This window comes from Pelobium manganitolerans (assembly GCF_003609575.1).
Lineage (GTDB): Bacteria > Bacteroidota > Bacteroidia > Sphingobacteriales > Sphingobacteriaceae > Pseudopedobacter > Pseudopedobacter manganitolerans.
Genome location: NZ_MBTA01000025.1, coordinates 57,672 through 115,342 on the forward strand (window position 1 = coordinate 57,672; position 57,671 = coordinate 115,342).

The 57,671-nt window shown below is 41.2% G+C and carries 46 protein-coding genes and 2 tRNA genes (2 of these 48 cut by a window edge); 23 read left to right on the plus strand and 25 right to left on the minus strand.

From position 1 onward, the window contains the following. The 14 genes from BCY91_RS10550 to BCY91_RS10615 all read left to right on the plus strand — a co-directional run. Nucleotides 1-1,522, plus strand: the 3' portion of a protein-coding gene (locus BCY91_RS10550; protein ID WP_120181929.1) for a SusC/RagA family TonB-linked outer membrane protein. 1,451 nt of this gene lie to the left of the window's left edge; only the last 1,522 of its 2,973 coding nucleotides appear in the window; its start codon lies beyond the left edge, outside the window; its stop codon occupies nucleotides 1,520-1,522. A gap of 27 nt (nucleotides 1,523-1,549) precedes the next feature. Next, nucleotides 1,550-3,139: a RagB/SusD family nutrient uptake outer membrane protein gene (locus BCY91_RS10555; RefSeq protein WP_120181930.1), complete on the plus strand. Its 1,590-nt coding sequence runs from the start codon at nucleotides 1,550-1,552 to the stop codon at nucleotides 3,137-3,139. Nucleotides 3,140-3,158: 19 nt separating this feature from the next. Then, complete coding sequence (locus tag BCY91_RS10560; protein WP_120181931.1) at nucleotides 3,159-4,274, plus strand: SusE domain-containing protein; 1,116 nt, start codon at nucleotides 3,159-3,161, stop codon at nucleotides 4,272-4,274. An 88-nt stretch (nucleotides 4,275-4,362) separates the two neighbouring features. Then, nucleotides 4,363-5,385 carry a glycoside hydrolase family 53 protein gene (locus BCY91_RS10565; protein ID WP_120181932.1) on the plus strand — a complete coding sequence of 341 codons (1,023 nt, stop codon included), beginning with the start codon at nucleotides 4,363-4,365 and terminating at the stop codon, nucleotides 5,383-5,385. Nucleotides 5,386-5,393: 8 nt separating this feature from the next. Next, nucleotides 5,394-7,892 carry a cellulase family glycosylhydrolase gene (locus tag BCY91_RS10570; RefSeq protein WP_120181933.1) on the plus strand — a complete coding sequence of 833 codons (2,499 nt, stop codon included), beginning with the start codon at nucleotides 5,394-5,396 and terminating at the stop codon, nucleotides 7,890-7,892. A gap of 15 nt (nucleotides 7,893-7,907) precedes the next feature. After that, the gene (gene galB, locus BCY91_RS10575) at nucleotides 7,908-10,358 is read left to right on the plus strand and encodes a beta-galactosidase GalB (RefSeq protein ID WP_120181934.1); all 2,451 of its coding nucleotides are present in this window, start codon (nucleotides 7,908-7,910) and stop codon (nucleotides 10,356-10,358) included. A 142-nt stretch (nucleotides 10,359-10,500) separates the two neighbouring features. Further along, nucleotides 10,501-10,692 carry a cold-shock protein gene (locus tag BCY91_RS10580; RefSeq protein ID WP_120182250.1) on the plus strand — a complete coding sequence of 64 codons (192 nt, stop codon included), beginning with the start codon at nucleotides 10,501-10,503 and terminating at the stop codon, nucleotides 10,690-10,692. Between the two features lie 186 nt (nucleotides 10,693-10,878). Beyond that, on the plus strand, nucleotides 10,879-13,506 hold the full coding sequence (locus BCY91_RS10585; protein ID WP_120181935.1) for an AsmA-like C-terminal region-containing protein: 2,628 nt from the start codon (nucleotides 10,879-10,881) through the stop codon (nucleotides 13,504-13,506). A gap of 186 nt (nucleotides 13,507-13,692) precedes the next feature. Next, nucleotides 13,693-14,472: a polysaccharide biosynthesis/export family protein gene (locus BCY91_RS10590; protein WP_120181936.1), complete on the plus strand. Its 780-nt coding sequence runs from the start codon at nucleotides 13,693-13,695 to the stop codon at nucleotides 14,470-14,472. Between the two features lie 8 nt (nucleotides 14,473-14,480). After that, on the plus strand, nucleotides 14,481-16,844 hold the full coding sequence (locus tag BCY91_RS10595) for a GumC family protein (RefSeq protein ID WP_120181937.1): 2,364 nt from the start codon (nucleotides 14,481-14,483) through the stop codon (nucleotides 16,842-16,844). A gap of 104 nt (nucleotides 16,845-16,948) precedes the next feature. Next, nucleotides 16,949-17,839: a glycosyltransferase family 8 protein gene (locus tag BCY91_RS10600; RefSeq protein ID WP_120181938.1), complete on the plus strand. Its 891-nt coding sequence runs from the start codon at nucleotides 16,949-16,951 to the stop codon at nucleotides 17,837-17,839. 37 nt (nucleotides 17,840-17,876) lie between these two features. Next, nucleotides 17,877-19,094 carry a hypothetical protein gene (locus BCY91_RS10605; protein WP_147387935.1) on the plus strand — a complete coding sequence of 406 codons (1,218 nt, stop codon included), beginning with the start codon at nucleotides 17,877-17,879 and terminating at the stop codon, nucleotides 19,092-19,094. Nucleotides 19,095-19,206: 112 nt separating this feature from the next. Next, the gene (locus tag BCY91_RS10610) at nucleotides 19,207-20,652 is read left to right on the plus strand and encodes an oligosaccharide flippase family protein (RefSeq protein ID WP_120181940.1); all 1,446 of its coding nucleotides are present in this window, start codon (nucleotides 19,207-19,209) and stop codon (nucleotides 20,650-20,652) included. 29 nt (nucleotides 20,653-20,681) lie between these two features. Then, complete coding sequence (locus tag BCY91_RS10615; RefSeq protein WP_120181941.1) at nucleotides 20,682-21,578, plus strand: glycosyltransferase family 2 protein; 897 nt, start codon at nucleotides 20,682-20,684, stop codon at nucleotides 21,576-21,578. Nucleotides 21,579-21,704: 126 nt separating this feature from the next. Here BCY91_RS10615 and BCY91_RS10620 read toward each other — a convergent pair whose 3' ends face one another. The 4 genes from BCY91_RS10620 to pssD are packed head-to-tail and all read right to left on the minus strand — an operon-like array spanning nucleotide 21,705 to nucleotide 25,192. After that, complete coding sequence (locus BCY91_RS10620; RefSeq protein ID WP_120181942.1) at nucleotides 21,705-22,547, minus strand: aldo/keto reductase; 843 nt, start codon at nucleotides 22,545-22,547, stop codon at nucleotides 21,705-21,707. After that, nucleotides 22,547-24,184 carry a GMC oxidoreductase gene (locus tag BCY91_RS10625; RefSeq protein ID WP_120181943.1) on the minus strand — a complete coding sequence of 546 codons (1,638 nt, stop codon included), beginning with the start codon at nucleotides 24,182-24,184 and terminating at the stop codon, nucleotides 22,547-22,549. Before BCY91_RS10625 ends, BCY91_RS10620 begins: the two co-directional genes overlap by 1 nt. Before the next feature lie 52 nt (nucleotides 24,185-24,236). Continuing rightward, entirely contained in the window at nucleotides 24,237-24,716 is a 480-nt protein-coding gene (gene pssE / locus BCY91_RS10630; RefSeq protein ID WP_120181944.1) for a PssE/Cps14G family polysaccharide biosynthesis glycosyltransferase, read from the minus strand. Next, nucleotides 24,716-25,192 carry a PssD/Cps14F family polysaccharide biosynthesis glycosyltransferase gene (gene pssD, locus BCY91_RS10635; RefSeq protein ID WP_120181945.1) on the minus strand — a complete coding sequence of 159 codons (477 nt, stop codon included), beginning with the start codon at nucleotides 25,190-25,192 and terminating at the stop codon, nucleotides 24,716-24,718. Before pssD ends, pssE begins: the two co-directional genes overlap by 1 nt. A gap of 327 nt (nucleotides 25,193-25,519) precedes the next feature. Here pssD and BCY91_RS10640 point away from each other — a divergent pair, with 327 nt between their 5' ends. The 8 genes from BCY91_RS10640 (at nucleotide 25,520) to BCY91_RS10675 (ending at nucleotide 32,571) form a co-directional block, all read left to right on the plus strand. Beyond that, entirely contained in the window at nucleotides 25,520-26,530 is a 1,011-nt protein-coding gene (locus BCY91_RS10640) for a Gfo/Idh/MocA family protein (RefSeq protein ID WP_120181946.1), read from the plus strand. Next, nucleotides 26,520-27,407 carry an aldo-keto reductase family protein gene (locus BCY91_RS10645; protein WP_245989080.1) on the plus strand — a complete coding sequence of 296 codons (888 nt, stop codon included), beginning with the start codon at nucleotides 26,520-26,522 and terminating at the stop codon, nucleotides 27,405-27,407. The genes BCY91_RS10640 and BCY91_RS10645 overlap by 11 nt, the downstream gene beginning before the upstream one ends. Before the next feature lie 67 nt (nucleotides 27,408-27,474). After that, complete coding sequence (locus BCY91_RS10650) at nucleotides 27,475-28,860, plus strand: undecaprenyl-phosphate glucose phosphotransferase (protein ID WP_120181947.1); 1,386 nt, start codon at nucleotides 27,475-27,477, stop codon at nucleotides 28,858-28,860. 58 nt (nucleotides 28,861-28,918) lie between these two features. Next, a complete protein-coding gene (locus BCY91_RS10655) occupies nucleotides 28,919-29,893 on the plus strand; it encodes a type I phosphomannose isomerase catalytic subunit (protein ID WP_120181948.1) in 975 nt (324 codons plus the stop codon). 48 nt (nucleotides 29,894-29,941) lie between these two features. Then, nucleotides 29,942-30,901: a CvpA family protein gene (locus tag BCY91_RS10660; protein WP_120181949.1), complete on the plus strand. Its 960-nt coding sequence runs from the start codon at nucleotides 29,942-29,944 to the stop codon at nucleotides 30,899-30,901. A gap of 197 nt (nucleotides 30,902-31,098) precedes the next feature. Further along, a complete protein-coding gene (locus tag BCY91_RS10665; RefSeq protein WP_120181950.1) occupies nucleotides 31,099-32,163 on the plus strand; it encodes a patatin-like phospholipase family protein in 1,065 nt (354 codons plus the stop codon). Nucleotides 32,164-32,371: 208 nt separating this feature from the next. Next, nucleotides 32,372-32,447 (plus strand) — tRNA-Lys (locus BCY91_RS10670). Nucleotides 32,448-32,495: 48 nt separating this feature from the next. Further along, nucleotides 32,496-32,571, plus strand: a tRNA-Lys gene (locus BCY91_RS10675). Here the strand turns inward: BCY91_RS10675 and BCY91_RS10680 are convergent. Further along, nucleotides 32,522-34,081, minus strand: a complete 1,560-nt coding sequence (locus BCY91_RS10680) for a recombinase family protein (RefSeq protein WP_120182252.1) — start codon at nucleotides 34,079-34,081, stop codon at nucleotides 32,522-32,524. The two genes, BCY91_RS10675 and BCY91_RS10680, sit on opposite strands and share 50 nt — an antisense overlap. 169 nt (nucleotides 34,082-34,250) lie before the next feature. On the opposite strand from BCY91_RS10680, the gene BCY91_RS10685 reads away from it, so the two are divergent. Further along, nucleotides 34,251-35,813 carry a Fic family protein gene (locus tag BCY91_RS10685; protein WP_120181951.1) on the plus strand — a complete coding sequence of 521 codons (1,563 nt, stop codon included), beginning with the start codon at nucleotides 34,251-34,253 and terminating at the stop codon, nucleotides 35,811-35,813. A gap of 6 nt (nucleotides 35,814-35,819) precedes the next feature. On the opposite strand, the gene BCY91_RS10690 is transcribed toward BCY91_RS10685, so the two are convergent. The 20 genes from BCY91_RS10690 to BCY91_RS10785 form a co-directional block, all read right to left on the minus strand. Then, nucleotides 35,820-37,379 carry a recombinase family protein gene (locus BCY91_RS10690; protein WP_120181952.1) on the minus strand — a complete coding sequence of 520 codons (1,560 nt, stop codon included), beginning with the start codon at nucleotides 37,377-37,379 and terminating at the stop codon, nucleotides 35,820-35,822. A 5-nt stretch (nucleotides 37,380-37,384) separates the two neighbouring features. Continuing rightward, entirely contained in the window at nucleotides 37,385-37,579 is a 195-nt protein-coding gene (locus BCY91_RS10695; protein WP_120181953.1) for a hypothetical protein, read from the minus strand. Between the two features lie 63 nt (nucleotides 37,580-37,642). Beyond that, entirely contained in the window at nucleotides 37,643-37,936 is a 294-nt protein-coding gene (locus BCY91_RS10700) for a hypothetical protein (RefSeq protein WP_120181954.1), read from the minus strand. A gap of 13 nt (nucleotides 37,937-37,949) precedes the next feature. Then, a complete protein-coding gene (locus tag BCY91_RS10705; RefSeq protein ID WP_120181955.1) occupies nucleotides 37,950-38,996 on the minus strand; it encodes a hypothetical protein in 1,047 nt (348 codons plus the stop codon). Nucleotides 38,997-39,021: 25 nt separating this feature from the next. Further along, nucleotides 39,022-39,771, minus strand: a complete 750-nt coding sequence (locus BCY91_RS10710; RefSeq protein WP_120181956.1) for a hypothetical protein — start codon at nucleotides 39,769-39,771, stop codon at nucleotides 39,022-39,024. Nucleotides 39,772-39,856: 85 nt separating this feature from the next. Then, nucleotides 39,857-41,014 (minus strand): hypothetical protein, encoded by a 1,158-nt coding sequence (locus tag BCY91_RS10715; RefSeq protein ID WP_245989081.1) that lies wholly within the window; start codon nucleotides 41,012-41,014, stop codon nucleotides 39,857-39,859. A 3-nt stretch (nucleotides 41,015-41,017) separates the two neighbouring features. Next, entirely contained in the window at nucleotides 41,018-41,632 is a 615-nt protein-coding gene (locus BCY91_RS10720) for an MT-A70 family methyltransferase (RefSeq protein WP_120181957.1), read from the minus strand. Nucleotides 41,633-41,651: 19 nt separating this feature from the next. Then, nucleotides 41,652-42,494, minus strand: a complete 843-nt coding sequence (gene traN, locus BCY91_RS10725; protein WP_120181958.1) for a conjugative transposon protein TraN — start codon at nucleotides 42,492-42,494, stop codon at nucleotides 41,652-41,654. Between the two features lie 29 nt (nucleotides 42,495-42,523). After that, entirely contained in the window at nucleotides 42,524-43,831 is a 1,308-nt protein-coding gene (traM, locus tag BCY91_RS10730; RefSeq protein ID WP_120181959.1) for a conjugative transposon protein TraM, read from the minus strand. Between the two features lie 2 nt (nucleotides 43,832-43,833). Then, a complete protein-coding gene (locus BCY91_RS10735) occupies nucleotides 43,834-44,316 on the minus strand; it encodes a hypothetical protein (protein ID WP_120181960.1) in 483 nt (160 codons plus the stop codon). Nucleotides 44,317-44,327: 11 nt separating this feature from the next. Further along, on the minus strand, nucleotides 44,328-44,951 hold the full coding sequence (gene traK / locus BCY91_RS10740) for a conjugative transposon protein TraK (protein WP_120181961.1): 624 nt from the start codon (nucleotides 44,949-44,951) through the stop codon (nucleotides 44,328-44,330). A gap of 18 nt (nucleotides 44,952-44,969) precedes the next feature. After that, complete coding sequence (gene traJ, locus BCY91_RS10745; RefSeq protein WP_120181962.1) at nucleotides 44,970-46,178, minus strand: conjugative transposon protein TraJ; 1,209 nt, start codon at nucleotides 46,176-46,178, stop codon at nucleotides 44,970-44,972. Between the two features lie 10 nt (nucleotides 46,179-46,188). Beyond that, nucleotides 46,189-46,827: a TerB family tellurite resistance protein gene (locus BCY91_RS10750; RefSeq protein ID WP_120181963.1), complete on the minus strand. Its 639-nt coding sequence runs from the start codon at nucleotides 46,825-46,827 to the stop codon at nucleotides 46,189-46,191. A 2-nt stretch (nucleotides 46,828-46,829) separates the two neighbouring features. Continuing rightward, a complete protein-coding gene (locus BCY91_RS10755) occupies nucleotides 46,830-47,480 on the minus strand; it encodes a hypothetical protein (protein ID WP_120182254.1) in 651 nt (216 codons plus the stop codon). A gap of 10 nt (nucleotides 47,481-47,490) precedes the next feature. Next, entirely contained in the window at nucleotides 47,491-48,177 is a 687-nt protein-coding gene (locus BCY91_RS10760) for a conjugal transfer protein TraI (RefSeq protein ID WP_120181964.1), read from the minus strand. A 3-nt stretch (nucleotides 48,178-48,180) separates the two neighbouring features. Continuing rightward, complete coding sequence (locus BCY91_RS10765; RefSeq protein WP_147387936.1) at nucleotides 48,181-48,570, minus strand: hypothetical protein; 390 nt, start codon at nucleotides 48,568-48,570, stop codon at nucleotides 48,181-48,183. Between the two features lie 10 nt (nucleotides 48,571-48,580). After that, complete coding sequence (locus BCY91_RS10770) at nucleotides 48,581-51,049, minus strand: TraG family conjugative transposon ATPase (RefSeq protein WP_120181966.1); 2,469 nt, start codon at nucleotides 51,047-51,049, stop codon at nucleotides 48,581-48,583. A 49-nt stretch (nucleotides 51,050-51,098) separates the two neighbouring features. Further along, nucleotides 51,099-51,926: a hypothetical protein gene (locus tag BCY91_RS10775; protein ID WP_120181967.1), complete on the minus strand. Its 828-nt coding sequence runs from the start codon at nucleotides 51,924-51,926 to the stop codon at nucleotides 51,099-51,101. Continuing rightward, nucleotides 51,923-52,252 (minus strand): DUF4133 domain-containing protein, encoded by a 330-nt coding sequence (locus BCY91_RS10780; RefSeq protein ID WP_120182255.1) that lies wholly within the window; start codon nucleotides 52,250-52,252, stop codon nucleotides 51,923-51,925. The genes BCY91_RS10775 and BCY91_RS10780 overlap by 4 nt, the downstream gene beginning before the upstream one ends. 20 nt (nucleotides 52,253-52,272) lie before the next feature. Further along, on the minus strand, nucleotides 52,273-57,671 hold the 3' portion of the coding sequence (locus tag BCY91_RS10785; RefSeq protein WP_120181968.1) for a helicase-related protein. The gene runs 142 nt beyond the window's last position; the window shows 5,399 of its 5,541 coding nt (coding positions 143-5,541); its start codon lies beyond the right edge, outside the window — the gene reads right to left on this strand; it ends in the stop codon at nucleotides 52,273-52,275.

Below are 57,671 nucleotides of genomic sequence, written 5' to 3' on the forward strand. Positions count from 1 at the left end.
GGGCGGAACAGATAGCAAATACAAGCAAAACAAATTAAACACGGTTGCCGATTTTTATTTGAACTACGTAAAAGACATCAAATCAATAAAAAGCCGGGTAGAAGCAACCGCAGGCTATTCATATAATGATTACCTCACAAAAGTTTTTAACTATACAAGTTATAACGCAACGGGCGCAATCATCTCTGAACCGGCTTTCCCTTATGATAAACCGCGCGCCCGCACAAGGTCCTATTTTGCTAGGTTCAATTATAATTATGACGAGAGGTATTTTATTACCGGAACAGTACGTACGGACGGGTCATCGCGCTTTGCGGAAGAAAACAGGTACGGGACTTTCCCATCTGTGGCCTTGTCTTGGGCCATCAATAACGAATCGTTCTTAAAAAACAACAACACCATTAACTTGCTAAAACTGCGCGCCAGCTATGGCTTAACCGGTCAACAGGATATTAATTCATTGTTTGGATACATGTCTTACTATAACCTAAGCGCAAATACCGCTACTTACCAGTTTGGCGACACTTACTATCAAATGTACCGCCCTAGCGGATATATTTCTGATTTAAAATGGGAACAAACGGCTACCAGCAACATCGCACTTGATTTTGGTTTATACAACAACCGCATTTCTGGTAGCATAGATTTTTATAAGAGAAAAACTTCGGACTTGCTTAACAAAATTCCGCAGCCGGCAGGCACAAACTTCTCTGCAACCGCGTTTGTTAACGTGGGCGATATGGAAAACAAAGGTGTAGAGCTAAGTTTGAATGTGGTGCCGGTACAAAACAGCAATTTCAGATGGGATGCAGGCTTTAACCTTACCCATAATAAAAACATAATCACCAATCTTACCGTAGTACCTCAAGACCCTAATTATTTGGGGTTCCCTAGCGGTACAATTGCCGGCGGTGTAAGCGGGCAATATGCTTTTATTAATGCGGTAGGATATCCAAAAAACACCTTCTTTTTATATAAACAGGTGTATGATGCTTCTGGAAAACCTTTGGAGGGCATTTATTTAGATTATGATAAAGACGGCGCTATCTCTACCAGTGATTTTGTAAAAGGCAAAACCGCTGATCCAAACGTTTTCTTGGGTTTTACCAATAACCTAAGCTATAAAAAATGGAGCTCGAGCTTTGTGTTGCGCGCAAGTTTAGGCAACTATGTTTACAACAACGCCTTTAGCCAAAGAGGCAACTTAGCACAATTTGTTGGCAACCAGGTTTTGCTTAACGGGTCGACAAATTTCTTTGACACCGGTTTCAAAAATCAGCAGCTATTAAGTGATTATTATGTAGAAAATGGCTCTTTTTTAAAAATGGACAACTTTTCTGTAGGTTACAATTTTGGCAAGATTGCTAAAAACGGCGCAAGTTTAAGGGCCAGCGCTTTTGTACAAAACGTATTTACCATTACAAAATACAAAGGCATGGACCCAGAAGTAGCTTCTGGCGTTGACAACAACATCTATCCGCGGCCAAGAATCTTTTCATTAGGTTTAAACTTATCGCTTTAGCATCATTTTATTAAAACAAGAAACAGCATGAAAGCTTTAAAAATATTTTCAGTAGCCATTTTACTGTCCGCCGCTTTTGGGTGTGGCAAGCTAGATTTAAAACCCACTAATGACTTAACGGCAGATGACGTTTTTAACTCGCCTTTGGGTTATAAACAGGCATTGGCTAAAGTTTACGGCGCATTTGCCTTAACCGGAAACGCCACCACCGGGCAACAAGACATACCGGCAGAAATTGTCAAAGACGAAGGCAACTCGGATTTTTTACGCCTATACTGGAACCTGCAAGAGCTAACTACAGATGAAGCAGCGTGGAGCTGGTCCAGCGATGCGGGAATTTTAGGTTTGCACGAGTTGAGCTGGTCATCAACCAACGCCATTACAGCTGGCTTATATTACCGTTGTTTTTTCCAGATTACGCTTTGTAACGATTTTATCCGCCAATCTTCGGACGAGCGGATTAGCGGAAAAGGTTTTTCTGAAACGGACCTGCAAGAAATTAAAAGATACCGTGCAGAAGCCCGCTTTTTACGCGCGTACCAGTACTGGGTTTTAATGGACCTATTTGCTAGTCCGCCTTTTGTAACAGAAGACTTTAAGTTAGGCACAAAAGAACTTCCGCAACAAATTAGCAGAACAGATTTGTTTAACTACATCGAATCTGAACTAACAGCAATAGATAGCGATCTTTTTCCGGCCAAAACAGGCGAGTATGGGCGTGCAAACCAAGCGGCGGCCTGGGCTTTGTTATCGCGTATGTACCTAAATGCGGAAGTATATACAAAAACACCAAAATATACCGAAGCCATTACTTACGCTAAAAAAATCATTGAAGCTGGCTACACCTTGCACGGCAACTACCGCGAGTTAACCATTGCGGATAACCACTTAAACACAGATGAAAACATTTTCACTATTAATTACGATGGTACGCATACCCAAAACTACGGAGGCACTACGTATTTAATGCACGGCCCAGCTAATGTGCCGGCAGATATTTCTGGCTCAAACGGCGATTGGGGCGGTTTACGTACAACACAAAATTTTGTGTCGCTCTTCCCAGATTATTCTGGAAACACTGACCAACGCGCTATGTTTTATACAACGGGCCAAACTTTAGAGATGGATGAACTTTACTTATCTAAATCTGGCTTTTCGCCGATAAAATTCAGAAACAAGACCAAAAGCGGTGGCGATGCACCACATCTGGATCCTGCCAAAGACTTCTCGGACATCGACTTTCCATTATTCCGTTTTGGCGAAGTTTACTTAAACTATGCGGAAGCAGTGTTAAGAGGCGGAACAGGCGGCGACCAAACCACCGCTTTGGATTATCTTAATAAACTAAGGACCAGGGCTTATGGCAACACATCAGGCAATATCAGCGCCAACCAACTCACACTTGATTTTATTTTAGACGAAAGAGGACGAGAGCTTTATTTTGAAGCCCACCGCCGCACAGATTTGGTGCGCTTTAACAAGTTTACCACAGCAGATTATCTGTGGGCTTGGAAAGGCGGCGTAAAAGCGGGCACCGCAGTAAGTGCAAGCCGGAACATTTTCCCTATTCCAAGCTCGGACCTGGCATCAAACCCTAATCTTAAACAAAATCAATAAGTGTTAAACACATTATAAGATGAAAAAGATATTAAAAACCATTTTATTCGGATGTATTGCTGTTTTAGCATCATGCGAAAGCGACATTGAAAAACCGATGTTGCAAATGCCTTCTGCATCTACGCTTGATTTTAAGGCATCGCAACAAAACGTTGTTTTATCCGCAGCTAATAAAACAGAAAATGTGGTAAGCTTTTCTTTCAATAAACCCAGCTATGGCTTGGCATTGGTGCCCAGCTACACCTTGCAGTTTGCTACACCGGCAGATACAACAGGTGCAAATGCTTGGGAAAAAGCCATTAACGTGCCTCTCACAACAGAAGAAGCTACGTCTAAATCTTTTTTGGGTGCAGATTTAAATGCCATTTTAGCCACACAAATGAAACTGGAAACGGGTATCGCGCACAAAATTGTGGTACGGCTAAAATCGGATATTAAACAAAATTCCGGTGCTACATCTGCCATACCTCCGCTTTTTGCAAAAGTTGAAATTAACATTACACCGTTTGAAGATGTTGTTGTGTACCCGGCACTTTTAGTTAAAGGTGGTAACTCGTGGCAAACACCAGCCACGCGAAGCAATGGTTTCCTGCTTGCATCGGCTAATTTTAACTCCAAATATGAAGGTTACTTAAACCTTCCAAACGCCGACGGCTGGGGCGGAGATGCTTTCACGCTCATCAGCAGTACCAACGGCACGTCTTACGGTTGGGGAACATCTGCCACTACCATTGCCGAAGGAACCGGAAATTTATGGTTAACACCATCGCCTGCTTACATGAAAGTAAATGTGGATTTAGACGCAAAAACCATAGCATACGAACCGGTTACTTTCTCTCTTTCTGGCGATCATAACGCTTGGAGCACCACCGATAGTAAATTAACGCTGAACCCTGCAACCAACCAACTTGAGCTGGACAATGTAACTTTTGCTGCCGGAAACAGCTTCGCCTTTATTGGGAATGGCGGTTGGGACATCAGCTATAAAGTAAATGAAAAAGGCAAATTAATGTTTGCTGGCCCACCTGCGTGGGCAGGCAATAACATAAAAGTAGAAACTGCCGGCACTTATAAAGTTATTTTAGATTTGAGCGGTGGCGATGGCAACTACAGTTTTGAACTGATAAAAAAATAATAATTGGGTGAGATAGATTTCATGGTTCTTTGCGCACAGCAAAGGCCATGATTTTTAAACAACTTTGCCTAAACACAAGAAACAAATCATGAAGAACAAACTATTTGCTGGCTTGGTAGCATTGGCATTAACGGCCTGCGGGAAAAGTCCGAAAGGCGATATGCAAATTTATCCTACAGATGATGAGGTGGCAAAAGGTGCAGATATAAGCTGGGTTACCGAGCAAGAAAAAGCCGGTATTAAATTTTACGATGCCAGCGGAACATCACAAGATTTGTACAAAATACTTAAATCTAAAGGGATGAACGCCATACGGCTACGGGTGTGGGTTAACCCCGCAGACGGTTATTGCAATGCACAAGATGTGCTGTTAAAAGCGCAAAGGGCAAAAGACAACGGGATGGATTTGATGATTGATTTCCATTACAGCGATACCTGGGCCGATCCCGGAAAGCAAACCAAACCTGCCGCGTGGAAAAACTACAACTTTACAGATTTAAAAGCGGCTGTTTATGACCATACTTTCTCTGTTTTAACCCAGCTTAAAAACAAAGGAATTAAAGCCAAATGGGTACAAATTGGCAATGAAACCAACAACGGAATGCTATGGGAAGATGGCAAAGCTTCTGTAAACATGAAAAACTTTGCCGAGCTTATAAATGAGGGCTACAAAGCGGTTAAAGCGGTCGACACGGATAGCAAAGTAATTGTTCATCTATCAAACGGATATGATAATAGCTTATTTAGGTGGATGTTTGACGGCTTAAAAGCCAACAGTGCAAAATGGGATGTAATTGGCATGTCTTTATATCCAAGCGCTACAGACTGGGAGCAAAAAAACACCGCTTGCCTAACTAATATGCAAGATATGGTATCTCGTTACGGGTCCGAAATTATGATTTGCGAAGTTGGAATGCCCGCGTCCGAAGCTCAAGCCTGCCAATCGTTCATCAAAGATTTGCTGAGCAAAGTAAAATCTTTACCGCAAAACAAAGGTCTGGGCGTGTTTTATTGGGAACCGCAAAGCTACAACAGCTGGAAAAGCTACAAATTGGGCGCTTTTGACGATACCGGAAAACCATCGGTAGCCTTAAATGCATTTATGAACTAAGTATAGTGATGTTGAACAAAATTTCAGGATTTTTTATAGCGATATTCTTATTTCTTACGGCGTGTGCAAATGCTCAAGAGAAAGTTTTTGTAAACGAGCAAGGAAAAATAAAATGGACAAACTCTAAAAAAGACGCTTATTTTTTTGGCGTAAATTATAGTGCGCCTTTTGTATTTGGGTACCGGCACATTAAAGCAAGCGGTATAAGTGTTGAAGAAGCTATAAAACAAGATGTTTACCATTTGGCGCGCTTGGGCATCAACGCTTATCGCATCCACGTTTTCGATACAGAAATAACAGATTCTGTGGGCAATATTTTAGACAACGAACATCTACGGCTTTTTGATTTTTTGATAAATGAATTAGAGAAACGGGACATCAAAATCTTGCTTACGCCTATTGCTTATTGGGGCAATGGCTATCCCGAAAAAGATGTTCCCACGGGAAGTTTCTCTTTTAAATATGGAAAAAAAGATGCATTAGTTAACCCGGAGGCCTGGAAAGCGCAACAAAATTATCTGCAACAGTTTTTTCAACGCAAAAACAGATACACCGGAAAAACCTACCAAGATGACGACGCAATTATCGCCACAGAAATAAATAACGAACCGCACCATTCGGGTCCAAAAGCGCTAACCACAGAATACATCAATACTATGGTAAAAACCATCCGCAACACTGGGTGGACGAAGCCCATTTTCTACAACATCAGCGAATCGCCCAAATATGCCGATGCCGTGGTAAAAGCGGATGTGCAAGGGCATAGCTTTCAGTGGTATCCATCTGGCTTGGTGGCAAACAGAACGCAACAAGGTAATTTTTTGCCCCATGTATCTACATACAATATTCCGTTTGATACCATTCCCGGGTTCAATAAACGGGCAAAAATAGTTTACGAATTTGATGGTGCAGATATTCCGGCAAGCTATCATTATCCTGCAATGGCAAAAAGCTTCCGCAATGCAGGTTTTCAGTGGGCCACCATGTTTGCTTATGAGCCTTTGACAATTGCTGGCGTTAACACCGAATATCAAACACACTACCTTAATTTGGCTTACACTCCATCAAAAGCAATCAGCTTTATGATTGCCAATCAAGTTTTTCAGCATAATTTGCCGGCAAACGTAAGCTATGCCCAAAACAATAGCGAGCTTGTTAAAGATACTTTATTTTATTACGCCAATAGCTCGCAAAGTATCGTAAAAACACAAAAACTTAAACATATTGCTGGCACAGGCAGCTCAAAAATTATCGAATACAGTGGCAATGGCGCTTATTTTTTAGATAAAATTACCGATGGTGTGTGGCGCTTAGAAGTATTACCCGATGTAATTTCATTGGCCGATCCATTTGCTAAAACATCGCCAAACAGAAAAGTTAGGGCCATTAGCTGGAACAATAACACTTTTAAAATAAAATTGCCCGATTTGGGCGAAACATTTACCATAAAGGGGGCAAACCAAAATAATTCTTTTGTAGGCAAAGCCACCAAGCAAGCATTTGCTGCTGTACCAGGGACTTATATCCTCAGTAAAAAACCTGCCTCTGCGTTTAAGCCCAAGCAAAAGGTTGCTAACCTATTTTTATCCGAGTTTGTTGCGCCGGCAGACAATAATAATGAGCTTAGGGTTTACCATAACCCACCCCGCAACCTTTCAGAAACTTCAGACATCCTACTCCAAGCAAGTATCGGCGGAGCAGACTCTACCGCAAAAGTATCTGTTGTTTTTAATATGGGCCAAAGGCGCGGGCAACAAATTGAAATGCAAAAAAAAGGAAGTGTTTACGAAGCCAAAATTCCACAAAGTTCTATTTCGGCAGGTTTGCTTCAATATTTCATCACAGTTGCTACACCAGAAAGTACTACCGCTTTTCCAGAGAATATAAAAGGTAGCCCCTATGATTGGGATTTTAACGCGCAACCTTATGAAGTGTTTGTTAACCGCGCCAATAGCTCCTTAACGCTGTTTAATGCCTTACGGGATAAAAATCAGCTTAATTACTACAATCCAGATTGGGAGAATTATGGCTTAGCATACACCGCAACAACAAATGCCAATGAACTTGCGGTTACATCCATCATGAAAAAAACGGACCGCACTAATTTTATGGGCTGGCAAACTTATATTGGAGATTTGGTCCAAAACAGAAAAGCCGATTTGCAAAATTTCGTCCAACTAAACATTAAAGCAAGCAGCAGTTTTAAAAACGCGACAGCCAAAGTTGCTTTAATTACCAAAGACGGCAATGCTTACGCAGGCAATTTTACGGTGACAGATTCCGTAACAACCGCACAAATCCCGCTTTCTAATTTAAAACCCGAAGCCATGTTGCTATTGCCAAGGCCTTATCCCGGATTTCAACCGCTGTTTTACCAAACAAACATGCCAAAAACATTTTCTTTGGCAGATGTAGAACGCTTAGAAATTACCTATGGCTATCAAATGCCAGAAACTGTAATCGGAAAAGAAACATCTCTGTCTGTAATTAACATCGATCTAAAATAATATACTTCATAAATTATGATGCGACTCCCCTACTTTATTTTGGCAATTTTATTTTGCCTTTCTACCAGCTTAAACGCACAGCAAAGAACAGAGAAACTGCTTACCGCCGGCTGGAAATTTTCTAAAGGCGAAACTGTTAACGCAGCTTCCGCCGATTTTAACGATAAATCTTGGGAAAGCATTTCGGTGCCCCATGATTGGGCAATTAAAGGCCCTTTTGGGCGCGATAACGACTTGCAAACAACTCGTATTGTACAAAACGGCGAAAAAGTAGCCTCAGAAAAAACCGGTAGAACTGGTGGCTTGCCTTACATTGGCATCGGCTGGTACCGTATCCATTTGCCTTTGCAAAAGTTAGGCGCTAAAGAACGGGTATTTTTGAAATTCGACGGTGCGATGAGCAATGCCGAAGTTTATGTCAACGGAAAAAAAGCCACCAACTGGCCCTATGGCTACAACGCTTTTCATACCGAAATTACGAATTTATTACGTGCTGACGCCCCCAACGTTTTGGCCGTTAGGCTCGAGAACAAAAGCGAATCATCTCGCTGGTATCCAGGCGCGGGCATTTACAGAAACGTTCATTTAATTATTACCGAAAATGTACACGTGCCAATTTGGGGAACTTACATTACCACTCCGTCTGTAATGCCACATCTGGCGAGTGTTCGTGTGCAAACCAAAATTGACGGAATTGCTGACGACAAATCCGAAATTAAGCTGGAAACAGAGATTTACAACGACAAAGGTGAAATTGTAGCTTCGCGAACTACAAAAGGAGGCATCTCTATGGCTTCTTCCGATCAGCACTTTCTGGTAAAACAACCGAAATTATGGTCGCCAGAAACGCCTAATTTATATAAAGCTGTTTCTAAGGTTTATGAAAACAATAAGCTAAAAGATGTATATGAAACCCGTTTTGGAATCAGAAAAATAAGTTTTGATGGCGAAAGCGGATTTACCCTTAATGGCGTAAAACGCAAGTTCCAGGGCGTTTGTAACCATCACGATTTAGGTCCTTTAGGCGCCGCTATAAATGAGGCGGCCTTGCGCAGACGCTTGCTTATCTTAAAAGATATGGGTGCCGATGCCATAAGAACGGCACATAACATGCCCTCGCCCGAGCTGGTAAAATTAAGCGATGAACTGGGCATTATGCTTATTGTTGAATCTTTTGACGAATGGAAAGCGCCAAAAATGAAAAACGGTTACCACAATTATTTTGACCAATGGGTAGAGAAAGATTTGATTAACATGATTCATGCAAACCGCAACTCCCCTTCTGTAGTGCTTTGGAGCATTGGCAACGAAGTTCCGGATCAGGGCAGTGCAAACGGCGTTAAGCTTGCCGCGTGGATGCAAGACATTTGCCACCGCGAAGACCCAACACGTTTAGTTACCGTTGGTATGGACCGTATAGATGCTGTACTAAAGAATGGTTTTGCAGCGGTTTTAGATTTACCCGGCTTCAACTATAAGCCATCGCGCTATAAAGAAGCATACGAAAAACTACCTCAGGGTTTTATTTTAGGCTCAGAAACGGCATCAACTGTAAGCTCTAGAGGTATTTATAAATTCCCGATAAAAACAGGTGCAGACATTACCTATCCGGATAACCAAAGTTCATCATACGATATGGAGCACTGCCCATGGTCGCAAACGCCAGATGATGAGTTTTTGGCACAAGATGATTTAGAATACACCATTGGCGAATTTGTGTGGACAGGTTTTGATTATTTAGGAGAACCTGCGCCTTATGAATCTAGCTGGCCGTCACACAGTTCTTACTTCGGAATTGTAGATTTGGCAGGCATCCCCAAAGACCGTTATTATTTATACCGCTCGCGCTGGAACACCCAAGAGAAAACCCTCCATTTACTACCGCATTGGACTTGGCCAGGGCGCGAAGGTGAAACCACGCCAGTATATTGCTATACGAATTATCCGGCGGCAGAACTTTTTGTTAACGGAAAAAGCATGGGGATCCGCAAAAAAGACGATACCAACAAATTTACCCGCAACCGCTTAATGTGGAACGATGTAAAGTACGAACCTGGCACCATAAAAGTGATTGGCTTAGACGAAAACGGGAAAGCTGTAGCAGAACAAAGCATCAGCACAGCCGGAAAGCCATATCAGATTAACCTAAGCGTTGACCGTAAAACCATTAAAGCCGACGGGAAAGATTTAGCTTTTGTTACCGCAACAGTGGTAGATGCTAAAGGAAATGTTTGCCCAACCGCAACTGATGAATTGCTTGCTAAAACCAGCGGAAATATCAAGTTTAAAACTATTGCTAACGGAGACCCTACTAATCTGCAACTTTTTCACCAACCGCGCATGCACGCATTTAGCGGTAAACTGGTGATAACTTTAGAAGCTACAAATATAGCCGGCGGAGGCGAACTAATAGTAAGCGCCAAAGGTTTAAAAAGCGGAAAAATTAAAATAAATACAGAAAAATAAAACGCATGTTAAAGTAGCGCGAGGCCTAGATATAAGCTGGTTGAAAAATGATCCGCATAAACATTTGATTCTCAATCAAAATAAAATGACGTTGATTATTCAACTTATTTATATACATTTGGTAAATAATAATTACAACATAATGAATAATGGAACAGTAAAGTTCTTTAATTCTACCAAAGGTTTTGGTTTTATTAAAGAAGAAGGAACAAACAAAGAATACTTTGTTCACGTTTCTGGTCTGGTTGATGAAATCAGAGAAAATGACGAAGTTACTTTCGACCTACAAGACGGAAGAAAAGGACTAAATGCAGTTAATGTTAAACTTGCCTAAGCAGGTATCATCATAAATCACATTAAAGTCATCAAGCCATCGCTTTAGCAGCGATGGCTTTTTTGTTTATAACCCTTTTAATATTAATCCGCTTGTTTTAACCATTTTTAACATCGCTTAAAAAACACACCGCTTTAAACCTTTGCGAAAAAACCGCAACTTTGTACGCTCATCAATCAAAAAAATATGAACAAAAAAATCGTTTTCGGCATTTTAGGTGGCTTTATGCTGCTAATTATTGCGCTTGCTTGCGTGCCATTTATTTTTAAAGATAAAATTGTTGCCGGTATAAAAACTGCAATTAATAAAAACGTTAACGCAAAAGTTGATTTTAAAGATGTTGATGTAAGCTTACTTTCTAGTTTCCCCAACCTGGGCCTGCAGCTAAATGATTTGGTAGTTGTGGGTTTAGATAGTTTTGCCAACGATACGCTGGCCAATATCAAAAAACTGGAACTCAACCTAAATTTGATGAGCGTTATCAAAGGCGAAAGCTATCAAATCAACTCCATAAATCTGATTAACCCAAATATTTACGCCAAAGTTTTAAAAAGCGGGCGCGCAAACTGGGACATTATGAAAACCGACAGCGCAGCAACAAGCACACCCGATACCGCCCAAACCAAATTTAAAGCAAGCCTGCAACGTTACAGCATTAAAGACGGACATATTATTTATGATGATGCTTCGCTCGGTTTTTTAATGGATTTAAAAGATGTAAACCATAGTGGCACCGGCGATTTCACTCAAGATTTGTTCACGCTAAAAACCGAATCGGACGTAAAGCATGTGACCATGAAATATGGCGCCATCCCCTATCTTAATGATGTGCAGTTAAGCGCTGATCTGCCCATCGATATGGATTTGAAAAACATGAAGTTCAGTTTCGGAAACAATCAAATCCATTTAAATGAGCTGGTTTTAGGTGTAATAGGAAGCATTGCAATGCCTAACGATTCGGACATTGCAATGGACTTAAAATTTGATGCAAAACAGTCTGATCTTAAAAATTTTCTCTCGCTTATTCCGTCGGTTTATGCCAGCAATTTTAAAGATTTAGATGCCAGCGGAAAATTTGCGTTCAACGGTTTTGCTAAAGGCACCTACAACGAAAAATCGCTCCCGGCCTTTGATGTAAACCTGAGCATCCAAAACGGAAAAATGAAATACACAGGCTTACCCGCCGCAGTAAACAATATTCAAGTTAAAGCAAACATCAGCAATCCAGACGGCGTGATGGACCACACGGTAGTTAACGTCCCCGCTTTCAGTTTGGCCTTTGATAAGGCTCCGGTTAACGGCCGTTTGCTGGTAAAAACACCAATAAGCGACCCATATATTGACATGGCTTTAAAAGGGAAACTCGATTTAAAACAGCTGACCACCATTTTCCCGATGAAAGACATGACCTTAAGCGGGATGATTGATGCCGATGTGCAGGCGAAAGGTAATAAATCTGCGGTTGATAAGCAGCAATTCCAAAACTTTTATGCGGCCGGCCAAATGCTAGCACATCACTTTGTTTATACTGGCGAAAGCGTGGCTAAACCCGTTGAAATTGCAAGCGCTAAATTAACTTTTAGCCCTAAAAACATCACTTTGGGCAATTTAAACGCAAAAATCGGCAAAAGCGATTTTCTCGCTAACGGGAGCATCAACAATTACTTGGCCTACCTGTTCAACAAAAACCAGGCGTTAAGTGGCACCTTTAGTTTAACTTCCAATTTATTGGATATTAACGAATTGATGGGACCAGAAAACAAAACGGAGGCAAAAACTGCCGAGAGCGAACTCAGCTTAATTAAAGTGCCGGCAAATATTAACTTTTTGGCCAGTGTTGATGCCAAACGCGTATTGTACGATAGCTTCGACATTGCCAACGCAAAAGGCGCTTTGCTGGTAAAAGATGAAAGCGTTTATTTTAAAGATTTGGGCCTGCAAATGCTGGGCGGCGCGGTAAAAATGAACGGAATGTACACTACCAAAAACCCGAAAAAGCCTTTTGTTGACATTGATTTTGGTTTAGAAAAGATGAACATCCAAAAAGCGTTTAGCGCGGTTAACACCATTAAATTATTGGCTCCGGTGGCCAAATACACAAATGGCGTGTTTAGCACTAAGCTCAAATTCAGCTCGGAACTGCAACAGAATATGATGCCAGTTTATTCTAGCATTAATGCCTCTGGTTTGGCTAATATTATTGAAGCTGTGGTTGAAGGTTTTGAGCCTTTAAACAAACTGGCCGCCGGTTTAAGCAACGGCAACATCCGCAAGCTAGAATTGCACGATTTGCTCACCAAGTTTAACATTACAGACGGCAGGTTAAATGTAGCGCCTTTCAATATAAAAAAAGGAGATATTTTAATGAATGTGCAGGGTTCCAACGGTTTGGACCAAAGCTTAGATTATGTGCTTGGAATTAACATGCCACGCTCATTATTAGGCAAAGCCAATGATAAAGCAAATAGCCTTATTGCCAGCCTCAACAGCAAAATTGGCAGCAATGTATCTGTAAATGAAAACGTAAAAATTAATGCTTTGCTTGGCGGAACCATCACAAAACCTACCCTTAAATTAGATTTAGCCGGAGACCTAAAAAATGAAGCCAAAAGTGTAGTTAATCAATTAGTTGCCGATAAAAAAGCCGAACTGGAAACAAAAGCCAAAGAAGAAGTGCAGAAATTAACCGACCAAGCCAAAGAGCAACTTCAACAAAAAGCAGATACATTAAAAAAACAAACAGAGCAGCGCATTAAACAAGAGGTAAAAAACAAGCTTAACAACTTTTTTAAACAGAAAAAAGATACGCTTTAACTATTTTGACACCCTACGGCGGCTGTTAAGCCCGCCGTAGATGTGATTTTTGGAAAACAAAAAAACCTTATAGGCGTATAAACGTTTCAAAAGAAACACGGTTTAAGGATAAAATAAGGGCTTTTTATATTTCCGAGTTTAACGTAATTAGCTATCTTTAATGCCGATAATAGGTGCGTTTACGCTATGAATAAAAGTTATATTTTTATATTTTCTCTGTTAATAGTTGTTATCAGTTCCTGCGGTTCTTATAAGGATATCCCCTATTATCAGGACCTTAAGAGCAGTAAACCTGTAGAAGAGCCCATTACCAATTACGCTCCTTTAACTATACAACCCGGTGATATTTTAGGAATTAATGTGAACAGTAGAAATCCCGAATCATCTGCTATTTTTAATTATAACCTAAACCGGATAAACGGAAATAATTTTGATAATTCTTCGGATAATCCCGTGACGGGGTATTTAGTTAACGACAAAGGAGAAATTGACCTTCCCCTTCTTGGTGTTTTAAAAGTTACAGGGCTTACAACAACCCAACTCACAGAGAAAATGAGGCCTTTACTACTCAATTTTTATAAAGACCCCACTGTAAGTGTACGCATCATTAATTTTAAAGTAGCCGTTTACGGCGATGTGCAAAAGCCAGACGTATATACTTTCCAGAACGAGCGCACCACGATAACCCAAGCGCTTACCATGGCAGGCGACTTAAACGTTACCGCCAAACGTAAAAACATTATTTTGATAAGAGAGATCAATGGCGTGCGTAAATACCTGCCAATTGATTTGACCTCGAAAAAAATATTTGAATCGCCGTATTATTACTTAAAAAACAACGATGAAATTTATGTGACGCCAGGTCGTACAAAATACGCGCAGGTAGATATCGGTTACCGCAATGCCACATTAATTCTATCGGCCTTGTCTATTATTGCCATAACCTTTTCAACGCTATATCGGTAGTTAATTGTATGGTTAAACAGCAGCCCCACATTACCACTTTAATTATTCCGGAGGAAAAAAAACCACCGCTGAATATCAAAGTTATTGTAGGAAAATACCTTTACCATTGGCCTTTATTTGTGCTGTGCCTGTTATTTACACTTTCTGCGGCGCTTGTTTATTTGAAATTGACCAAGCCAACCTACGAGATAAACGCTACATTAATTATTAAAGACGAAAAAAAAGCTCCAGAACAACAATCGGCGCTAAGCGAAATTGATTTGGTAAACTCTTCAAAGCTTATCGAAAATGAAATTGAAGTTTTAAAATCTAACCGCCTTATTAGCAATGTTGTTGAAAAGCTAAATCTTGAAATAATTTATCAACAAAAAGAAGGACTAAACACCCAAGACCTTTACAAAACCGGCCCGGTAAAGCTAGTGATGTTTAACCCAACGCTTCCTAACCAAAAACAGGTTCGCAAAGCCGAAAAAAAGATAATTACCATTGTTATAAAAGACAAAAACAGCTTTTTTTTACAGGGTGCCGATAAAAAGCTGAAGGAATATTCTTTCAACACTTTTTTAAATAATAGCTGGGGCACATGGAAATTGGAGCCTACAGATTTTTTGCCAGAGTACAAGGGCGCTACTATACAAATTACTTCTTTGGATCCCGAAAAAGTAGCCTTACAATATCAAAAAGCCATAGAAATTTCTATCCCCAACAAATTGGCTACAGCGGTTTCTTTAACACTTGAGGACCCGATAGCACAGCGCGGAAAAGATATTTTGAATCAGCTTATTGCGGAATACAACCGCCTAAGCATTTACGAAAACGAGAAAAAAGCCAAAACTACGCTCGCATTTTTAGATAATCGTTTAGACTCACTAACGGCAGAACTTAACATTGCAGAGCAAGGTATTGAAGGCTTTAAAAGCAGCCGCGGTATTACCGATATTGATGTGGAGTCAAAGATAAATTTGGAAGATATACAGCAAATTGAACGCAGTTTAAATGAGGTTGACGTAAAGCTGAGCATCATAAAAGATATTGAAGATTATATCAACTCGTCTAAATTGGGTCACGCGCCGGCAACAATTGGTATTACGGACCCCGCTTTAAACAATTTGGTAGAAAACCTCTCGAGGTTACAGTTACAGCGAGAAAAACTACTGGCCGTGTCGCCAGAGACAAACCCCGATTTTGATGCCATTGACCGCCAGATAGCAACCACTAAAACCGCTATTAGAGGAATTGTAACAAACATAAAAGCATCGTTGTTAAGCACTCGTGCTAAACTTCAATCATACAACAACAGTTTAGTAGCTTCGGTTAAAAACATCCCTTCGCAAGAACGCCAGCTAGAGAGTATAAAAAGGCAACAAATGGTTAAAGAAGGCCTTTACACCTATTTATTGCAAAAAAGAGAAGAAATTGCCACCAACTACTCGACACTTTTAACACCCGACCGCGTTGTTGACCAGGCTTACGCCAGCACACCAAAAGATAAAAAATTGGTAGCTATCGCCTTAGCTATGGTTTTAGGTTTGGGCTTACCTTTCACAATCATTTTCTTAAGAAACACCTTAAACGAAACGGTAACAGATATAAACGAAATTAAGGATGTTTTAGAAACACCCATTATAGGCGAAATATCGTTTGCAAAATCGCAAGATATCATCCCGCTAAAAAGCATCAAACCAAGCATCACCAGCGAGCAGTTAAGGATACTGCGCACCAATCTTTACCATCTTTATGGGCATAAAAAAACCGGTAAAGTAACGCTGGTTACCTCAAGCGTGCCTAATGAAGGCAAAAGCTTTATAAGCAATAACCTTGCTTTGGCGCTTTGCCATATCGGAAGAAAAACCATCATCCTAAAAACAGACCTGCGCAAATCATCGCCTAAAGATGTGCTAAACAAAAACGGACTGGGTATTACAGACTTTTTAAACGGAAAGGCTATTTTACAAGAAATCATAAATCCGTCGGCGCTTAACGCCAACCTGCATGTCATTAACAGCGGCACCCAAGCAGATAACCCAACGGAGTTGTTGGATAGCGAGAAACTAGCAGGCCTAATTAATGCACTACAAGGCATTTATGACGATATTGTTATTGATGGCCCATCAGCACATTTGGTTCCGGATGCCCAAATTTTAGCGCGTTATACAGATGCAACGTTGTATATTATTAGGCAAGGTTATACCGAAAAAACAGAATTAAGTTTTATTAAAGAGCTTTTTGATGCGGAACAGCTACCTAACCCTCAGCTTATTTTTAATGGCATCCAGAAAGCGAAATATGGGCACGGGTACAATTATAAATACGGGTATTATGGTAAGCCCGGCGGACAAACCATTTTTACAGATTTTTGGAAGCGGTTTTAAAAAAACATAATTAATCTTTTGAAACCGTCCTAATATTTTAACAATCAACTAAATAGAGCCTTGCAACTGGGAAACATTTTTAGCAAAAAACAGTAAAACAAACTATGGAAAATAACTTGCTAAATATCTTTTTTGTTTTGGATAAAAATTACATAGTTCCGTTTACCGTAACGCTAACTTCCATTTTAGAAAACAATAAAGACCTTGAAATACAAGCTTTTGTATTGCACGAGCTTGGCCACAATGACACATTAGAGCTTGCGTGTAAATTTTTTAAAGATAAATACAACATAGAAATAGCTTCCATAAGTTTCGAGGATAAATATTTTAATGATTTCCATATTGCGGAACATATTACCAAAGCCGGTTATTTTAAATTACTGTTAGGGCAGATGATTCCCGAAAGTGTAAGCTGCGGTTTGTATATAGATTGCGATATAGCGGTTACAGGATCTTTAAAAGAGTTTTGTACGCTTGATTTTTACGACGATGCTAAAGGTGAAGAAACCCCTTTATGCGCCGTAACAGACGTAAGAGCAACAAAAGAAATTACCAGACTGAACAAAGCGGGCGCAAACTTGGTCAGTTATTTTAATACAGGCGTTTTTTTTGCAAATCTAAAAAAGTGGAGGGCAGATAACGCAGCAGAAAAAATGATTGCGATAGGTCAACAATACGACAAAAACCTAGTTTACGTTGACCAAGACGTGATGAACGTTTACTTTAAAACCAACTATAAAGAGCTTAACGACAAATACAACGCAGACGCCGCGGTAAAACACGTCCAGCTTCCGGTAATTTTACACTACCACGGCATTTCTAAACCTTGGCACTTTGTGGATAACAGCCCATACAAACACATTTATCGGAAATATCTAAAAATGACGCCCTTTAAAAACGTAAAGCAACAAGGAATAAGTTTAGAAAATTTCGCAAGAAAATACGTGCGGTGGTTTAGGCAAAAACTAAATCCCGTGCCCGATTATACCATTTGACACCACTTAGTCCCCGGTTTAAACATTATTTTTTTAAATGATTGGCAAATCCGATTTTTTAGCTAAAGGGGTGATATTCATCATCATCGTCATTTTCCTCCAGTTTTTCTCGTACACCGGAATAAGCGACGATTCTAAAGTATTAGCGGCTGCAATTTTCGGATGCGGAATGCTGATGATGGCCATGTCGATATTTACTATTTTGTTTAAAAGTGGCTACGTGTTTTACCAGCTGGACCAAATGGTGTTTATTTTTATGGCAGTGGTAATTTGTAGTTTTTTTACCGCATACATTTATTGGGGGCAACCTTTGGGTACGTCGCTCCTATCCTACCGGCTGTTTTATATCTATTTTTTGTATTTTCTGCTGATATTTTTCGACCTATCACAAAAACAGGTGGAAAGTCTTATACAGTTTATCTTCTTTCTAACGCTAATTATTTTTGCCATCGGTTATTTTACTTTCCCCAATCCGATTTTCACCATGCGTAGCGAAGAAAGACGTAACGGGATTACCATTTTTTTTGACGGACAAGGCTTCACCTTTTTAGGTGCTTTTTACTATCTGCAAAAATATTTTAAAGATTTTAAGCTTTATCACTTGCTCTTGTTTGCCGTGGGTGGTGCGTTTTTGTTTTTTTTAACCCAAGCCCGCATGATGCTGGCCGGCGTTTGTTTGGGCGCCATGCTTATTTTGCTGTTAAGTCAGCTACGCTACCGCTATGCTTACGCGATTGCAGGCGTTTCTTTTGCTGCAATATTTTACCTTACATCGGGCGTTTTTAAAGGAATTAAGGAACAAAATGCCGAGCAATCCGAGTTTGCATCAGAAGATATTCGCGTGCAGGCTTATAACTTTTATTTGAACGATTTGCAGGGAGGTTTACCCACCCTAATTTTTGGAAACGGTTATCCTGCTAAAGGAAGCAAGCTGGAAACTATCACCTATTATGGGCAAGATAGAGGGTTTTACACGTCTGATATTGGCCTTACCGGGCTATTTAGCTTTTTTGGAATTTTAGGTGCCGGTATATGGGTCATGTTTTTTTATAGGGCGTTTAGTATGCAAAATGCCACAAATTTCAATTACGTTAAGGCTTATTTTTTAATGCTTTTTATTACGGCATTTACCGGATATGCCATCTTTGACCCCGGCTATATGCCTTCAACTGTTTTAGCACTGTACTTAATCAGGTGTAATTACAAAGAAACGATGCTCGTTAACCGTGTTGGAAGTTTTTTAAGAAAACAATAATAATTATAAACCGTATAAATTGATGTTGTGATTGTTGCAAAACGGCGTGCAAATACTAGAGTGAACATCGTAAAAGCTTTCAAAACAACAGATCTATCATCATAGCATTTTTATGATTGTTGCACTAAAAAGAATTATAACAGAAAACACTTTTTTCAAAAATTTCTCTGTACTTACGCTCTCGAGCGTTTTAACCCAGTTTTTAGGGATGATAATCGGGATTAAAATCGCCAGGGTTTTAAGTCCGTATAATTTTGGCGTTTACAACCTACTTCAGTTGCACGTTACCATATTTTCTGTGGTAGCCACCTTGGGTATCAGTCGCATTATTATCCGCAATATTGCCAGAGATAAGCTTAACGTTAACAGCCTCCTTAAAAGCTCATTGTTGCTACGCTTAGCGGGAACCTTGTTTGCAGTGGCAATTTTTGCTGCGTATTATTATTTTTTTCGTTCGTATGATGTTTTGTTATTTGCGCTGGTCATTTCTTCTATTATAATGACGGTAAGTTTTGACCATTTCAATAGCTTGGCTTTCGGGCTAGAGAAGATGGAATTTTCTGGTTTTGCAAATCTGACAAGTACAGTAATCTGGCTTATCGCGATATTTTTAATTCCGGATAGGCAACTAAGTTTAAACTTCGTTTTTCTGCTATTTGCCCTGTTCAACATCGTGAAAGTGCTATTGTTTCTAGTAGTCATCAGAACAAAAACACCCTATAAAGCTACCTTCTCTAACACCAATAAATCTGCAGACACCGCGTTTTCACTCGGTAAAGAAAGTTTGCCTTTCTATTATCTGGACCTTTTTTCTTTGCTAAGTATGCAAATCCCGATTTTATTTTTAGAGTACCGGTCCGGGACAGAACAAATCGGCTACTTCAACATCGCCAGTAAAGTTCTACTGCCAATTAGCATCGTGGTAAACACCGCGTTATCTGCAATATTTCCAATTTTAGCGCGGTTGTACGAGCGCGACTTCGACCGTTTTGTAGGTATCTTTAAAACCATGTGCATAGCCATAAGTTTAATTGGCATTGCCGGAGCCTTTGGTGCAACGCTTTTTCGTAAAGAGATTGTGGTGCTACTGTATGGCGAAAAATATATCAGCTCTAGCTTGGTGCTAAGTTACCAATGCTGGTACATTGCCGTGTTTTCGGTAGTATGCCTGTTTGGCACCGTTTTGGGCGCTATCAATAGGCAAAAGCAATTGGGTTATCTTTCTTTTGTTTGTACTTTAATAGGCGTTCCTTTATTATGGTATGGTTCGCAGTTTGGTGCGCAATACCTTTCCGCTGCGTTTATTGTTTCTACCGGCATTAACCTAATTTTACACTTTTTTGTAGTAGACAAATACGTAGAGCAAAAAATTTCGCTCCTATTTTACCTTAAAATCTCTGCATTACTTGTTGTTGCCTATTTTTTATCTATGCAAATACCAGAAAGCATTAATTTAACGATGAAAATTATCTTTTTTTTAGTGGGCTCTTTAATCGCAGGCTTATTTATTTATAAAAAGTATTACGCTCAAATAAAAGCCAATTTCAAGACCAAATAGTTCGTCCAAAAAAAAGCCGTTTAAATAGTATGATGAAGAACGTAAGTGTTATAATTCCAACCTACAACAGAGAAAAATTGCTTCCAAGAGCAATTGAAAGCGTTTTATCTCAGGATTTTACCGGGGAAATTGAAATCGTAATAGCAGACGACGGTTCTACTGACGATACCCTAAAAATTGCACGTGCTTACGGCAATACGGTGAAAATTGTAGCTAAACCAGCTGACTGCAAAACACAAGGCCCGTCTAGCACCCGAAATAGAGGAATAAAAGCGGCAACCCAGCCGTATATATTGTTTTTAGATTCTGATGATTATTTTTTTCCTGGCCATATTAAAAAAATGGCGGAAGCGATAGAGGAAAATGCGGATTACGGCTACATTTTTTGCAGAATTTTGGAAATTAACGAGGCTACTGCAGCTCCCACGTTTAGGCTTTGGTCAAAAGAAAAAATTACGCAAAGGGAAGTTGCGAACTTAAATATCGCTTCGCATAACGTGGCACAAACCAATGGCTTTATTTTTAAAAAAGAAGTTTTTGACAAGGTTGGGGTGTTTCACGAAGACATTTACCACGGCGAGGATATTGATCTTTGGATGCGGGTGAGCGAGTTTTATAAAGGTAATTTCTCTGATCATTACGGTGCAGCACTGCGGAGAAACGGAGCCGACCAACTTACCGCAGATTCAAAAGAAAGCTTACTTAAAATACAGCAAAAGGTTTTCAGAAATGCTTTAAAAAGGTATTTCAGGTTGAGATTGAACAACCCTTACCGTTTAGCAAAGCTTTTATACATCAATTTATATTACGTGGTTATCCAATTACCGCTTTGTAAACAGGTTTTTTTATGGTGGTATGAAAGGAAAAACAAAAAAGCCGATCTCGCGCAGGAGTGGTATCCATTGTCTTATTTTATAAAAGATTAGATGCTAATAGGCCACAAAGAAAAAAACTTAGAGCCTTGGTGCCTTAGTGGCTAATTATTGTGATACCACAAAGACACAAAGACGCAAAGAAAAAAACTTAGAGCTTTTGTCCCCTAGTGGCGATGTTTAAATTTCTTGGGCAATCTTTATATTCTCTTTTACGTGTGTCAAATTAAACATAGAGCATAGCACAATGCTGCTGTTAAAATCTGTCAATAAATTTTTGAGTTTTTGGTTTGCGCTTAAATTTCCGCCGCCCTTCATGGGTGAAAATATGATATTGTGTTCAGTGCCCCTGCGTTCTACTAACTTTGCATAATCAAGAGGTTCTGCTGGTTTATCAAACTGCAAAATATCGAATGTATCTAAATAACTTTGATGTAAAACCTCTTGCGTTTGCATATAAGCAATTCCAAAAGCCCTAATTTTACCTTCTTCCTTTAATTTATTTGCCATTTCATTTATTTCATCGATGTAACTTACGGTATGAAAAGGCTCATGAATAAAAAAATAGTCCAGATAATCTGTTTGTAACTCCGCTAAACTCTTCTCCAAGCTTTTCCTCATTAAATTTGCCCGCAAGGGTACAATACGGTCCAAAAACCGATCTGCAACATTCTTTGAGTTGGTAACTGTTAAAGTTTGGTTTCTGTTCTTTTTAATAAAGTTTTTGACCTCTCTGGCGATGGGTTTCAGCGGCTTCATAAAAGAGGCCTTCCAATTAGCTTCTATACCAAATTTACTGGCTAGTACTAAATTGCTCCGTTTTCCTTTTATAGCTTTGCCTACAAAACCTTCGGCATCGCCATAACCGTAAGACCGTGCTAAATCTAAATGGTTAATACCGTTATCTAATGCAAAATCTAACGCGTACTGTGCTGTTTTTTTATTGATGGACCCTAAAATTGGTGCGCAACCAAAACCCAGTACAGAAGATGCTATTCCTGGGATAAGTTCTATCTTCCTCATTATAAATAATTCGCTAATCTTACGGCAAAAGCACCTAAAAAGAAAGTGGGGTTGGCATGGCCAGAGGTTGGAAAAACCGAACTGCTGCATACATAAACATTATCTGTTCCGTAAAGCTTCAAATCTTTATTTACAACACCTTCTTCAGGGCTATCAGCAATTCTGGTAGTTCCTATCTGGTGGATACCGTCTTTAGAAACATTTTTCACCGCTTTAGAAAGTTCATCCTTCGGATACCAATAAACTACCTCTCCGCAGTTTATTTCTCTCAGGTATTTGTCAAGTTCATCATGGGCGGCAACTACAGATCTTATATCTGCATCTACCAAATCATAATGGATAATTAAAGTTTCTCCATCCTTATCCAGTTCCATCCGGTTTTGCTCAGCGGGCACTTGTTCTGCATGGAAATTGAGCGAATATTCGTTCATCGGATTATACAAAAACACCCCCGGCAGTTTCCTTTTCACTAGGTAACGCTGGTAAAATATACTTGCAGGGGTAATCACCGACATTGGCAAATCTTTCACAAAATTCCAGATGTGCTTTCCTACGGTTTTTGTTTCTCCTTTGGTAATAGAGTGCGCGATAGCAGGTGGTGCCAGCATATTTTTTAATACCGGAGTAATCATAGCCAAGTACATAAAAGACATAGCTCCATTTTTATGCTTATAATCATGATAAAGCGGATTATCAATCCACATAATGGTGTTTAACAAATCCTTTTTAAGCATAAAATCTTGGGTAAAATGGAACCTGCGACGGATGTATGTCCCGTCGGGGTTGCGCAGATAGCCATAATCTGTTTTTTTAGGATCACCATAAAATTTTACGCTGGCGATTTTACCAAAAACGTGACCTTGGTAGTACTTACCCAAAGCAGGCGGCGTGAAACCTAAATTCTTAAACAGCTTGGTATTTCTTAACAGTATCCTAGTGCTTTCCTGCGCTCCGGCCGCTAGCACAAATTTTTCGGCCTCCACATTACTTATTTCGCCGGTTTTAACGTTTCTTATGGTTAAAGACGATACTTTGCCGTTGGCGTCAGGTTCGGCAAAATCTCTAGCCTCATAACCTTCCAGCAAAGTTATGTTCTTACATTCTTCAAGCTCTTTCCGGTACCTGCTTCCAAAACGCGTAGGCATGCTCCAGCGTTCCAGCAAACTGTCTGTTACATCACCTTCTTTAAAATTCTCTGCTATCCTGCTCCCTGCAAATTGCGGAATCTTGTTAAGATTAAATACTGGTTCTCCGCACTCAAAATATCCGGCAGTGGCAGGCACATGTTTTTTTACTTCTTCAAACAGGCTAACATCCCAAGTACACTCGCCGTTAATAACCGGCCGGTCTTTTAAAAAATCAATTTCATCGTACATTACGCAACGGCCGCCCCAAGTTAAAGAAGTGCCGCCCAAGCCTTTATTCGTACATTCGTACGGGTCGTGGTGGTTTAATTTATTTTCAACAACAATAGAATCGTCTAAACTGTTTTTTACTTTTTGGCCCGGAAAACCATATTCAATCAACAAAACCGTTTTTTGCGGATTAACGCGTGCATACTCAAGCACGGTAATTATACCCGCCGGTCCGCTTCCTACTACGCAGAGGTCAAATTTTTTTCCTAAATCTTGGTTCATTTTGGTTTTTTTATTTTTTCGGCATATAAGCCGATAGCTTTAATACAATAGGTTATAAGTTTTCGATGTAGTTGATGATAAAGCCCTCTAAATCTTTTTTAGTAGAAACAAAAGGCGAAGGCGTAAATTTTCGGGCTTGTGCAAGCAAATCTGCAAAATCATCATCCTCCCGCCAAGGGATTAAATAGTTATTTCTGGCAAATTCCTCCAATATATCTACCTGATGGTCATCCACATGTTCTTTAAACTTGTGCAAGCGGGCAATCGCAATTATCTTTTTGTTCATCCGGAAACCCCTTAAAATAGAACCTACGCCGGCATGGGTAACAATAATTTCTGCCCGTTGATAAAGTTCTTCCAATTCTGTGGGGTTAATAAATGACCTTATGGTTAACAGATTAGAGTGATAAGTGGTATGCCCCGCCTGGACAATGATTTCCTCATTAATTTTACCTTTTTTTAGCGCGTTTTCGATTGCAATTAAAGGACGGCTAAACTCTATTGAAAAAGTGCCCAAGAGTACTAAAATCATTAAAATAAACCTCCTTTATAAATTGATTTCGGATAAAGTTTTTGCGCCGACTCCCATTGCACCAAAAATAAATCTGCAAAGGGATAAACCAAATTAGCTGTTTTTGCTTTGCTATTTACCCTAGCGTACGATAAAATGTAAATTATTTTTATCCCCATCAGTTTGCCTAAAACACACATGGGGAAGGCGGTATGGCTTCCGGTGGTTAAGATTACTTTAGGTTTAAACTTGATTAAAATCAAAAACGAAAGATAAAAGTTGACCAGGATATTCCAGATATACTTGTAGCCCCTGCCCATTACATCTGGACGAATATATTTAACCTTGTATTTTTCTCGGAGTGCTTTAGTGGCCTCCAGCTTTTCGGTAACCAAAAGATATTCGTATTTATTCCTAATTTCTTGAAGTTGCAATACTTCATCCAAATGGCCACCGGCCGAACTCACAATCAATACCTTTACATTTTTATCAACCATTTATCAATATTAGTAAATTATAAGTGCGTAATTACGTGCTACTGCCTATAATTTGTAGCAAAAACCTTGTTTGCTTTCCTAAGAGCCAACTAAATTACCTAAGCATCTTTAAAACATCATTACGTTATCTGCACAATTTAGTTATATCGATTTATTAAAATTAAAAGAATTCGGCACAAACAGCTTTTACTTTAGCTTTAAAGAAACTACATTTAACGTCGTAAATATTCACAATTTTTATCGTACACCATAAACGAAACCGAAACAATTAAACAGTGAGTGGCGTACAAGTGCATTAAATTTGATTAAAATAAATACCTATAATTTATGATAAAAGTGGCATTGATAGGTGCTGGTAAAATGGGCATCTCTCACCTATCTATATTGGGTGCAAACCCAAATGTAGAAGTAGTAGGCGTGTGTGATACATCTAAAATGGTTAACGATTTTTTAAACCGTTACGGAAAATTCAGCTGTTTTACAGATTACCAAAAAATGCTTGATGAGACCAAACCAGACGCCGTATTTGTGGCTGTGCCTACCAAGTTTCATTATGCAATAATTAAAGAATTATTAAACCGAAAACTGCATGTTTTTGCCGAAAAACCATTTTGCTTGACATCTGCCCAAGGCAAAGAACTGATAGATTTAGCTTTACACCAAGGCGTGGTTAACCAAGTAGGCTATCACAATAAATTTATTGGAACTTTTAAAGAGGTAAAACGGATAGTCGACAGCGGAGCGTTAGGGAAAATCCATCATTTTGTTGGCGAATCTTACGGTCCTGTGGTCACCAAACCGCAGCAATCTACCTGGCGATCGGACCCTACCGAAGGTGGCGGTTGCTTATTGGATTATGCCGCACACGTTATCGACCTGCTGATTGGCACTTTAGCGCCGGTATCGGTTGTAAAAGGCAGCGTGTTGGATTCTATTTATTCTACCAGCGTTGAAGATGCAGTGTATTCTTTGTTAGAGCTTTCTAACAAGGTCAAAGGTGTGCTATCCGTTAATTGGAGTGATGAAACTTACAGAAAAATGTCGACCACCATCACCATTTTAGGCACCAAAGGAAAAATTATCTCTGATGCGAGCGAACTAAAAGTTTTTTTGAAAGACAGTAACGCGCTACCCGGATATGATAAAGGTTGGAATGTTAAAAATATTACCGAGCTTACAGAGCCGGTAAACTTTAATTTAAGAGGAGAAGAATACACCAGCCAAGTAGATTATTTTATCAATGCAGTAGCAGGGAAAGTACCTAACACCATCAACACATTTCAGAGCGCCTGGTATACAGATTGGGCAATTGAATTAATCAGAAATAATGCAAAATAAACATATGGAAAGAGTAATATTTGGCGATAACCAGTTTTTTGCGGTAAACCATATCTCTGACGAGAAATCGCGGGCACAATCCATCAAATTCAAAGAGGATAGCGCGATTATAAAAACTTTAGATGAAGCCCGGGCCGTGGGGATAAATACTTTTATGTGTACCACTCACGATAGGATTGTGAACATTTGCAACATTATCAGAAGCCAGCCCGAAAAGTATAAAGACTTTACCATTTACCCTTGCATGCCTTACGCCCATAAATACGCAAATGCGGTTACTGAGCTGGGCATAACAGGCACTATAAAACAATATGTGCCGGGCAATTTCTTTGGCTCTATGTTTAAAGGCGGTGTGGCATTTTTGTCTAAAGATTATTTATCCATCATGGAATTGCTGGTAGATGCCGAGATGAAGATGTTTAAAAACATTAATACGCCGGTAATTTTTTTACAAAACGTAATTACAGATCTTTTGTTAGGCCTACGCGCCGATGAAGTATTAATTGCTTTTTATCACTACGTAAAGAAAAAATACAATGCCGAAGCAGGCTTTATTACCATGAATATGCCTAAGCTATTGGATGTTTTGGAGAAAGGAGGCATAGAAAACCCGATTATTTGTGCGTCTATTAACAAAGCAGGCTTCAGGATGTCTGGCGGTAATGACGTTTACGAGGACGTTTTAAAAACCAGAAAACTGCGTGCAATAGCCATGCAGGTATTAGGCGGAGGCGCCATCCATCCTAAAGAAGCCATGGAATACGTTTGCGGTTTGCCTAATATAGAATCTATATTATTTGGTGCCTCATCAAAAGCGAATATAGAAAGCACTTACAATTACGTTCATGCGTTTGACCAACAAAAAATAAATGCGTAATATTTGCTAACATTGCCGATATAAACCTATTTACACCAGAAAACAGATAAGCACATATAGAAAGCTGATGAACAGTAGATTCGATAATCTTTTCAGAATATTTTTTGCTTTTACCGATTTGGGATTTCTGTGCGTGCTACACCTAGTATTGCTCTTAAACTTCAACTTTTTAACTAATTCGGCAAATATCAGCCACGTGGTATTTTTCATCATGAACAATATCTTTTGGCTCATTAGTTCGTATTTAACAGAAGTTTATATCAACGATAAGATACTCAACTTTAAAAAGTTTGCCCGCCGAACCAGCAGGGCATTTATCTTATACTTACTGTTTTTATTGATATACCTTTACTTTTCTAGGTTTAGCTTTAACGCCCAATATCTAGTTATAAGTTTCGGTTCGTTTTTGGCATACCTCATCGTAAGCAGGATTTTATTTCTGCAGATTTCTAGGTACATAGCTAAAAAGAAACTGGCACTTAATAAAGTGATTATCCTTGGCAACAACGCCTTCGCAAAAGATTTAGCCGTTAAACTTAAAAAAGCCAACCACAGTTTAACAATTTTAGGATGTTTCTCTGAAAAAGCACGTACAGAGAATGATGATAATTTTACCTACTTGGGCACCTTAGAAGACAGTATGCAATATGCAGTTGCAAACCAAGTTACCGAAATTTATTGCACTCTTTCGCCAGAGGTTTATCCAGATATTTACGATATAGCCCAGTATGCCGAAAACCTTTGTATGCGCTTTAGGTTTGTGCCCGATTTACACTATTTCGTAGACAGAGAGGTGCACGTAGATTATGTGAACAATATTCCGGTGCTTTCCTTACGCTCAGAACCTTTGGAAGATTTTGGCGTAAAGGTAAAAAAACGCGTGTTTGATATTGTTTTCAGCAGTTTGGTGGCGCTATTTTTGTTAAGTTGGCTGGTGCCGCTTATCGCTTTGTTAATTAAGCTGGATTCTAAAGGACCGGTGTTTTTTTTACAAGAACGCTCGGGCTTAAACAACAAACCTTTTAAGTGCATTAAATTTAGGAGCCTAAAAATAAATGATGAGGCCAACAGCAAACAGGTTACCCGTGGCGATAAGCGTATCACCAAATTAGGCAAGTTTCTGCGGAAATCAAGCATTGACGAGCTTCCGCAGTTTTTTAATGTGTTAAAAGGTGATATGTCTGTAGTTGGCCCGCGGCCGCACATGCTAAAACATACCGAAGAATATTCTTCAATTATCATGAAATACATGATCCGCCATTACCAAAAACCCGGCGTTACAGGCTATGCGCAGGTAAATGGTTTCCGCGGTGAAATTAAAACCGAAGACCAGCTGATTAAAAGAATTGAATATGATGTATGGTATATCGAAAACTGGAGCATTTGGCTCGACTTAAAAATCATCATCAAAACCATTATCGTCACGTTAAAAGGCGACGAAAACGCATTTTGACGGTTTCCGGTTTTGACTTTTAATTTAATTTTGGCTTTTAACTTCTTACTTATTTAATATGCTCTATCCCTTAAAATTCAAAACCATTTTTAAAGATAAAATCTGGGGCGGCCACAAAATTAAAACCTACTTAGGTAAAGATTTTTCTCCCCTACCCAATTGTGGCGAAACTTGGGAAATTTCTGGTGTAAAATCAGATGTTTCTGTAATAGCCAACGGCCCCTTAACCGGAACCACCTTAGCGCAACTGCTGAGCCAGGAAAAAGGAAATTTACTCGGCAAAAAAAATTATGAGCGTTTTGGCAATGAGTTTCCTTTGTTGGTGAAATTTATTGATGCCAATGAAGATTTATCTATCCAAGTACATCCTAATGACGAGCTGGCCGCCAAACGCCACAATTCTAAAGGAAAAACCGAAATGTGGTACGTTATCCAGGCCGATACCGGATCTACTTTAATCTCGGGCTTTAACCAAGAGGTTGACAAAGAACTGTATCTCAAAAAATTTAACGCCGGCGAGTTAACCGATATTTTGAATGAAGAAGAGGTGCAAGCAGGTGACGTGTTTTTTTTGCCGGCGGGGCGGGTGCATACCATCGGCAAAGGCCTACTGATTGCCGAAATCCAGCAAACATCAGACATTACTTACCGTATTTATGATTTTGACCGCGTTGACGATAAAGGCAACAAACGCGAATTACATGTTGATGAAGCAATTGACGCCATTGATTACACGTTTTACGACAACTATAAATCAAAATACCAGCAAACGCTAAATCAGCCGGTTGAAGTGGCAGACTGCCCGTATTTTACAACCAATATTTTAAATTATACACAAGAAACCAGCAGAGATTACAACAACTTAGATAGTTTTGTAATTCATGTTTGTGTGGAGGGTTCTTATATTTTAAAGTACGGAATTGAAGAGTTGCCGGTACAAATGGGCGATTGTATTTTAATTCCTGCCAGTACCAAACAAGTTTCTTTAAGCACCAACCAAGGATTTAAAATTTTAGAAAGTTATATCCGTTAGCATACACCGTTGAGCATATTTTGGAGTGTTTATTGCAACAGCCAAAATATGCTCAATTATGTAGATTTCATCCTCCTTTTTATTATCCTCGCGGGCGTTTTACACGGCTATCTTCGTGGTTTCATCCTCGGTTTTTTAGAGCTTTTTGCGCTTGCCGCCAGTATATTTTTAGCTTTCGCCGTATACCAGTACATAGGCGTTTGGCTATCGAGTTACTTTGTGATTTCCGAACGTTGGTTGCTCCCGCTCTCTTTTTTTATCGCCATTATCCTTGCGCGTTTATTCATCGGGATAGCGGTATATTTCGGCTTAAAATATTTACCTAAGCATTACCACCATCAGCAACTAAACAAGTATTTAGGCTTAATTCCAGGAGCCATCCGCGGCATTTTTTATGCATCGCTGCTTTCCCTTATTTTTTTGTTTATGGAGCTTTGGCCCGGCTTAACCAAAGAAACACGCGCCAGCTACATCGCCAACACGCTAAGTCAACAAATTGAAACCTTAGATACCAAAATAGCATCCAATATTAGCGAGCAGGTAAAAAAAAGCATCAGTCGCTTAACGCTTGAGCCCGAGTCGGACGAGACGGTTTTGCTCCACTTCAAAGTAGAAAATCCGGTCCCAAATGAAAAAATGGAAAACCACCTACTAGTTTTAGTTAATGAAGAGCGCCGGAAAGCTAATTTACCTCCGCTTGCGCGGGATACCGCATTGCGTACCGTTGCCCGGGAGCATTCTCTGGATATGTTTAGAAAAGGCTATTTCTCGCACATCAGCTTAGATAATACCACGCCTTTTGACCGTATTAAAGCACACAACATTACATACTTCACAGCGGGCGAAAATTTGGCTTTGGCGCAAACCGTGGAAATTGCGCATATGGGCTTAATGAACTCGCCGGGGCATCGGGCTAACATTTTAAACCCCAAATTTGGACGCGTAGGCATAGGGATTATGGACGGTGGAATTTACGGCATTATGGTGACACAAAATTTTAGAGATTAGCGGTTAGGCGTTAGTTGGTTAGGTGCTAGGTAGCTAGGTGTTTTTTGGTCGGGTGGTTAGGTATAGCGCGCGTCCTTGTTCTTTGCTCTTTATTCTTTGCACCTTAATCTTTTGTCTCATATCTCACGTCTCATATCTTTGCTCCTCCTTACATCTTTCCTCCCATATTCCTCATTCTTTTTACTACATTTAATTTAATGAAAACAATTTTATCTATTGACGGTGGCGGTATAAAGGGCATTATCCCCGGAATGGTTTTGGTAGAGCTGGAAGAACGTTTAAAGCAGCGCACAGGCAATGCTGAAGCACATATTGCAGACTATTTCGACTTTTTTGCTGGCACCAGCACCGGCGGTATTTTAACCTGCTTGCTGCTTTGCCCTTCAAAAGACGACCCTAAAAAACCACGCTTTACCGCCAAACAAGCTTTAGATTTATATATCGCCAACGGCGCAAAAATATTTGAAACTAAAGGCATCAAAAAGGTTTTTGCAGATATTGGCTGGGTAACAGAACGTTACGATGCCGAGTTTTTGGAAAAAATTTTACTGCAATATTTTGAAGACGTTAAACTATCCGAACTTATCAAGCCTTGCATTATCACGGCGTATAATATTGAACTGCGCAAGGCACACATTTTTAGGCAAAAAACGGCAAAAAGCCGGGGCATCCACCGCGATTTTTATGTGCGCGATGTTTGTCGGGCCACTTCTGCTGCGCCAACTTATTTTAGTGTGGCAGAAATCTATTCCTTAGCCGGCGTGCGTTATCCCTTGCTAGATGGTGGAATTTTTGCAACCAACCCCTCTTTAAGTGCATTTGTTGAGATTAAACGCGAGCCGGAGCAAGAGTTTGAACCGAATGACATTCACATTTTGTCTTTAGGCACAGGAGTTTCTAAACAATCTTACGATAGTGACGAATTGCGAGACACCAAAGCTTTGTTTGTGGTGCCTGCGTTACTGGATATGATGATGGGCGCAGCAACTGAAACCAGCCACTTTTATATGAAGCAAATTTTCAGCTATTTGGGCATTCCGGATCATTATGTGCGTATTGAGCCTATGAACCTGCAAAGCGTACAAGAGCGGATGGATGCTGCAAGCCCTAAAAATATCCAAAAATTAATGGCTTTAGCCGATAGGATGATTAGCCAACGACACCAGGTTTTAGATGTAATTGTAGATAATTTGATTAAATTAAAGATAAACAGGGACCTAGATGCTGAAGGGAAGGCGATAACGCGCAGACTGGCCAGATAAACGGGGGATGAAAGTAAGATCAACGCAAGAGAAGAGTTGCTCTAGGTACTTGGCCTACTCTCTGCTATACCCCAGCAAATCAAAATTTATTGTTATTGATATTAAGTTGTTTAGGTACAGTGCACAAAAAAAAATATCAATTCGTTTGCACACTAAAGCATAATCTCTATCTTTGCACAACTTTACAAAAACAAACATTGTAAAGTACGATTCCGTAGCTCAGCTGGTAGAGCATTACACTTTTAATGTAGTGGTCCTGGGTTCGAATCCCAGCGGGATCACCAAAATTTTCAAAGCCTCAGCGATTGAGGCTTTTTTTTTCCAAAGACACTGATTCCGTAGCTCAGCTGGTAGAGCATTACACTTTTAATGTAGTGGTCCTGGGTTCGAATCCCAGCGGGATCACCATATGGGACAAGTCAAAGGATATACGACTTGTCCCATTTTTTTTGGGCTTTAATTCCTTATCTATCAAGGATATAATGTTGATGATTTCGTTCAATCTTTTGGTTCGATGTTGGTAACCGTCGAATACGATATTTTCAGGGAACATCGAACCAACTATCTTTCTTTTAAGTTCTACGGAGCCTTCGTTATACAAAGTATCAAGCTGAGCGATATTGCTGAAAGCCTTATCCCATAATGGTTCTACAGTAGTTTGAAAACTTACCGCAGCTTTCAATTTTGCCTCCAGACGATTTATCTTTTCCTCACATTCAGATTTAATCGCCCGATAATCGTCACCTTCAATATCACCACACAAAAGCAGCTCTCTTGCCTTTACAATGCGGCTGTTCATTTCTTGCAGTTGCAGCTTCAAATCTTTTTGCTCGTCTCTCTCTCCACGTTCTTTTGATTTGTATGTTGACGTGATAACATCTTTGCATGTTTCAAGCCTTGAAAGAGGCCATACATATTTTCTGATTTCCGCAATCATTTTATCATTCGCTTCTTTTGCCTTGTAACGAACGCCACAAGCAGAACTACAATGATAATAATGGTAGTATTGTGTTCTTCCTTTTGATGCGCTGCCGGTAAGCATCCTTCCGCATTTCGGACAGATCAAGAAACCTCTTAATGGAATATTATCATCTGCCGTAACCTTTGTGCCCAAGACCCGCTTACGCCCATCCAGTACATCCTGAACATCGTAATAAAGCGTTTCCGGGATTAAAGGCTCATGCTGCCCCTTAACCAACAGGCTTTCTTCTTCCTTATACTTTGGAATAAATATCAACCCACAGTAGATCGGATTTCTTATAGCAACCCAAAAGTTATTCTTACTGCATTTCAAGCCCTTTTCTTTCGCTTTTTTCCATACCTGTTCTGTGTTGAGTTGACTACGCGAAAGCTCCTCAAATGCCCATTTCATTATGTCACCCTGAATATCCTTCGGAGCGATATACTTCTTGCCGTTCTCATTAACCTTGTTCGCATAACCAATAGGAGCTGTTCCCATCCAGCGCCCTTCTTTTTTAGCACGGCGCATACCATGAAACACATTCAATGCCCTACGGTCATTCTCTACTTCCGGTGCTGCGAGGTAAAACGCCAACATCATTTTATTTTCAGGAATGGATAGGTCAAGCGGTTGTTCTACTGCCTGCGGCTCGATACCTAAACGCCGAAGGGTGCTGATCATTTGATAAGCATCCCCAGCATTACGGCTGAACCTATCCCATTTCGTGAACAGGATAAGATCAGTATGTCCTTTGTGCTTACGCAAATCCCCTAATAATCCCGTCCAAGCCGGTCGTTTGAACGTTTTTGCTGAGTGATCTTCCAGTATTACTTTCCTAACCCGGATATCGTTTATTTCGCAGTATTTCCGCAAACGTTCCTCTTGGTCACGTTGCGAATAGCCTTTGTCGGCCTGTTCGTCCGTACTTACCCGTACATAAAGGTCTGCTATTTTCATACTATAAAAATTAAGTGTGGTACAGGATAAAGGTACGAATAAAAATCATAATGAGCAGTATTTAATAGAAGTATCACAACTAAATTTACTACATTTGCCACGTCTTGGTTTAATAAATAGAAAACAACACGGTTTAATAGGAGACATCCCTGTTCAGTAAAATTACAATATGGCAACACCACGCGAACGATTGGTAGAATCCCTTAAATTCCTGAAAGAGTTGCAGGATAGTGGAATCGTTGGTATTCATACCGATGAAATCCCCAACCGCAAATACAGAGAGATACTACTTAAAAACGGCTTTATCCGGGAAGTTACAAAAGGATGGTATATACCTACCGACCCTATGGAAAAAGCAGGGGAAACAACTTCCTGGTACAGCTCTTATTGGGACTTCATTGCCAAATTCCTGAATTATAAATTTGGAGAAGAATGGTGCTTGTCGGCAGACCAGTCCCTTCTTATCCATGCAGGAAACAGTGCCGTACCGCAACAGCTAATGTTACGTTCGCCACAGGGTAATAATAACCCTACGCCCTTACCGCATAATACCTCTTTATTCAACTTAAAAGCAAATATTCCTCCTCCGGATCAAACTATAATAACAAATGGGATTAGAATGTACAATCTGCCGGCTGCGTTGGTTTATAGCTCCCCAAGTATTTATACAAGGAATGCGATTGATGCCCGCACGGCACTTGCATTGATAAGGGATGCTTCGGAAGTATTACCTATTCTACTGGAGAATGGGCATACAACCTTTGCAGGCAGGTTAGCGGGTGCTTTCAGAAATATAAGCAGAGACAAGATAGCCGATCAGATTGTTGACACCCTTAAACAAGCTGATTATGACATACGGGAAGAAGATCCTTTTGAAACCAAACTAAGCCTTAGCCTGTCCTCCCGTGAACGCTCACCTTATGCCAACCGGATCAGGCTCATGTGGGAGCAGATGCGTAAGACTGTTATTGCCAGCTTTCCCAAAGCACCAGGCATACCGGACAATATGCAAGCCTACTTAAAGGATGTTGACGACATCTACGTTACTGACGCATACAATTCGCTTTCCATCGAGCGGTATCGTGTAACCCCGGAACTGATCGAAAGGGTAAGCAGTGGCCAGTGGAACAGCAAGGAAAACGAAGAAGACCGGAAACAAAGAGATGCGATGGCAGCCAGAGGTTACTACCAAGCCTTCCTGCAGGTGAAAGACACCATCACGGCTATACTGAAGGGCGCAAATTCAGGAAAGCAAATTGACAAGGATCATTTAAAATGGTACAGGCAACTATTCGACCCAAGCGTAACCGCCGGACTTCTAAAAGCAGCAGACCTTGCAGGCTATCGAAACCACCAAGTGTACATCGGCAATTCCAAGCATGTCCCTTTGAATGTAGATGCTATGAGGGATGCCATGCCTGTACTATTTGAGTTGCTGGAGGAAGAACCAGAACCATCCGTAAGAGCGGTATTGGGCCACTTTATCTTCGTTTTTATCCACCCATACATGGACGGCAACGGAAGGATAGGACGTTTTCTAATGAATGCGATGCTGGCTTCGGGAGGTTACCCGTGGACTATAATACCAGTTGAAAGAAGGGATGAGTACATGCAGGCTTTGGAGCAAGCAAGTGTTGGGCAGGATATTACTTCGTTTACCACTTTTCTTGCTTATTTGGTTAATGAGCGGCTACATGGGAAGATGGTGGCTAAATTGCCGGTAACTAAATAGCAAGAACTATACTCTGTTTCGTAATATGGCTACGGCATGTTTGCGGTTCAGATGAACGCTTTCAGCCTGATAAGTTTGGTCGTTTTTTGCAACGGCATCCTGTGGATATTTCTCGCGAGTAGTTAATAAGCTGATTGCTGCGCTCACCTTTGTACGATGAAGCTTTACACCGTCGTATATCAGGTTTTCAGGAAACATTGTACTAACAATTTTCCTTTTCTGTACGACAGTTCCGTTTTGAAACAGTACATCTAAATGCGAGATTTTGGAAATGGGATGATCCCAAAGTAATTCCATATTATCTGAGAAGGAACTGGAAGCTTTAAGCTTTGCTTCAATATCGGTCATTCGTTCACTGGCTTCTGTCTTAATAGTACGATAGTCTTCCCCTTCAATTTCCTCACGAAGCAAAAGTTCACGAGCTTTTGAAAGCCGGCGCTTTATCTGATCCAGTTGAGACATCATGCGCTTCTGATCTGTTTTTTCAAGACGGTTTACTTCCATATAGGTAGCCGAAATAATTTCCCTGAACAGCTTAAGCTGCGGTACATTACGCACTTCATCTCCGATTGCTTCTATCATTAAATTGTTTGCTTCATCGGCTTTGTAACGTACGCCACATTCAGAACTGCAATGGTAGTAGTGATAATATTTTGTTCTGCCTTTTGAACCACTGCCTGTTAAAAACCTGCCGCAGTTTGGGCAAATCAGATAACCCCTTAAAGGAATATCATCCTGCGAAACCACCTTTTTACTTACCGCCTTTCTCTTTCTGCCGTCCAACACATCTTGCACATCAAAAAATAATGAAGTCGATATGATCGGCTCATGTTGCCCCGGCACAAGCTGACTTTGTTCATCTTTATGCTGAGGAACAAAAATCAGCCCGCAATAAATAGGATTCCTGATTGCTACCCAAAAATTATTCTTGCTGCATTTCAAACCACGTCCACGGGCTTGCTTCCAGACTTGTTCAGTATTCAGCTTATTGCGGAAGATTTCTTCAAAAGCCCATTTTATGATCTTAGCATCCTGACCTTTGAGCGCAATGTATTTCTTGCCATCTTCTGTAGTTCTGTTCACATAGCCAATTGGAGCTGTACCCATCCAGCGACCTTCTTTTTTTGCACGGCGCATACCGTTGAATACGTTTAACGCCCTACGGTCATTCTCTACCTCCGGAGCTGCAAGGTAGAAAGCAAGCATCATCTTATTTTCGGGAATGGATAAATCCAATGGCTGTTCTACTGCTTGAGGCTCTATACCAAGATGCCGTAACAGACTTATCATTTGATAGGCATCTCCGGCATTACGACTAAACCTATCCCATTTTGTAAAAAGGATAAGATCGGAATTTCCCCTTTGCTTCCGCAGATCAACCAACAGGCTTTGCCAGGCTGGCCGCTTGAAGGTCTTTGCCGAGTAATCCTCGAAAATCACCTTGCGTATCTGGATATTGTTGATATTGCAATATCTGCGCAGCCTTTCTTCCTGGTCACGTTGAGAATAACCTTTGTCTGCCTGTTCATCGGTACTCACCCTGATATAAAGGTCTGCAATTTTCATAGCTGTTATTTATTGTCATTTGTTATGGTCATGGCATCAGATTGCTTACTACTGACAAACTGCTCAACGACGATATTTGCCATGCTGTACAAGAAGTCAATTATAATTTGGGCTTCTTCCAGATTGACATAAATGCCGTCTCTCTGTAATAGTTCCATCGCCTTGTCAGGAGTTATTCTCATCAACACTTCATCTTCCATCTTCCACCTCCTTTTAGATAACAAAAGCCCGTGGTGGGCTTCTGTTACATTACACTTTAAAGATCAATCGCTTCTTTCAGTAAAGTAAATCTTGCTGCCTTTTGTACGGTTAAATGAAGGCTCATACCTGATATAACCATAATTGCTCAACTCTTTTACACATTTATGGTAGGTTATAGCCGATGATAATTTCGCAATGCTCATAATCTCGTGGCTGAAAACCTGTATCGGATTAGTGAAGCCTTTTTGCAATCGGTATTGTAACAGGGCTGCATATACTCCAATATGGGTAATGCTGATGCGCGGATCAGTTCCTATGGCTTCAAAAAAATCCGATAAGTAACATAACCTGTCCATTGCCCATGTCTTTTCAACCTACTTTGATGCCGTTCTTTTTAGAATGTTGTTGCTGTTCATTCACCTTGTGGGTTACTTTCATGGCATCCATCGTCTTATTGCCTAATGCCGTATGAAGCGTTATCTTTCTGGAATGCTCGTCATAGATATTGACTGATTTAAACTGTGGATTTGCTTCAATATAAAAGCGTTGTTCATTGCCATCCTTTACAAAACTCACAGAAATCTTTTCGCCATTCTTTAATGCCTCCTTCAGCTTTCCCGTTTCGGCTGTATTCATTAACTCCTTTAAAGGAAGCTGCTGTAGTACCTTGTCAAGATCATATCCGTAATCGGAATGGAACTGCTTTATACGAAAGTTGCCGTGCTGGTCCTTATCGTTAAGGTCAAGCTGTAACCAGGTTCCGCCGCTCTGAATACACCGGCCAGACAATAAATTATAGGCTTCCGTAGTATTGAGATCATGCTCGTGTCGCATACTAAAGTATTGCTGGCGTTTTTCATCCGGTTTTGCTTCATTATACAAGGCCGTTTTATACCCTTCAAAATGGTATTGCCCCGATTGGTCTTTTATAAATGATAGCTGATGATCTAATCTTTCTTTATCGTTCAGGTAATAAGAAACCGGGATGGAAAACTGCTGCTGTCCCTGCCTGATCTGTTCATTAATTTTGGCTGAAAGGTCAGGAAAGCCAGTGCGCTGCACCTGTTGGTACAGTGCCTGGCTGTTTTGTTCTGTCTTCCTGTTATCCTGCCTAATCACAATTTGTTCCTTTAGGGGTGATACCAATAACCGGCGTAACAGCCTTATTAGCAGGTTAGGGTAAAGCTGCTTCTCAATGCGGCTGCGTTCCTGCCGCAACATCCTAAGCGCAAACCGTTCGTCCAGATCCTGCGTGCCTTTGTACTTTGCCGCTATACGGTCATAGTAATCCAGCTTTTCTTTTAGCAATGCTCTGTTCGAGGAAAGGTTAAAGGAGAACAGTTTGCTAAACCGTTCTTCCCTTGACCGCCATTGATTTAATTCCGCTTCCACTCTGTTCACAAGGCTGTTATTCATAACCCAACTTTTAAAGGATACACAATTAAGGCATACTGTATGTCACCAGATCATATGCATACGTGCTGCAATCGGCAGCGTATTCCACACTGCCGCTCACAATAGCACCGCCTATATCACTTGTTACCGCAGCAATCCATTTCACAATGTTCTTAAACTTAAAAGCTGCCACTGGAACCGGAGGAGGGAGCGTGTTTATCCAATAGTAAATGGAGTAACGTGCCACCGATGCGGTTTTAAGTGCAATGCCGCGGCCTTCAGGAGTAAGCAGATCATTCTGCATTATCCTGCGCTCATAATCTATAATAGCGGATTTAATGACCGGATAAGGACTATCGTTATCTGACAGTCGCTTTATCAATTGCACCAGCGAATCCAGGGTAGCTTTTACTGGTTCCTCATAAGGACAATTCGCAATAAGCTTTTCAATGCTTTCATTGCTTTGCCGTACTGTCTGCTCCACTGTAATAAACAGGGATGCAGGTGGTTCAGGACGTTGGTTCTCCCTGCAAAATCGGAGGACACGTTGTGTTGATGCTTCCACATCCGGCGCATTGTTAGGTTGTTTGTATTCCTGCACATACGCAACGATCTCGTTATGCCAATAACCTATGCTGTCATAGGCGTTGTTGGGATTATCTGGCATAATTGCGCCTGAACCTGATCGCAGAAGCATCGCTTTATTTTCTTCTTCGGTTACTGTCGCATTATTATCCTTTTTACATGCTGAAATACCGATGATGAATACTAACAGCACTATTATTTGACTTTTCATTTGACTTTGCTTTTTTGTTATAAATAGTTTCCCTTTCACACATCCAACATCACGGCTAATTATGATAAGCTGGTCTGTTTAATCTTTAGCTAATGCTTTGCCTTTTCTTCCTTTTGTTAGATGCCTTCGGCATCTCAGGGCCATCATCTTCAGCAGGTGTCTGCTTTTCCTTTTTACCATCCTGTTTAACTGACTGGCCTTCACCTTCAGATTGTTGTTCTTTTTTTGATTGCCGGTTATCCACCCTTTGCATACTGCTATCATAAATGTTGATTGTCTTGAATTGAGGGTTTGCTTCGATGTATTGCTTATGGTCTGCACCGTTGATCTGAAACGTTGCAGATTGCAGATTGCCCTTTTTGAGAGAATCCATCAGGTTAGCCTTGTATTCTTCATTACTCAGTTCCCTGATAGGATGCTTAGACAAGACAGCCTCCAGATCATAGCCATAGTTCTGATGGTAATGCTTCAGCTTGAAATTTCCGTTATTGTCACTTTGTTTAAAGTCCATCTGTACCCAGGCATTGTACACTTGTCCTTCCTTGTTGGTGAGATCTTTGTTGACCGACCTGCCTTCCATCAGGTTATAGGCTTCTTTCAGGGTAATGTTGTTGCCTTTATTGATGTAGAAGGTTTGATCCATTGTTTCAGCAGTATTCTCCTTTTGTACATTCACCTGATAGGAATTAAAGAAGTACATATCGCTTTGCTTGGATTGGCTGAAATTCAATGTTGCGTTTACTGTATCGTTGCCGTACTTGGTTTCGTAGGCTAACTTAAATTCCGGGTTCCCTTCCTGAATTTTTTGCTTCAGGTCATTTTCCAACCCTTCACCAAACCCCGTGTACTTTACTTGGTCACGCAGGTATTCAAAATTTTTCTGATTCATGACTTCTGAATTTTGATTGTTATTTAATTGTTCTCTTTCTAATCTTTCATCTCGAACAGCAACCATAAGAGAAACGTCAATGATGCCATCCCTTTCAATCATTAGCTTACTATCTTCCGCAGCTTCCTGCATTGCCCTGTACGCCGACCGTATTGACAAGAAGCTGTAAAAGTCTATGTCGGTTGACATTTCGTAACAGAACTCCCTGACATCATATTCCGTAGAGAATGTGTATAGTTCTTCTTTACTGGCAGGTAAACCATCATTGAGAAACGATACAAATTCTTCACCTTCCCAACGTTTATTTGTTAGGTATTCAAGGACTTCCTTATAATCGTCTTTCCTAATTTTCATAGTTCAAATTTTTAGAGGAAATAGATGCTGATTGAGATTTATGGGAATGGAATGATTGGCTTCATTACCGAATACATCCCAGCCTTCATATTCAACGTCCTGAAAAAATCCCTCTCGACTTCTCGCAAATAGTTCAAGACGTGAGCGATCACCAAATAGCCGTTCAATTCGGTTGCGTATTTCAGGTGGCTTTTGCGAGTGCTTTCCTTTAGGGCTGATCAAAACTTGCGAAACGTTTTTGCTTGTCCGTGGCAAGGCTCTGCCTTTTGTAAAAAGCAATACCACCTCGGCATTCGCCCGAGTGTAATAGCCCATACCGGTTGAAAGGTTTTGATTATGCTGGTTCCGCTTAACCCATACAAAAGCAACCGTTTTGTAAATAAACCCCCAAGCCTTTCCTAATGCGAATGCTTCAAGCAAGCACGGAAATGTAGCCCACATAAGCAGCACACAATCAGGGTTGCATAAAGACGCAATATCCATGCAGGCGAGATAGCCTAACGATTGTGTCGAATAATGCGCTTCAGCCGACCGCCCTGAACCCTTTTTGCTCCATACCCTGTATTCCCAGGGAGGGTCTGCGTAAATGATGTCGTATTTCCTACTCACCTTTTCCATCTCACAACGACTTTGATTGTTAGTCAATCGGAACTGCCTTTACAATCTTCTTATTCTTCACATGCAGCTCCAAATGCCGACCGCCATTCTTCTCCATTAATTGCACAGCGAGATATTTTTTATCAGGAATGGTAAACTTGGGCACAACAAACACAATTGTATTATCCGACTGACCTGCTACCTTGCTGGTATTATCCTGCACGAGTACAGGCAATATTTCGATCTCCTGTGTTGCTGTCCTTTTGGATTTCTTCTGGTCACGGATATAAAGCCTCAATTGATCAATATCATAATTGATATTGGTTTGATTGGAAATATTGAAACGTAACAACATTATATCCTCATGGATAAATACTCCGTTTAGCTTAAAGCGAATGCCGAAGGTTTTATCCTTTATGCCTCTTGTTTTCGCTTTTGATTCAGCAGCCATCGTAGCAAAATGCTCCATTTGTTCCTGATTAATGTTCTCTGAAGGAATGGAGATTGTATTTTGCCTGCCTACGCCTGTGAGAGCCAGGTTGAGCACTGACGGTTGCTTGTCATAATCAACAAGAAAAGATGTGAGCTTGCCGTCAGCTGTAATGATGCTGATATTTGTTTGCGGAAAACTGTCCTTTGCAGCCTTTATCTGCAAAATATTTTCTACACCTTTCGCTTTTTGTGCCAGTACATCTCTGCTTCCAATATCTACACTGACGATAGCATAAGGAAAGATGATGTTGGTGGTTTTGGAGAAAGCAACTGTTACATGATATGTTTCGATTGCTTTGGTTTGCCAGGCTGTGTTTGTTTGGGCCTGAGCCTTGAGAATTGTAAATAGCAGGAAAATTCCTATTACCATTACTGCACTGAACTTTTTCATCTTCTGGAATTTTTAAGTTATTGAAATATTTAGTTGGATTGTTTTTGCTTTTCGTCACGCAGAAGCACCTGATACCCTGCCTTTACAGTTACCTTGATTAGCTTTACTTTTCGGCTGAACAGCGTTTTTGCTGCTTCAATGCCTGCACTTGCTGCCTGTGCGCCCCACGACGGATCAAGACTGGTTAGTCCGATTGTTTGCATAGAGCGGTCTGCCGACTGCTTTGCAACATCCCTTGTAATTGCTCCGGGAATATAAATGCCGTCCAGACCATCCATGTCATATACGGATAATTCAACCGGGAATAAGGAATTGCCAAAGCGTACACTGTTAATCTTGATACTTAATCTTTCACCACGCAGCGAGGCTATTCCAAAAACAAAATTGTCTTTCGGAATGCGAACGCCATTTATGAAAACATCATTTACCAGTCTCAACTTGACAGTTGAGCCATCTACGACAGTTTGTGTTTCGTGAATAACAGCTTGTATGGCATTCTGCGAATCTTCGATAGCTGTTGCGCCAGTAAGTGAATAGAAGCCGTTGGTTGTGTTACCGGATATATGCTCCGTATCAAGCAGCGTGATGCTATTATCTTTCTTTTTTGATGATACCGCAAACACTTGTCCTCTGTTTGCTTCAGAAGTTTGTCTTAATCGCTCCTGTACTCTTTCGGGATTTTGTACGTCTAATATCTTATCAAGCATACCATTCAATTGCTGCAACTCAGGATCTTCGCCATTCGACTGATTCATCATGTTCATCATTTGTTCCAGCCTTTCCACATCAGAAGAATTTACCGTGGTAGTATTGCGGTTTCTTGATGAAGTGGGTTGGTATGAACCATACTCGTCATTCTCTAATGATGGAGGTAGCGGCTTATTCATCTCCCGATCCAGTTCTGCCAGCTTGCGGTAGATCTTATCAGTATGGGGGTCATTGTATCCCCGGCTTCCCTGAAGGGATGTATTCAAACCTTTAGGACTGGTAGGCTGTTGAAAGGTATCTTCATCATTCGGCAGGTATTCATCGGTATTTGTCAATCCAATATTTCGGTAATTAGGATCATTTTTTACCATCTCCTGAAATTTGATAGAATCCAGTTGGGCCTGATTGTAATAGCTCATTTTGTCCATTGGCTTGTCGTCTTTGAGATTGGCGTCCGGCAGGTTAATATTAAATCCCTTCTTTACGGATGCCTGAGCTTCTACCTTTTCAACTTTACCACCGCCAAGTGCCCAAAAAATCATGGTCATAAAAGGCAGTGCGAGAAGTGGCAATACCAATAAGAACCTGCGCTGCCTGATCTCCTTCGGAGTTTTTACTTGCTTTTCCATTTTTATTTCTGCTTTAATTGTTGATAATAATTTTCAATAAACCGCACACTGTCCATTAGTCCCGGACGATTGTGAATTATGCTTTCATAAAGAGTTTTCCCCGCAGGACTTCGTGCCAGGCTGTCCATATACACCCTAAACCTTTTGATGCGGCTGTACTCAGCCTCAGACACTTCCGCTGGTTCAACATTTGCTTCTCCCGTTTCGGTTACGTGCTTCGGCTTTTTGATGGGTGTTATGGTTATTGAATTGCTATTTTTGCTGGTAAAAGCATTTACTCCCAAATAAATGCTGTACGTGCCAGTACACAGGACGAAAAGAATAAGTAGTACAAACCATGTACGCCGTGAGAAATTCTCTGTTCGCCTCATCATCCAACTTGCCCAGCCACCCTGTATTCGCTGACAGCCCGCTTTTACTCCTTTGGAAAGCGCATTGAGCTTTAGCTCAGCATCGTCCTTTTTTCTTTTTGGAAATAGTTTCATGATCTTGATTTTTATTGTCGCCTGCTTACTGTTTTTAAATCCCTGTTATCAATCGTACTCCATCGCTCGATAAGGAAGCCATGCGGATTATTGTCACTCCGTGAAACATTTCTCAAACCACCTTCTGTAACCAGACTTCTGGTTGTTATGCTTGTAGGGCGTATAATACTTTGTGTAGCGTAGCAACGGAACCTGTATGGGTATTCATTTATATCTATTGCCACGCTATCCACGACAATGGTTTGATTGACGTTTCCTGATATAATTGCAGCATAGTATCCGTTCTCCTTTAGATCATCGTAGGCACGTTTGGCGCTTCCGTCAGCCAGGTATAGTGCTTTGGTGATATTAGCAGTAATAGCTTTATCGTCAGGGTCAAGCGTAAAGAACAGTTTATGAAATGTCTTCACATGATCTCTTGCTTCTACAGGTATGTTGTCTTTCCGTTCCGATGCGTAGGCTTCCAGTGCCTTGCCATTTGCAAGAATGTATATTTTGCTTTGCATCTGGGATACAAGGCTGAAACTTTTGTACAATGCAAAACAGCAGATCAGCACACAGCCGATGATAACTACCAGGGTAAAACTTCTGATGTGCCTGAATGCCGTATCAATATTTTTCATTTTCTTGAACATATTTCCTCCTTTGAATTATTATGAATTGCCTTTTAGCTTGTCATCCATATAGCCAGATTTGCCACTACCGCCTTCACCGAAATAAGGATTGGAAGTACCGCTACTTGCCATGCTTTGCGTCATACGGTTTGCCGCGCTGCCCATTGCGTCCACGGCCATGCCTGCACCGGCTGATGCTGTATTCACCACCGTTCTGGAAGAACTGCCGAAAATGCTTGTGACCTTGTGGCTTAATGCGCCACCCCCACCGGCGTGAACGATATAATTAGCTACGGAGGGAACTGTAAAATATCCGACGATACCAATGATCATAAAGACCAGGTAAGCCACATCTGTTCTACTGAAGAACGTATCGCCATAATCCTGTACTTGCGATATATCCAGTTCCAGCATCTTCTCCTGTATCTTGCCGATAATGCTTCCGAAGATGTTTGCCACGGGCAACCATAAAAAGATATTGATATAGCGGGCTATCCACACCGTAAGCGTATGTTGAAAGCCGTCAAATACTGCAATTCCAAACACCAATGGCCCCAGGATAGCCAGTACGACTAACTGGAACGTCCGCAACGTATCAATACAAAGAGATGCCGCTTCAAACAGTACTCTTAGCACTTCGCTCATCCACTCTTTTACCGAGTTGCGAAAATTGTAAGAGGCTTTGGACATAGCGAATTTGATGTCATTGCCAATGCCCTCAAAAAGACCTTCGTCTGCGGGGTCTTCATTATCGTGAGTGTATTTATACCATTTATCCCTGTCGCCGTTACCGCTTTCTCCTACATACATTTGCCATACATCGGTTTTCTTAATGGCTTCTTCCTTTTTTTGCAATAGCACAGCAATGGCTTTATCGGAATTTTCTACCATAGCAGCAGTTGCTGTTACCGTAGGTTTCATCACGCCGTTTATCAATCCTAAGACCGAGGGAAATATCATTACACAAAAGCCTATAACAAACGGACGAAACAGCGGATAAAAGTCAATAGGCTCCGCTCTTGATAAATGTCCCCAAACCCGCGATGCGATGTACCACATTGCGGCAAAGCCTGCCAAACCCTGACCTACACCGATCAACTGGTCACACAGGGGCATCATCTCATCGTACAGTTGCTCCAGAACACCATGCAGACCATTCATTTCATCGGCTATTCCCTGTGCACGGCTTATAAAAGGCAGTATCAATCCCATCACCGCCAGCCAGGCGGCCTTTCCACACTTTGCCATATCTGTTTTTTTAATTGTTTAACCCATAGATTTTACGAATGGTCTGTGCATCATTTCGCTCCTTCGCCCGTTGCACTGCCAGTATTGTAGTATTGTTATTGAAGTGTCGTAGAAACATTAGCTTATCCTGCATATCAGCATAGATCCTGTCAATGGCTTGCAGCCGCTCATCATCACTCATGCGGGCTTTACCTGCCGTGATGACCGTGAGCAGTTCATCCAGGTTACGCAGGCTCTCCTTAAACAAATTGTCATAAACCCGGCCCAAATACGCCAGCTCATCGGGATTGAAATTATTATCCCTCCTGAACCGATCATACGCGTTACGGTATTCCTTTACTAAGGTGATCTGGTAGTTGGTGATATCTGCTACACGTCTGTAACTACGCACAGTAGGACTTACACCCATTAAACCGTCAAGAAAAGCCTTGTGCAAGCTGAAGTTTCCTTCGGAAATATTCTTTATGGTATTGTAGCCACCTTCCAAAATCTGGTAGCCTTTCTTCATGTCGCTCAGGATCTGCTTGAATTGAGCCAGTTTCTCTACATTAAGCAGTAGCTGTGCTATTTCATCAGCTTGTGCTGATGCACGGAAAGCAGGAAACAGACCCACAAAAGACAGCGATATAATTATAATTAGCTTTTTCATCGTTATTCGTTTTTAGTGCCATGCAGTACACGGCTGGTTTGTATATCTGTTTTCTCCTTTATTCTTGACGTTGCAAGCGATGTTGCATCATTAGAGAAGCTCTGCGAGAATGTGAACTTGTCCTGCATATCCATGTATAGCAGATCAATCCTCCCCATGCGCTCATCATCTTTCATTTCCATTTTTCCATCGGTCGTAATAGTTATCAGTTCATCCAGTGTTTTCGCACAATCGTCAAGCAACCTGTTGAAGACCCTGCTGATGTATGCCAATTCATCATTTGAAAAGGCATCGCTGCTGTTAAGTCTCCGGTATGTCTGGTTGTAGTTTTTTACAATTTTGATCTGCAATGCTATTATATCCGCCACCTTTGCATACCGCTTGATCTCTGGGTTGACAGATTTTAGTGAGTTGAAATAATCGGTATGCAGGTTAAATTCGCCTCTGGTGAAACCTCCAATAGTTGTTAGGCCCTCTTTGGCGATATTGTATCCTTTTTTTGCATACCCGATATATACCTGAAGTGCCGCTATTTGCTGAAGCAGGTATTTCTTCTGTGTCTTTTTTTGCTGGAACCATTCTGCAAAAGTTTGTGCTTGCAGAGTGCTCCCTGCCGACACGAACAGTAATAGAAATAAGGTTATCTTTTTCATACGTGTTGGTTTAAGGAAGTCCATATAGCTTTTTAACTGCCTTCACCTCAGTTTCCGTTTTTGCACGCTGAAGGCTCAATAAGGTGTTCTCCCTGTTGAACTGTACCAAATCAGAGTAGTTGGCATCTACCTGATCGGCTGCATTGTTGATCAACTCCAGCCTTTTGGCGTCACTCATCTTTGTCGTAAAGGATTTAATAATGAGATTGATCTGGTCAATATTCTTCAGGCTCTCATCGAGAATGCCCGAATACACCTTTTCCATATACAGCACTTCCTTTGCGGTAAAACGGCTGTCCTGCCGGATGAGTGACCAGGATCTGTTGTATTCGTCCACGAGGCGCAATTGCTTTTTGGTAATATCCCGGATGCGCTGGTAATAGGAGATAATTGCTTTTACCTGCGCCAGTTCTTCGTAATATTTGCGGTACTGTTCTTTTTGCTTTTCCGTCCAGTCGGAAATCTCATCCAGTTTCAACTTAGATAACGTGTTTTCCAGTGTCTTCTGAGCATTCTGCAACCAGATTGTTTTATTCTGTAAACGCTGAATTTTTAAGTCAACGGCTTTTATCACTTTTTTCACCGCCGCCTTGATGATCTCCAGTATGGCTATCGGTGTTGCATTTGCCTGCTGAACCGGAAGAACCGTGAAGGAAATGCAAAAAGCCACAAGCATCATTCTTACATATTTTTTCATTACCTAAATATTTTTAGTAAATAATTCTATTGTTGTCTTTCCTTGTTCCGTCAGATTTTCCAGATACAGTGATTTAGAACCTGTATCGAAAATGCAGTAGCGATCTCCACCTATTTCAATCAGATGCCCGTTAGAATGCCATCCGTAGGTGGCAAGCCATGTTTCCTCATTTTCAGGTATGTTGCTGATATAGTCGGTACGGGTGACTTTGAATAAGCTGCCAAAGGGTGTTATGCTTAGCATCGTATCCACTCCTGCGATCATATCACTGTGCAGCGGTTGTTTTCCGTAGATGCCTGGCATCATAGAAATGGTGGCGTGATGCTCCCTGCCGAAATGCACGATTACTTTAATTGCGCAGCACAGATCCCGTATTAGTTTCTTCAGTTTCATCGGATGTTTTTTAACTTTTATTCCTTATATCTTCTGCCATTGCCGCAATTCCTTTGCGTATGTCTCCGTCAAACTTTGCAGCGTATTCCATCAGCTTTACCTTCTCCGTTTGTTCGGTAGTGTAAGCGAGATATTCTTCAAGGCTTACTTCCGTCCGGTACACTTTACTCATCATACCGCCCAGGCTGATAAATACCTCCTTATATTTTTTAGCGGGATCGTTGGACTTATTGACCGAGAGCACCAATGCTTTTTCTTTTTCTGTCAGTCCCAATAATTCCTGTATCTGATCAAATTTGTTCTGGTACTTACTTTGGTCGAGCAGGATCTTGCAATCGCTGTTATTGATGATGGCTTGCTTTACCACCGGAGAGGAAATGATGTCTTCCACTTCTTGCGTAACCACGATTGCTTCACCGAAAAATTTGCGGACTGTTTTGAACAGGTATTTGATGTATTCTGCAAAGCCCTCTTTCATTAAGGCTTTCCAGGCTTCCTCTATCAGTATCATTTTGCGGATGCCTTTCATCTTCCGCATTTTGTTGATGAAGACTTCCATGATAATAATGGTTACAACAGGAAACAGGATAGGGTGATCCTTAATGTTGTCCAGTTCAAACACGATAAACCTTTCCTGCAACAAATTCAGGTTTTCGGTAGCGTTAAGCAGGTAATCAAATTCACCACCTTCGTAATAAGGACGCAGCACATAGAGGAAGTTGTCTATGTCAAAATCCTTTTCTTTTACCTTGTCATCTTCCAGCACTTGCGTGTACTCATCCCGCAGAAAAGCATAAAAACTGTTGAAGCAGGGAAATACATCCGTATTCTTTTCGAGATAACTGTAATAGCCACCAATGGCATTTGATAGAGCAACGTATTCACTCCGCTTGAATGCTTCATCGTCTTTCTTCCACAGCGCCAGCAGCAGTGTCTTAATACTTTCTTTCTTTTCGGTATCAAGGCTGTCGCCGTCACTTATATAAAATGGGTTGAAGCGGATGGGATTGTCTTCGCTGTAAGTGAAGTAATAACCCTTCACCATGTCGCAAAGTCCTTTATAGCTATGTCCCACATCTACCAGCACGATATGCGTACCCTGCTCATAATAGCTGCGTACCATGTGGTTGGTAAAGAATGATTTTCCGCTACCGGAAGGCCCAAGTATGAACTTGTTCCTGTTTGTGCAGATGCCCATTTTCATAGGTTCATCGCTGATGTCCACATGAACGGGTTTTCCTGTAAGCCGGTCGCCCATGCGAATACCTACCGGGCTTAAAGAAGATCGGTAGCCAGTTTCAAGATTTAGGAAGCAGGTTCCTTGTTCTGCGAACGTATCAAACGTATCATTCATCGGGAAGTCTGCGGCATTCCCAGGAATGCCTGCCCAAAATATCTGCGGAGCGCCAATGGTTTCCTGTTTGGCTACTGCATCCATCTGCGCCAGCGCAGAGGATACCATATTCTTCAGGTCTTTCAGTTCCTCTTTGTTGTCTGTCCATACAAGCACATTGAAATGCGCTTTGACCGGCAACCGTTGCTGGCTGATCGCTTCGTTCAGAAAATCGTTGGTAGCGTCCCTTGCAATTAAATTCTCCCTGCTGTATGCGGAAAGGGATTGCAGCCTTAGTCTTTTACTCTCCAGCTTTTGGATAGTTTTCTGCGCATCTTCAATAAAGATGTATTGATTGTATATGTGATTGCAGGGTAAGAGCTGACCTAACGTAGAAGCAAACCCGACACTGAACTTCGTTTTGTCTGTACTGTATTTATCGTAGTTGATACGGCTGCCGCATAACGCCGGAAGATCCACTGCATCGCCCAGTGTATATAGCTGGCAATATTTATCCCCCACACGCATCGCTTCGTCAAAAACGATATCGCCCATCAGGAAGCTATTATTTCGCTCAGACAGGTAACAATACTGTTCTACCAATCCCATTTTACGGCTATGACTGCGCAGTTCCTTTTCCCTTAATCTGGTCAGTTTCACAAACCCGCTGTCCTCCATGATCCGCTTGAATTGCCCGGTGCTGTCAAGAAAGTCTTGTAGCATCTGCGGCTTCAATGTTTCTTCCGGCACTATGGATTTGCGCAAGAGGCTTGAAAACATGGAACTGGCTGTTTTCCGTCCTTCCGGTTTTTTGGTAAGCATGATATAGCAGGTGTGAGCGAGAAAAGGACATTCATTAAAAAACCGTTCGCTGGCCCGGCTGAGAAAGCTGGTATCTTCTTTTGAGAAGTCGGGTTTATGACCGCTTTCAAGAAACCAATCCTGTTTGTGGAACACGCTAAATTTTGGAAGCAGCTTAATCGCTTTTATCCATGCCTGGTGAAAGGCTTCATATTCCTGATCGGAAAGGGTAAATATTTCGGGCAGGTCTGCCTTGAAAACGACAGTCACGTCGCCTTGCTTGCTCAGGATGCAGTCATGTTCTACATCCATGATCGGTAATATATTATCCAACACTTTTTCCATCTCACTTTATTTTACCTGTTATTACTTACTGCACTCTGGCAGTGCTATGTTATAGCTTCGGCCCTCTGCGTTGCTGTTTTCCGCTTTTTTGTTCTTTGCCTGTTTGCTTGATCTGATTTTGTTGCTTACGCTGTTTGTTGATATTCTCTTGTATAGTTGCTTCGATGCCGGTTTCCTTCCAATCCACCACCTTTGCCTCGAAATGAGACTTTAAATGGGTTTCCTTCAATCCGTAGGTTTCATCCCAGCCACCTTTGCGATTGTATCCTATGGGGTCTAATACGCTTTCGTGAGGAAACGAAATAACTATAAGGTCTTTAGGAACTGACGTGATGTTATCATAATCCAGATCCTGAAATTCATGTTTCTTCGGGTTGTAAGGAATGGTGTAAACTTTACGGTCATCATCATAGAAGTGATCAATCTGATTGAACACAATACCGTTGGAAAGAAAATCGTCTTTAGGGCGAAGCATATCCATGCGGATATCAACATAGAAGGTATGACCGGCAATATCTACCGTCGGCAGTTGTCCCATCAGCCTTCTGCCAAGAGCCTGCTGATCTACCATTAATGAGAAATCCGTTTTGTCCTGCATTTCATGAATGGAACAGCCATATTTTTCTGCCATTCCAACAGGGTCGAGCTGTACCAGCTCCGGTATTTTAACTGTTCTTACATCCGTATCATCGCTGAACAGCATCGGTATATTCTTTTCTTTAGGGCTGTAGTCAAATACATATCCATCGCCTACATCCCGCATGTCTGACAGAGGTATTACATTCTCCGGGTTTGCCTTTTCGCTGAGCTGTAGGTTAGCTACGTCAATCACAAAGTCGGTTCCTTCAATTCTATATACCGGTAATTCTCTTTTCATGATTGTTTTAGTTTAGTTCCTATAAAAATTTTCCTGCTTCGCGATTTGATAACTCTCGGGACCTGCTTACGGGCGAGAGCCTTCATCAAGCCATATTCTCCATACTTATTGCTCATGCCGTAGATCTTCATTACAAGGAATGCTCCTGCGGCCACGATAATACCTATGCACAAATAGGTAGGCAGTCCGATGATATACATTACCGCAAAAACGATAAGCAGGGCCACGACACCACCGCCCAGATACCAGATATACTGCGCCTTCAAACCCTTGAACTCTATGCTCTGATTAATTCCTTTGTTGATCTGATATACACTATTTGCCATAATCATTTCCTTTAATTGGTTTATATTCTTATTCTGCTTCGGGAACGTTCTGCCATTTGTTGTGTGGGAAGTATTACCTCCTTCGGAGCAATTTGTCCATTGAGTTTTTCGTTAAGTTGAATGACAGGTACTTCAGCCACTTCGTCTGGTTGGTGTTCTGTTACCTGCTGCTGTTTCAATTGGTTTTCCTGTATTTTAATGGCTATTTGTCTCTCCAGGTTAGCCAGTTCGTTTTTCATTTGTACTAATTCAACCTCCTGCAAAAAAGGCTTCACAGTAAGCTGTTCCATTTTCGGTATGGCCGTAGCCAGATCCGACAATGTATGTTCGTATTTATCTTTCAGGCTCTCCACCCGGTCAATGGCATTAAGGAAGTGTCTTGCGGCCAGCTTGGGATTGTCCGTATTGGGAAGGCCATTGTTATAGGTGTACTTAATGCCTTCATGACCCCTTTGCGCATAGAAGCTATTGGAGTAGCGGTATTCAAAAACGCCATTTTCTTCGTAGGCTTGTTGTTGCCTACGGATATACAGGTTAAAGCCGTACAATGTGCCTACCTGGGTAGTATGCTCGCCCGCTGCAGTTGGTTTCCAGTCCTGAAACAGTTTAATAATATGTTTGCCGATAGCTTCGCTATCTGCTGAACTGATGTTGTCCAGTTTGATAAGATTGGCTTTCACGCCGTCTTTATCAATTTGAAGTGCGTTTTTATACGCCGTTTCATCTGCCCGCAGCTTGTCCAATGTTTTGACTGTGGAAGCCTGCTCGTTTTGCAAGGTTTCCAACTGATATTTGTTACGGGACACTTCCCTGAAATGAGACACTTTCAGGCTCTCCATTACAGCTATTTTCTTTTCCAGCTTTGATTTTTCTAACAGCGATGTATCACCCGAAAGAATAGCAATGTATTCGGAGAAATTCATCCCGCTCTTTTCATCAATGGCGCCTTCATCAATAGTGCGGACATTCAGCTCACAATTTTTCATCTGCGAAATGAACGTCTGTTTATTTTTCAGGAGATTGAATTTGTAATTATCAAGCGACTGCTCTACGGCATATACATAGTTCCGAACTTTGTTTTCATAATGCTCTTTAGCGATCAAATTGCCCTGGCGTGCGCCCCGGCCATTGCGTTGCTCCAGCTCTGAAGGTTTCCAGGGAATATCCAGATGGTGCATAGCCACCACACGTTGCTGAACGTTCAACCCCGTGCCGGCCTTTTCGGTACTGCCTAATAAAATGCGTATTTCACCCCGGTTCATTTTTCGGAACAGCTCAGGCTTTTTAGTATCTGTCCAGTCGTGTATGAATGTGATCTCACGTTCAGGAATGCCAAAGTCCGTTACCAGTTTTTCTTTAAGTGCATCGTAAATATTGAACTCGTTTGGTTTAGGCGTGCCAATGTCGGAGAACACTATCTGCGTACCCTTATGCTGCATACTTTCCTGATAGATTTCTGCAATCTTGCGGGCACTGACGTTTACTTTGTTATCCGGGTGATCGCTATACTTCCATTCGCTGATCAGTCGCATGTCTGCGGCCATCTTTTTTGCATAGTTGGTGGCAATCAGCATCCGGCCCTTATCTTCTTCAGGCGTTAGCCTGCCACGTCCAATCAGTTCACCGTTACCGGTTTTAGCGAACTGCATTAGGTTTTTGATGAACTCAACCTGTTCAGGTGTTGGTTTTATATTCACCAGCGTTTCATTCAAATTCGGCTTATCAAGGTTGATATGCTTTGCCGTTTTGTAGTCGGTAATTTCGTTGTAGAATAAAGCCAGCTCGGGGACTTTTATGAAATGCCGGAAGCGTTCTTTGGCTATGATTTCATTAGTGACTGAAAATTCAAAGTCTGTTGTCTTACGTGCGAATACGGCTGCCCAGCCATCAAAATTTTCAATATGCTGACGTTCCATTTCTTTCGGGCGCAGGTATTTGAACAGCAGATACATTTCGGTAAGGCTGTTTGATATGGGTGTGCCAGAAAGGAAGGTTACGCACAGGTCGCTGTTAAAACGGCTCTGCAATTCCCGGACTGCAAACAGCATGTTAAGCGCCTTCTGGCTACCTTCCATATTGCCTAAGCCTGCAACCCGGTTGTGACGGGTTGTAAACGTGAGGTTTTTATACTTATGGGATTCATCCACAAAGAGGTGATCAATGCCCATATCCCTGAAATTGATACCTGCATCTTTCTTTTCTTCTATATCTTTAAGCACTCCCTTCAGCTTGCCTTCAAGATTGTTTTTGCGTATCTCTAAGCCTTTAAGCATTTTCTTAGAGATGTCGCCACCAAGATCTTTGACTGTTTCCAGATCGCGTTCTACATTGTTTAGCTCTGTCTGGAATATTTCTTTTTGTATTTCCGGTGACTGCGGTATTTTCCCGAACTGATCATGAGTGAGAATGATGCAATCCCAATTGTTGTTCTTTATTTCATGAAAGAGGCGTAACCGTTGTGCTGGCGTAAAATCGTTTTGTCCCGGAAACAGTATGCGGGCCTTTGGATAGGCTTTCTTATAAGTTTCAGCAATCTGGTTAACATTGGCTTTCAGCGCAACGATCATCGGCTTGTGTACGATGCCCAGACGTTTCATTTCCTGAGCGGAAACAATCATCGTAAACGTTTTGCCCAAACCCACTTCATGATCAACCAATGCGCCACGGTTTTGTATAATACGCCATGCAGCATTTTTCTGACTGCTGTATAGGTCTTCAATACCCAAAGCCTTTTTATCAAGTCCGGGAAAATTCAGGTGAGTGCCATCGAACTCCCGTAATACGTAGCAGTTGAATGTATCGTTGTATAGGTTCTCTAAGTGCTTTTTTTCTGTATCGGGCAATTCGTTCAGCCAGCTGATAAAACCGCTTCGTATCTGCTCAATCTTTTGGTGAGCCAACTGTATGGCTTCACTATCCGGCAGTCTGATGGTTGTGTTGTTCGGCCCCTTTACTTCATAGGTAAAGAAAGGAGTGGTGTTCTCCAGCGCATGTTCCATCAGCGTGTAGCCATAAGTGGTACGGCCGCTTTTAGGTGTAACGGCAAACTCCCTGGAAACCTTGATGTTCATTCCGGTGCTTACCTTGAAAGCATCCAATGAAGCGAAGTAGTTAATGGTAGCATCCTGCTCAAACAGGGCAGTTGCGAAACGCTGGTAGTAAGAAGTGGGTATCCAGCGTTCACCTAAATTGAAATCCAGTAGTTCAAACGGAATACGCTCCGGCTGCACCTTCAATATGGCATCAGCGCTTCGTTTATATTGCGGATTGTCGGGAAACTCATCGGACAGATGTTCTGCCTGTCTTAGTTTTTCCACCACATTACCGCTTAAATATTGATCGGCAGTTTCCCATTCATTGCTGGCAGGATTTAGGTACACATGGTTGCCCAGGCGACCGATCACCTCATTTTCTTCCAGCCCCATTGCGGCGCTGATAAATCCTACATCTACTTTCCCTGTATCATTAAGACTGTGTGCCAGAGCTTCAATGGGATCATCGGTGATGAACCGTTCTTTTACGTGATGAATAGCATGAGTAAGAATGTCGGCTTTTACAAACCTTTCGCCATCCCTTCGTTCGAGAGAAGAAAGCGTAATAACACCAAAGGCGGTATCTTCAAGAATGCGCCTGCGATTATCAGAACCATTTAAAAGCCCGTATTCGGCAATAAACTTTTCATAAGTAGTGTTAAGCTTGTCTCTGTCAACATCGGTAATGGCTTCCCCTGATACTTCCTTGCCGGATAATTCGAGATAAGCGTCGCGTAATGCAGTGTAACTTTCATAGAAGCGAACATTCCCCTGAAGACCGAGGGGCTGAAAAACTGCCTGTTTATATTCAGGATCGGGGCTACCTATAGTTCCGACGCTGCCCATGTGCACCACCAATGTCCCTTCCTGGTAATAAGATTTCAGGCCAATAAAAGGAAGCGGCGTTTTTTGCTCAAAGTGGAAAAAGCCTTCTAATGTCTGATCGCCTTCATATTTGAAACTGTGATCAAACTGTTTAAGGTAATTTGAAATACCTGTGAGTTCATGCCCCAATAAGCGGGCATCCATCCAGTTTATTGACAGTTGATTTACTTCCTTGAGATTGGAATAGAGCTTATATAAAAAGCGGTTGCTTTTGTGCTGTTTTGCTGTAAGCAATACCACATTTTCGTGGCTCGGCTTATCAGTTGTACGGATTGTACCAACAATACGGGCCGTTGTTTTTTGTACAATGGTTTCATCGAGCGGGTTGATATAGGCCATCGCCCGATTGATCTGTTCTGCCGGTGCAGTATCAAATAGCCCCAATTGTACTGATGGGGCTTCTGCCTTACTTTCCGGCATCGGCAGGTAAGTCAGCTTTTTGCCTTCGTTTTCTATAACCGGCAAGGCCAGTGTTTGCGCCTTTTGGAATAGTTTTGCATTGAAGCGATTTTGGAATTGATGTGTAAGGCTGGCATAAAGGGCGTCTCGTATCTGGTTAATATCACCTTCCTGCCATACTACTTCTGAAGCCCTGCCGTATTGATTTTTTCCGGGCTTACGCACATTGCCCATAACAACATCATGATCGTGCGTAGAGATGAAGTAGTTGTAAGGAAAACGGCCATACTCATTCTCCCTTTCACGTACTTCATTCAGCCAATCTTCTTCCCAGCTTATCTTTTCCTTTGCTGTATTTTTTTGAACGATTAACAGGTGATTTGGCGCTTCTGTATTACCTGTATCTTTCATCAGGTTGTCCGGCATTACAGCCAGACCCACGAAGTTTGCCCGCTCAAACAGGTATTCCCTTGCTGCATGGTTAGAAGGGCTGTTCAAAAAGGCATCCGTTGTAATGAATGCCATCAGACCACCTTCGGCCAGTTTATCCAAACCTTTAGCAAAAAAGTAATTGTGTATTTTGCCATATATTTCCTTGTCTGGGAATGCTTCGTCATATACAGAGAAGTTTCCGAAGGGAATATTGCTTACTACGAGGTCATAACTGCCATTATCTCTAACCGGCGCTTCTTCAAACCCCGTGATATGGGTAGCTGTTTTTACAAGGAGCGTGCTGTTAACGGCAGAAAGCACCAATCCCGTAAGCCTGTCTTTTTCGACAGCGGTGATCTGTTCCAGTTCAGAAAAGGCCGTAACAGCTTCGCTGATAAATATGCCGGAACCGGCAGAAGGCTCGTATAACCTTTTAGGCTGTATGCCTTGTGCTTCAAGTACACCATATAGTGTTTGGGGCACGACCTTTGGTGTATAGAAAGCGGTCAGAACACTGTGCCGTAATGAAGCAATGATTTCTTTATAGGCTGCATCACTATAGTTTTTCTTGAGCAGCTCATGTAATTGTGTTATACCCTGGTGGTGCTTCAGGTCTTCTTTGGTAGCCCCATTAGCCTGCCATTCCTCTGGTATGCCGTAGGGATATAAAA

Coding starts and splice junctions, on each gene's coding strand:
- BCY91_RS10555 (WP_120181930.1), top strand. CDS start 1,550: ATGAAAGCTTTAAAAATATTTTCAGTAGCCATTTTACTGTCCGCCGCT.
- BCY91_RS10560 (WP_120181931.1), top strand. CDS start 3,159: ATGAAAAAGATATTAAAAACCATTTTATTCGGATGTATTGCTGTTTTA.
- BCY91_RS10565 (WP_120181932.1), top strand. CDS start 4,363: ATGAAGAACAAACTATTTGCTGGCTTGGTAGCATTGGCATTAACGGCC.
- BCY91_RS10570 (WP_120181933.1), top strand. CDS start 5,394: ATGTTGAACAAAATTTCAGGATTTTTTATAGCGATATTCTTATTTCTT.
- galB (WP_120181934.1), top strand. CDS start 7,908: ATGATGCGACTCCCCTACTTTATTTTGGCAATTTTATTTTGCCTTTCT.
- BCY91_RS10580 (WP_120182250.1), top strand. CDS start 10,501: ATGAATAATGGAACAGTAAAGTTCTTTAATTCTACCAAAGGTTTTGGT.
- BCY91_RS10585 (WP_120181935.1), top strand. CDS start 10,879: ATGAACAAAAAAATCGTTTTCGGCATTTTAGGTGGCTTTATGCTGCTA.
- BCY91_RS10590 (WP_120181936.1), top strand. CDS start 13,693: ATGAATAAAAGTTATATTTTTATATTTTCTCTGTTAATAGTTGTTATC.
- BCY91_RS10595 (WP_120181937.1), top strand. CDS start 14,481: ATGGTTAAACAGCAGCCCCACATTACCACTTTAATTATTCCGGAGGAA.
- BCY91_RS10600 (WP_120181938.1), top strand. CDS start 16,949: ATGGAAAATAACTTGCTAAATATCTTTTTTGTTTTGGATAAAAATTAC.
- BCY91_RS10605 (WP_147387935.1), top strand. CDS start 17,877: ATGATTGGCAAATCCGATTTTTTAGCTAAAGGGGTGATATTCATCATC.
- BCY91_RS10610 (WP_120181940.1), top strand. CDS start 19,207: ATGATTGTTGCACTAAAAAGAATTATAACAGAAAACACTTTTTTCAAA.
- BCY91_RS10615 (WP_120181941.1), top strand. CDS start 20,682: ATGATGAAGAACGTAAGTGTTATAATTCCAACCTACAACAGAGAAAAA.
- BCY91_RS10620 (WP_120181942.1), bottom strand. CDS start 22,547: ATGAGGAAGATAGAACTTATCCCAGGAATAGCATCTTCTGTACTGGGT.
- BCY91_RS10625 (WP_120181943.1), bottom strand. CDS start 24,184: ATGAACCAAGATTTAGGAAAAAAATTTGACCTCTGCGTAGTAGGAAGC.
- pssE (WP_120181944.1), bottom strand. CDS start 24,716: ATGATTTTAGTACTCTTGGGCACTTTTTCAATAGAGTTTAGCCGTCCT.
- pssD (WP_120181945.1), bottom strand. CDS start 25,192: ATGGTTGATAAAAATGTAAAGGTATTGATTGTGAGTTCGGCCGGTGGC.
- BCY91_RS10640 (WP_120181946.1), top strand. CDS start 25,520: ATGATAAAAGTGGCATTGATAGGTGCTGGTAAAATGGGCATCTCTCAC.
- BCY91_RS10645 (WP_245989080.1), top strand. CDS start 26,520: ATGCAAAATAAACATATGGAAAGAGTAATATTTGGCGATAACCAGTTT.
- BCY91_RS10650 (WP_120181947.1), top strand. CDS start 27,475: ATGAACAGTAGATTCGATAATCTTTTCAGAATATTTTTTGCTTTTACC.
- BCY91_RS10655 (WP_120181948.1), top strand. CDS start 28,919: ATGCTCTATCCCTTAAAATTCAAAACCATTTTTAAAGATAAAATCTGG.
- BCY91_RS10660 (WP_120181949.1), top strand. CDS start 29,942: ATGCTCAATTATGTAGATTTCATCCTCCTTTTTATTATCCTCGCGGGC.
- BCY91_RS10665 (WP_120181950.1), top strand. CDS start 31,099: ATGAAAACAATTTTATCTATTGACGGTGGCGGTATAAAGGGCATTATC.
- BCY91_RS10680 (WP_120182252.1), bottom strand. CDS start 34,081: ATGAAAATAGCAGACCTTTATGTACGGGTAAGTACGGACGAACAGGCC.
- BCY91_RS10685 (WP_120181951.1), top strand. CDS start 34,251: ATGGCAACACCACGCGAACGATTGGTAGAATCCCTTAAATTCCTGAAA.
- BCY91_RS10690 (WP_120181952.1), bottom strand. CDS start 37,379: ATGAAAATTGCAGACCTTTATATCAGGGTGAGTACCGATGAACAGGCA.
- BCY91_RS10695 (WP_120181953.1), bottom strand. CDS start 37,579: ATGGAAGATGAAGTGTTGATGAGAATAACTCCTGACAAGGCGATGGAA.
- BCY91_RS10700 (WP_120181954.1), bottom strand. CDS start 37,936: ATGGACAGGTTATGTTACTTATCGGATTTTTTTGAAGCCATAGGAACT.
- BCY91_RS10705 (WP_120181955.1), bottom strand. CDS start 38,996: ATGAATAACAGCCTTGTGAACAGAGTGGAAGCGGAATTAAATCAATGG.
- BCY91_RS10710 (WP_120181956.1), bottom strand. CDS start 39,771: ATGAAAAGTCAAATAATAGTGCTGTTAGTATTCATCATCGGTATTTCA.
- BCY91_RS10715 (WP_245989081.1), bottom strand. CDS start 41,014: ATGAAAATTAGGAAAGACGATTATAAGGAAGTCCTTGAATACCTAACA.
- BCY91_RS10720 (WP_120181957.1), bottom strand. CDS start 41,632: ATGGAAAAGGTGAGTAGGAAATACGACATCATTTACGCAGACCCTCCC.
- traN (WP_120181958.1), bottom strand. CDS start 42,494: ATGAAAAAGTTCAGTGCAGTAATGGTAATAGGAATTTTCCTGCTATTT.
- traM (WP_120181959.1), bottom strand. CDS start 43,831: ATGGAAAAGCAAGTAAAAACTCCGAAGGAGATCAGGCAGCGCAGGTTC.
- BCY91_RS10735 (WP_120181960.1), bottom strand. CDS start 44,316: ATGAAACTATTTCCAAAAAGAAAAAAGGACGATGCTGAGCTAAAGCTC.
- traK (WP_120181961.1), bottom strand. CDS start 44,951: ATGTTCAAGAAAATGAAAAATATTGATACGGCATTCAGGCACATCAGA.
- traJ (WP_120181962.1), bottom strand. CDS start 46,178: ATGGCAAAGTGTGGAAAGGCCGCCTGGCTGGCGGTGATGGGATTGATA.
- BCY91_RS10750 (WP_120181963.1), bottom strand. CDS start 46,827: ATGAAAAAGCTAATTATAATTATATCGCTGTCTTTTGTGGGTCTGTTT.
- BCY91_RS10755 (WP_120182254.1), bottom strand. CDS start 47,480: ATGAAAAAGATAACCTTATTTCTATTACTGTTCGTGTCGGCAGGGAGC.
- BCY91_RS10760 (WP_120181964.1), bottom strand. CDS start 48,177: ATGAAAAAATATGTAAGAATGATGCTTGTGGCTTTTTGCATTTCCTTC.
- BCY91_RS10765 (WP_147387936.1), bottom strand. CDS start 48,570: ATGAAACTGAAGAAACTAATACGGGATCTGTGCTGCGCAATTAAAGTA.
- BCY91_RS10770 (WP_120181966.1), bottom strand. CDS start 51,049: ATGGAAAAAGTGTTGGATAATATATTACCGATCATGGATGTAGAACAT.
- BCY91_RS10775 (WP_120181967.1), bottom strand. CDS start 51,926: ATGAAAAGAGAATTACCGGTATATAGAATTGAAGGAACCGACTTTGTG.
- BCY91_RS10780 (WP_120182255.1), bottom strand. CDS start 52,252: ATGGCAAATAGTGTATATCAGATCAACAAAGGAATTAATCAGAGCATA.